The 57,671-nt window shown below is 65.9% G+C and carries 48 protein-coding genes and 1 pseudogene (2 of these 49 only partly in view); 18 read left to right on the forward strand and 31 right to left on the reverse strand.

Features of this window, described 5'->3' with window-relative positions; translation table 11 throughout:
* The 6 genes from modB to RT614_RS13375 form a co-directional block, all read right to left on the reverse strand.
* Positions 1 to 307, reverse strand: partial view of a molybdate ABC transporter permease subunit gene (modB, locus tag RT614_RS13350; protein ID WP_313622589.1) — the 5' portion only. The gene continues 380 nt to the left of window position 1, outside the view; the window shows 307 of its 687 coding nt (coding positions 1-307); its start codon is at positions 305 to 307; its stop codon lies beyond the left edge, outside the window.
* 25 nt (positions 308 to 332) lie between these two features.
* Positions 333 to 1,091, reverse strand: a complete 759-nt coding sequence (modA, locus tag RT614_RS13355; RefSeq protein WP_313622590.1) for a molybdate ABC transporter substrate-binding protein — start codon at positions 1,089 to 1,091, stop codon at positions 333 to 335.
* Between the two features lie 117 nt (positions 1,092 to 1,208).
* On the reverse strand, positions 1,209 to 1,559 hold the full coding sequence (gene speD / locus RT614_RS13360) for an adenosylmethionine decarboxylase (RefSeq protein ID WP_313622894.1): 351 nt from the start codon (positions 1,557 to 1,559) through the stop codon (positions 1,209 to 1,211).
* 162 nt (positions 1,560 to 1,721) lie between these two features.
* On the reverse strand, positions 1,722 to 3,194 hold the full coding sequence (locus RT614_RS13365) for a DUF4178 domain-containing protein (protein ID WP_313622591.1): 1,473 nt from the start codon (positions 3,192 to 3,194) through the stop codon (positions 1,722 to 1,724).
* Between the two features lie 6 nt (positions 3,195 to 3,200).
* Positions 3,201 to 4,253, reverse strand: a complete 1,053-nt coding sequence (locus RT614_RS13370) for an SPFH domain-containing protein (RefSeq protein WP_313622592.1) — start codon at positions 4,251 to 4,253, stop codon at positions 3,201 to 3,203.
* Between the two features lie 35 nt (positions 4,254 to 4,288).
* Positions 4,289 to 4,675, reverse strand: coding sequence for a DUF350 domain-containing protein (locus RT614_RS13375; RefSeq protein WP_313622593.1), 387 nt, complete (start codon positions 4,673 to 4,675; stop codon positions 4,289 to 4,291).
* Positions 4,676 to 4,763: 88 nt separating this feature from the next.
* On the opposite strand from RT614_RS13375, the gene RT614_RS13380 reads away from it, so the two are divergent.
* From RT614_RS13380 to RT614_RS13390, 3 genes are all read left to right on the forward strand, one after another.
* The gene (locus RT614_RS13380; RefSeq protein ID WP_313622594.1) at positions 4,764 to 6,275 is read left to right on the forward strand and encodes a polyamine aminopropyltransferase; all 1,512 of its coding nucleotides are present in this window, start codon (positions 4,764 to 4,766) and stop codon (positions 6,273 to 6,275) included.
* Positions 6,275 to 7,921: an NAD(P)-binding protein gene (locus RT614_RS13385; protein WP_313622595.1), complete on the forward strand. Its 1,647-nt coding sequence runs from the start codon at positions 6,275 to 6,277 to the stop codon at positions 7,919 to 7,921. The genes RT614_RS13380 and RT614_RS13385 overlap by 1 nt, the downstream gene beginning before the upstream one ends.
* Positions 7,922 to 8,107: 186 nt before the next feature.
* Positions 8,108 to 9,355, forward strand: coding sequence for an FAD-binding oxidoreductase (locus tag RT614_RS13390; protein WP_313622596.1), 1,248 nt, complete (start codon positions 8,108 to 8,110; stop codon positions 9,353 to 9,355).
* 93 nt (positions 9,356 to 9,448) lie between these two features.
* Here RT614_RS13390 and RT614_RS13395 read toward each other — a convergent pair whose 3' ends face one another.
* From RT614_RS13395 to RT614_RS13405, 3 genes are all read right to left on the reverse strand, one after another.
* A complete protein-coding gene (locus RT614_RS13395) occupies positions 9,449 to 10,243 on the reverse strand; it encodes an ABC transporter ATP-binding protein (RefSeq protein ID WP_313622597.1) in 795 nt (264 codons plus the stop codon).
* 1 nt (position 10,244) lies between these two features.
* Positions 10,245 to 11,135, reverse strand: a complete 891-nt coding sequence (locus RT614_RS13400) for an ABC transporter permease (protein WP_313622598.1) — start codon at positions 11,133 to 11,135, stop codon at positions 10,245 to 10,247.
* Positions 11,136 to 11,393: 258 nt separating this feature from the next.
* Positions 11,394 to 12,365 carry an ABC transporter substrate-binding protein gene (locus tag RT614_RS13405; protein WP_313622599.1) on the reverse strand — a complete coding sequence of 324 codons (972 nt, stop codon included), beginning with the start codon at positions 12,363 to 12,365 and terminating at the stop codon, positions 11,394 to 11,396.
* Positions 12,366 to 12,633: 268 nt separating this feature from the next.
* On the opposite strand from RT614_RS13405, the gene RT614_RS13410 reads away from it, so the two are divergent.
* Positions 12,634 to 13,590: an aldo/keto reductase gene (locus RT614_RS13410; protein WP_313622600.1), complete on the forward strand. Its 957-nt coding sequence runs from the start codon at positions 12,634 to 12,636 to the stop codon at positions 13,588 to 13,590.
* 4 nt (positions 13,591 to 13,594) lie between these two features.
* Here the strand turns inward: RT614_RS13410 and RT614_RS13415 are convergent, their stop codons facing one another.
* From RT614_RS13415 to RT614_RS13465, 11 genes and pseudogenes are all read right to left on the reverse strand, one after another.
* A complete protein-coding gene (locus tag RT614_RS13415) occupies positions 13,595 to 14,566 on the reverse strand; it encodes a tripartite tricarboxylate transporter substrate binding protein (protein WP_313622895.1) in 972 nt (323 codons plus the stop codon).
* A 159-nt stretch (positions 14,567 to 14,725) separates the two neighbouring features.
* On the reverse strand, positions 14,726 to 16,267 hold the full coding sequence (locus tag RT614_RS13420; protein ID WP_313622601.1) for a malonyl-CoA synthase: 1,542 nt from the start codon (positions 16,265 to 16,267) through the stop codon (positions 14,726 to 14,728).
* Between the two features lie 4 nt (positions 16,268 to 16,271).
* A complete protein-coding gene (locus RT614_RS13425; protein ID WP_313622602.1) occupies positions 16,272 to 17,063 on the reverse strand; it encodes an enoyl-CoA hydratase-related protein in 792 nt (263 codons plus the stop codon).
* 50 nt (positions 17,064 to 17,113) lie between these two features.
* Entirely contained in the window at positions 17,114 to 18,430 is a 1,317-nt protein-coding gene (locus RT614_RS13430) for a malonyl-CoA decarboxylase domain-containing protein (RefSeq protein WP_313622603.1), read from the reverse strand.
* Positions 18,381 to 19,133, reverse strand: a complete 753-nt coding sequence (locus tag RT614_RS13435) for a GntR family transcriptional regulator (RefSeq protein WP_313622604.1) — start codon at positions 19,131 to 19,133, stop codon at positions 18,381 to 18,383. The genes RT614_RS13430 and RT614_RS13435 overlap by 50 nt, the downstream gene beginning before the upstream one ends.
* A gap of 129 nt (positions 19,134 to 19,262) precedes the next feature.
* Positions 19,263 to 20,033, reverse strand: a complete 771-nt coding sequence (locus tag RT614_RS13440) for a spermidine synthase (protein WP_313622605.1) — start codon at positions 20,031 to 20,033, stop codon at positions 19,263 to 19,265.
* 22 nt (positions 20,034 to 20,055) lie between these two features.
* Entirely contained in the window at positions 20,056 to 21,075 is a 1,020-nt protein-coding gene (locus RT614_RS13445; protein ID WP_313622606.1) for an acyl-CoA dehydrogenase family protein, read from the reverse strand.
* Positions 21,076 to 21,081: 6 nt separating this feature from the next.
* Positions 21,082 to 22,299: an acyl-CoA dehydrogenase family protein gene (locus RT614_RS13450; RefSeq protein WP_313622607.1), complete on the reverse strand. Its 1,218-nt coding sequence runs from the start codon at positions 22,297 to 22,299 to the stop codon at positions 21,082 to 21,084.
* A 4-nt stretch (positions 22,300 to 22,303) separates the two neighbouring features.
* Complete coding sequence (locus tag RT614_RS13455) at positions 22,304 to 23,272, reverse strand: tripartite tricarboxylate transporter substrate binding protein (protein ID WP_313622608.1); 969 nt, start codon at positions 23,270 to 23,272, stop codon at positions 22,304 to 22,306.
* 33 nt (positions 23,273 to 23,305) lie between these two features.
* On the reverse strand, positions 23,306 to 25,390 hold the full coding sequence (locus RT614_RS13460; RefSeq protein WP_313622609.1) for an acetate--CoA ligase family protein: 2,085 nt from the start codon (positions 25,388 to 25,390) through the stop codon (positions 23,306 to 23,308).
* A 149-nt stretch (positions 25,391 to 25,539) separates the two neighbouring features.
* Positions 25,540 to 26,325: pseudogene (locus RT614_RS13465) on the reverse strand (enoyl-CoA hydratase); the annotation flags it as partial.
* Positions 26,326 to 26,473: 148 nt separating this feature from the next.
* Here RT614_RS13465 and RT614_RS13470 point away from each other — a divergent pair.
* Positions 26,474 to 27,211, forward strand: coding sequence for an IclR family transcriptional regulator (locus RT614_RS13470; RefSeq protein ID WP_313622610.1), 738 nt, complete (start codon positions 26,474 to 26,476; stop codon positions 27,209 to 27,211).
* Between the two features lie 87 nt (positions 27,212 to 27,298).
* On the forward strand, positions 27,299 to 28,897 hold the full coding sequence (locus tag RT614_RS13475; RefSeq protein WP_313622611.1) for a DUF1963 domain-containing protein: 1,599 nt from the start codon (positions 27,299 to 27,301) through the stop codon (positions 28,895 to 28,897).
* 64 nt (positions 28,898 to 28,961) lie between these two features.
* Here the strand turns inward: RT614_RS13475 and bktB are convergent, their stop codons facing one another.
* Genes bktB through RT614_RS13490 form a run of 3 tightly spaced genes read right to left on the reverse strand, consistent with a single transcriptional unit; the run spans position 28,962 to position 31,997 of the window.
* A complete protein-coding gene (gene bktB, locus RT614_RS13480) occupies positions 28,962 to 30,143 on the reverse strand; it encodes a beta-ketothiolase BktB (protein WP_313622612.1) in 1,182 nt (393 codons plus the stop codon).
* Between the two features lie 54 nt (positions 30,144 to 30,197).
* Positions 30,198 to 30,998, reverse strand: a complete 801-nt coding sequence (locus RT614_RS13485; RefSeq protein ID WP_313622613.1) for a crotonase/enoyl-CoA hydratase family protein — start codon at positions 30,996 to 30,998, stop codon at positions 30,198 to 30,200.
* A 30-nt stretch (positions 30,999 to 31,028) separates the two neighbouring features.
* Positions 31,029 to 31,997: a tripartite tricarboxylate transporter substrate binding protein gene (locus RT614_RS13490; RefSeq protein ID WP_313622614.1), complete on the reverse strand. Its 969-nt coding sequence runs from the start codon at positions 31,995 to 31,997 to the stop codon at positions 31,029 to 31,031.
* 279 nt (positions 31,998 to 32,276) lie between these two features.
* On the opposite strand from RT614_RS13490, the gene RT614_RS13495 reads away from it, so the two are divergent.
* The 3 genes from RT614_RS13495 (at position 32,277) to RT614_RS13505 (ending at position 35,051) form a co-directional block, all read left to right on the forward strand.
* On the forward strand, positions 32,277 to 33,425 hold the full coding sequence (locus RT614_RS13495) for an acyl-CoA dehydrogenase family protein (protein WP_313622616.1): 1,149 nt from the start codon (positions 32,277 to 32,279) through the stop codon (positions 33,423 to 33,425).
* 11 nt (positions 33,426 to 33,436) lie between these two features.
* The gene (locus RT614_RS13500; RefSeq protein ID WP_313622617.1) at positions 33,437 to 34,441 is read left to right on the forward strand and encodes an acyl-CoA dehydrogenase family protein; all 1,005 of its coding nucleotides are present in this window, start codon (positions 33,437 to 33,439) and stop codon (positions 34,439 to 34,441) included.
* Between the two features lie 169 nt (positions 34,442 to 34,610).
* Entirely contained in the window at positions 34,611 to 35,051 is a 441-nt protein-coding gene (locus RT614_RS13505; RefSeq protein ID WP_313622618.1) for a CBS domain-containing protein, read from the forward strand.
* 116 nt (positions 35,052 to 35,167) lie between these two features.
* Here the strand turns inward: RT614_RS13505 and RT614_RS13510 are convergent, their stop codons facing one another.
* Positions 35,168 to 35,932, reverse strand: a complete 765-nt coding sequence (locus tag RT614_RS13510) for a TSUP family transporter (protein WP_313622619.1) — start codon at positions 35,930 to 35,932, stop codon at positions 35,168 to 35,170.
* Between the two features lie 307 nt (positions 35,933 to 36,239).
* Here RT614_RS13510 and RT614_RS13515 point away from each other — a divergent pair, with 307 nt between their 5' ends.
* The 4 genes from RT614_RS13515 to RT614_RS13530 all read left to right on the forward strand — a co-directional run bounded on the left by RT614_RS13515 (position 36,240) and on the right by RT614_RS13530 (position 41,626).
* The gene (locus RT614_RS13515) at positions 36,240 to 37,121 is read left to right on the forward strand and encodes an FxLYD domain-containing protein (RefSeq protein WP_313622620.1); all 882 of its coding nucleotides are present in this window, start codon (positions 36,240 to 36,242) and stop codon (positions 37,119 to 37,121) included.
* 97 nt (positions 37,122 to 37,218) lie between these two features.
* On the forward strand, positions 37,219 to 38,034 hold the full coding sequence (locus tag RT614_RS13520) for an FxLYD domain-containing protein (protein WP_313622621.1): 816 nt from the start codon (positions 37,219 to 37,221) through the stop codon (positions 38,032 to 38,034).
* A 211-nt stretch (positions 38,035 to 38,245) separates the two neighbouring features.
* On the forward strand, positions 38,246 to 40,837 hold the full coding sequence (gene acnB / locus RT614_RS13525) for a bifunctional aconitate hydratase 2/2-methylisocitrate dehydratase (protein WP_313622622.1): 2,592 nt from the start codon (positions 38,246 to 38,248) through the stop codon (positions 40,835 to 40,837).
* Positions 40,838 to 41,029: 192 nt separating this feature from the next.
* The gene (locus RT614_RS13530; RefSeq protein WP_313622623.1) at positions 41,030 to 41,626 is read left to right on the forward strand and encodes a hypothetical protein; all 597 of its coding nucleotides are present in this window, start codon (positions 41,030 to 41,032) and stop codon (positions 41,624 to 41,626) included.
* An 82-nt stretch (positions 41,627 to 41,708) separates the two neighbouring features.
* On the opposite strand, the gene RT614_RS13535 is transcribed toward RT614_RS13530, so the two are convergent.
* The gene (locus RT614_RS13535) at positions 41,709 to 43,949 is read right to left on the reverse strand and encodes a TonB-dependent receptor (RefSeq protein ID WP_313622624.1); all 2,241 of its coding nucleotides are present in this window, start codon (positions 43,947 to 43,949) and stop codon (positions 41,709 to 41,711) included.
* A 238-nt stretch (positions 43,950 to 44,187) separates the two neighbouring features.
* Positions 44,188 to 45,099 carry a pirin family protein gene (locus tag RT614_RS13540; protein WP_313622625.1) on the reverse strand — a complete coding sequence of 304 codons (912 nt, stop codon included), beginning with the start codon at positions 45,097 to 45,099 and terminating at the stop codon, positions 44,188 to 44,190.
* A gap of 150 nt (positions 45,100 to 45,249) precedes the next feature.
* Here RT614_RS13540 and RT614_RS13545 point away from each other — a divergent pair, with 150 nt between their 5' ends.
* Together RT614_RS13545 and acnA are read left to right on the forward strand one after the other, a co-directional pair.
* A complete protein-coding gene (locus tag RT614_RS13545; RefSeq protein WP_313622626.1) occupies positions 45,250 to 46,158 on the forward strand; it encodes a LysR substrate-binding domain-containing protein in 909 nt (302 codons plus the stop codon).
* A gap of 236 nt (positions 46,159 to 46,394) precedes the next feature.
* Entirely contained in the window at positions 46,395 to 49,100 is a 2,706-nt protein-coding gene (acnA, locus tag RT614_RS13550; protein WP_313622627.1) for an aconitate hydratase AcnA, read from the forward strand.
* A 197-nt stretch (positions 49,101 to 49,297) separates the two neighbouring features.
* Here acnA and RT614_RS13555 read toward each other — a convergent pair whose 3' ends face one another.
* Entirely contained in the window at positions 49,298 to 50,071 is a 774-nt protein-coding gene (locus RT614_RS13555) for a class III extradiol ring-cleavage dioxygenase (RefSeq protein WP_313622628.1), read from the reverse strand.
* 231 nt (positions 50,072 to 50,302) lie between these two features.
* Between RT614_RS13555 and RT614_RS13560 the strand changes: the two genes are divergently transcribed.
* From RT614_RS13560 to efp, 3 genes are all read left to right on the forward strand, one after another.
* Positions 50,303 to 51,505 (forward strand): DUF2863 family protein, encoded by a 1,203-nt coding sequence (locus RT614_RS13560; protein ID WP_313622629.1) that lies wholly within the window; start codon positions 50,303 to 50,305, stop codon positions 51,503 to 51,505.
* Positions 51,506 to 51,512: 7 nt separating this feature from the next.
* Positions 51,513 to 52,625 carry an elongation factor P maturation arginine rhamnosyltransferase EarP gene (earP, locus tag RT614_RS13565; RefSeq protein WP_313622630.1) on the forward strand — a complete coding sequence of 371 codons (1,113 nt, stop codon included), beginning with the start codon at positions 51,513 to 51,515 and terminating at the stop codon, positions 52,623 to 52,625.
* Between the two features lie 130 nt (positions 52,626 to 52,755).
* A complete protein-coding gene (gene efp / locus RT614_RS13570; RefSeq protein WP_006225610.1) occupies positions 52,756 to 53,316 on the forward strand; it encodes an elongation factor P in 561 nt (186 codons plus the stop codon).
* Positions 53,317 to 53,437: 121 nt separating this feature from the next.
* Here efp and RT614_RS13575 read toward each other — a convergent pair whose 3' ends face one another.
* The 4 genes from RT614_RS13575 to RT614_RS13590 all read right to left on the reverse strand — a co-directional run.
* Positions 53,438 to 53,893: a DUF1178 family protein gene (locus RT614_RS13575; RefSeq protein ID WP_313622631.1), complete on the reverse strand. Its 456-nt coding sequence runs from the start codon at positions 53,891 to 53,893 to the stop codon at positions 53,438 to 53,440.
* 111 nt (positions 53,894 to 54,004) lie between these two features.
* Positions 54,005 to 55,696: a dipeptide ABC transporter ATP-binding protein gene (locus tag RT614_RS13580; RefSeq protein WP_313622632.1), complete on the reverse strand. Its 1,692-nt coding sequence runs from the start codon at positions 55,694 to 55,696 to the stop codon at positions 54,005 to 54,007.
* Positions 55,693 to 57,204 carry an ABC transporter permease gene (locus RT614_RS13585; protein WP_313622633.1) on the reverse strand — a complete coding sequence of 504 codons (1,512 nt, stop codon included), beginning with the start codon at positions 57,202 to 57,204 and terminating at the stop codon, positions 55,693 to 55,695. Before RT614_RS13585 ends, RT614_RS13580 begins: the two co-directional genes overlap by 4 nt.
* Positions 57,205 to 57,209: 5 nt before the next feature.
* A protein-coding gene (locus RT614_RS13590; RefSeq protein ID WP_313622634.1) for an ABC transporter permease crosses the window boundary here: on the reverse strand, positions 57,210 to 57,671 show its 3' end. It continues 516 nt past the right edge of the window; 462 of the gene's 978 nt are visible here — the last part of the coding sequence; its start codon lies off the right edge, out of view — the gene reads right to left on this strand; the stop codon is at positions 57,210 to 57,212.

The following is a 57,671-nucleotide window of genomic DNA, read 5'->3' on the forward strand; positions in this document are numbered from 1 at the left end:
GCGGAAACGCCACCACGGACGCCGCGATCACGGCGCCCTGCCAGGTAAAGACCAGTTCGATGCCCCAGCCAGCCAGGGTCTCGCCGATGATCCCGCGCCGGCCCAAAAGAACCAGCAGGTAATAGCCCAGCACCGTGGGCGGCAGCACCAGCGGCAGCGTCAGGACGGCGTCGAGCAAATCGCGCCCCGGCCATCTCCAGCGGGACAAGCCGTAAGCCGCGGCCGTGCCGGCGATGGCGGCCAATAGCGTCGCCCAGCCTGCCACTTTCAGAGAAAGTAGCAGGGGCACCCAAACGGGATCACTCATCTATGCCTGCAAATTCAAACTGTGGTCAGGGCTTTTGAAAGCCGTAGCGCGACAGTATCGCCTGCCCTGCCGGGGACAGCACGTAGGCGACGAAGCTCTCGGCTTCCTTGGCGGCGGCTTCGCGCGTCGTCACCGCGATGGGATAGGTCACGGGGGTCTGCGACGGCACACGCACGGCCACCTTGACCTTGTCGGGCATGATCGCCGCGTCGGTCGCGAACACGAAGCCGGCGTCGACCTCGCCGCGAGAGACATAGTCCAGGCTCTGGCGCACATTCTGCGCCAGCACGCTCTTGGCCTGCACGGCATCCCACAGGCCCTCTGCCTGCAAGGCGGCCTGCGTATAGCGCCCCACGGGCACCGACGCCGGATTGCCGTAGGCGATGCGCTTGACGTCATCGCGGGTCAGGTCTTTCAGCGTGCCGATGCCCGCCTTGCTGTCGTTCGGGACGATCAGGACGATCTGGTTGGCGGCAAAGTCCACTCGCGACGCGGGCTTGACGGCCTTTTCCTGGACCGCCTTGTCCATGGCCTTCTGGTCGGCCGACGCGAAGACGTCAGCGGGCGCGCCTTTGACTATTTGCTGCAGCAGCACATCGGAGGCGCCGAAGTTCAGGATCACCTTGGTGCCGGCGTGTTCCTTTTCGTAGCCCTGCGCCACCTCTTTGAACGCGTTGGTGAGGCTGGCGGCGGCGGACACCACCAGTTCGCCGGCGTGGGCGCTTGGCCCCCATGCGGCGGCAAGCGCCAGGGACAGCGCCAGGATCGGGCGTTTGAGGAACATGTTTTTCTCCTGAGGAAACCGCGAAATCAGTAACGAAATATATAGAGGTATATAACGCTCGTCAATTTCACGGCGGTCGCCGGATTGCGCTACGTCAAAAGGAATTTTCGCGAGGGCTCAGCCCCGCTCCACCGTCGTGACGTGGACGGACTCCGGGGCCAGGGCCGACCGCAGGAATTCCATCGCGAGTTCCGGCCGGGCGGCGCCGCACATGAAGACGTCGAGCGCGGCAAACCCGTGTTCGGGCCACGAGTGGATGCTGATATGGGACTCGCTGAGCATGATCACGCCAGTGACCCCGCCGCCTTCGCCGAAGCGATGGAAATGGCCGCTGAGCACCTGCGCGCCGGCGGCGAGCGCCGCATCCGTCATGTGCCGTTCCAGCGTCCGCGCATCGGCCAGGAGGTCAGCCGCAACGCCGCGAAAGTCGGCCAGCACGTGACGCCCGGGCGTGGCGTGCACGGTCACTTGTGGGACCCGCCCGAGGACCAGCCGGATCCGCCCGAAGAGCTGCTGCCCCAACTGCTGCTGCTGGAGCTGCCGCCGATGCGCGCACCGGGGGAGCTCGCCCCCGTGGTGGCCAGAACGACCACCATTGCGTAGATCGCGTACAAGAGCTTGCCCTTCATGCTATTCGTCCTCGCCTGAAAGCTTGTCGGCCAGCAGGGCCGGCAACCAGAGAAACGCCATGCCGATCACGACCGGGATGAAGCGGCCGTCGAAGATGTTGTTGAAGTTGAGGAACACCATGGCGATCAGCGCAGCCTTGGCCCATTTACGGTAGCCGCCGCCCGCCTTGGCGCCCGCGGGCATCGCCCGCTGATTGGACAGCTCGGGCCTGCCGAACCACTGAGCCAGTTGAGTGGGGGACACCGGCACGGCGGCCGACCAGCCCAGTTCCGATTCGCCAAGCTCGCGTGTCAGCTTCAGCGTGCCGACCTTGTAATCGGTGATTTGCGTGCTGTCGCCGACCTTGACCCGCCAGTTGAACGCGCCCAGCGCAACCTGCACCCGCGAGGTGTAGTCGTACAGCTTCTGGTACACCCGATTGCGCCACCGCACGCTGGATGCGTTGTTGTGGCTGGGCCAGGTGTCGCAGACCTGCACGCGCTCCCAGCCTTCGTCCGTCTCGACCAGCCAGACGAAGCCCTTGAGGGGATTGAACAGCAGGTATTCGATCCAGCTCGACGGTTCTTCGGGATCCGGATCGGCGCATTTCATCAGGCCGATCAGCGTGTAGTCCGCGCCTTCCATCTTGGCGACGGCGCCCAACGCAAGCGTGGTCCGGATCTTTTGCACCTGGCGCGCTTTTTCGATGACTTCGGCCGTGGGACCGGAGCAGTCGACGGCCGCCGCACACGACGAGCAGACCACGTGCGTGGCCATCGCGGCCACGAAGGATATCGGCGCGCCGCAATTGGGGCAGTCCAGCGCCTTGATCTGGCCGCGAAAGCGCCCGGCGGTTTCCTGGACCTGTTGGGGCGTGCGCAGCGATCCGGCCTGCATGGCCGACAGATCGAACGCCTTGCCGATATACAGCTCCGGCTGCGGGCCGTCGGAATAGTCCAATGTCAGGAAGGCGTCCAGGCTGCGGTAGTCGGCCGACTTGGCCTCCCAGCCGTCGCCGGGAACGAAGGGCAGTTCGCCCTGCGCGCCGCCGGCCTGGCTGGCCCGCACGTCGGCTGCCACGAAGCGTTGGCCGTCCAGCTTCAGTTCATCGCCGGGCGAGATGTCCTCGAACGCGGGCATGGCCTGCGTGGTCTTGACCTTGCGCCGATGCGTGACGGCGTACTGGCCCGAGGCATCCGACAGCCAGCCATCGGTGCCGTCTTCGAACCACAGGTACCACTCGTTCCAGAAACCTTCGTCGAAACGCAGCTGGATACGGCCGATGACGTCGAAGCGCTTGCCGTCGTGGGCGCCAGCCGCGCCGAGGCACAGCGGCGAATAATCCTCCAGGACCTCCGCCGCCTCGCCGATGCGCTTGACGGATTCGGCGTCCTTCAGCAGCGTGCTGCGGCAGGCGCCGCAGACCGCCATCACGGAAGCCGTGGACGTGAACTTGACGGGAGCGCCGCACTGCGGACACAAAACCTGCTGCATGGGGTCTTAGCTGGTAAGTTTCTTCAGCACTTCGGCCTTGGCCGAGTCGTAGTCAGCGGGCGTGATCAGCCCCTTGTCCAGCAGATCCTTCAATTGCTGAAGGCGCTGCACCGGATCCGCCTGCGCGCCCGATGCGGGCTGCGGCTGCTGGGCGGGCTGCTGGGCAGGTTGTTGGGCGGGCTGTTGCGGCTGGCCTTGCGTCGCGGCGCCCAGTCCTTGCGCCATGGTCTGGCCCAGGGCCGCGCCGGCGGCAAGACCCGCGCCAATGCCCGCGATGCCGCCCTCGTTCTGGGCGGCCAGTGGAATCGACGTGGCGGTCTGGTACTGCGTGAACTTGCCCAGGTCGCCCGCCATGCCCATCGAAATCCGGGTGTCCAGCGCCTTCTGCAATTCCTCGGGCAGCGAAACGTTCTCGACCGTGAAGTTGTCGAGCTTGACGCCATAGCGGTCGAACACCGGCGCCAGTTGCTCGGAGATGCTCTGCGACATCAAGCCCTGGTTGCCGGCCATGTCCAGGAACGGCACCTTGGAACTGCCCACGGCCGTCGTCATGGCGGCGACGACCATGTTGCGCAGTTGCGCCTCAAGGTCGTCCACCGTGTATTCGTCGCGCGTGCCGCTGATTTCGCGGTAGAACTTGGCCGGGTCCGAAATCTGGTACGAATACACGCCGAAGGCGCGCAGGCGCACCATGCCGAACTCGCTGTCGCGCAGCGTGACCGGCTGGGCAGTCCCCCAACGCCGGCCCAATTGCAGGCGCGTGCTGAAGAAGATCACGTCCGACTTGAAGGGCGACTCGAACAGCTTGTCCCAGTTCTTCAGGTAGGTCAGGATCGGCAGCGTCTGCGTGGTCAGCTTGTACATGCCGGGGCCGAACACGTCGGCCACCTTGCCTTCGTTCACGAACACCGCCATCTGCGATTCGCGCACGGTCAGGCTGGCGCCGTACTGGATTTCGAAATCCTGCATCGGATGGCGCCAGGCGAGCACGCCGTCGCGATCCTCGTTCCATTGCAGGATGTCGATGAACTGCTTGCGAATGAATGAACCGAGACTCATGGAAGTTCTCCTGTGTCAGATCGGGTTGCGCGAGATCAAGTCAGGCAGGCGGCATTGACGATGCCTGCCGCGAGGGATATCGAACCGATCAACCCGCCCATGGCGATATTGTTTTCCGCGATCGCGTCGTTCATGCCGCGTATGGCCTTGGTCACGACGACGTACACGACGATCTGCACCACCATCGCCGCAAGGCCCCAGACGAGGAACATGACGAAGCTGGCGTGGACCGCGATACTGGAGCACAGGGTAAGGCTGAAACCCACCAGCGCGCCGCCGTAGGACATGGCCGCGGCGATATTGCCCTCGCGGATGAGATCGAATTCCTTGTAGTGCGTGACGGCCGTGTAGATCGCCGTGAAAACGCCCAGCATGACGAGCGCGGAAACGATATAGATCAGATAGGTCACCGCCGGATGCATTGCCTCTCCCATTGCCACCCCTTAATTGCGCGCAGTATATACGTGGCGTTCGATATACTGCGAACGCATTTTTCGTGTCGGACACCTCATGCGCGACCGCGTTCTCATTCTTTCGGTATTGATCGTCGCCTCGTGCGGTTTGGGCTACGAGCTCATCAGCAGCGCGCTTGCCAGCTATTTGCTGGGGGATTCGATACTGCAGTTCTCGTCGGTCATCGGCTGCTACCTGTTCGCCATGGGCATCGGCTCATGGTTGTCAAAATATGTAAGCGACGAAGACGTTCTGAATCGCTTCATCGACGTGGAGCTGTTGGTCGCGCTGCTGGGCGGCGTATCCGCCGCGGTGCTTTTCCTGGTGTTCGCATGGATGGCTGCCCCGTTTCGCGCGGCCCTGTACGTCTGCGTGTTCGTCATCGGCCTGATGGTCGGCATGGAGATCCCGCTGGTGATGCGGGTGTTCAACCAGCGCAAGGCGGAATTCCGTGAAATCGTCAGTCGCGTGCTGACCTTCGATTATTTGGGCGCGCTGGCGGTGTCGCTGGTGTTTCCGTTGCTGCTGGCGCCCAAGCTGGGGCTGCTGCGCACCGGTTTCCTCTTCGGCATCCTGAACGCCAGCGTGGCGCTCTGGACCACCTGGCTGTTCCGCGCGGAAGTCCGTCGTCCCGGTGAAAAAGCCGTGCGCGCCGGGGTGGTGATCGGCCTGCTGGGACTGGGCTTCATCTATTCCGGCAGCATGACAACGTGGGCCGAAAAGGGCCTGTATGGCGACGACGTGGTTCACGCCGAGACCACCCAGTACCAGCGACTGGCCGTGACGCGCTGGCACGATGACCTGCGCCTGTACATCAACGGCAACCTGCAGTTTTCCTCGCGCGACGAACATCGCTACCACGAGTCGCTGGTGCATCCGGGCCTGCAGGCGCTGCCGTGGGCGCGCAATGTGCTGGTGCTGGGCGGCGGCGACGGCCTGGCCGTGCGAGAGATCCTGAAATACAAGAACGTCGAACACGTCACGCTGGTGGACCTGGATCCCGCCATGACCAATCTGTTCTCGCGGTCCGAACCGCTGGTCAAGCTGAACGAAGGCTCGCTCAAGGATCCTCGCGTCACCGTCATCAACGACGATGCAGGCCGGTGGCTGGAAACGCACGCCGAAGTCTATGACTTCATCGTGGTGGACTTTCCCGATCCGTCCAACTTCGGCCTCGGCCGGCTTTACTCCGTGCCGGTCTACCACCTGATGGCGCGCCACCTGGCCGAAAACGGCTACATGGTCGTGCAGTCGACCTCGCCCTATTTCGCGCCGCGCTCGTTCTGGAGCGTGGACGCCACGCTGAAAGAGGCAGGCCTGAACACCTGGCCGTACCACACCTACGTGCCCTCCTTCGGCGACTGGGGGTTCATCCTGGCCAGCAAGCGCCGCGACTACAGCCCGCCCGAGAAAATCACCGTGGCCACGCGCTACCTGGATCCGGTCACCATGCGCGAGCTGTTCCATTTCCCCGCCGACATGCCGGCGCTGGCCATGCCGCCGAACCGCCTGAACGAGCAATCGCTCGTGCGCTATTTCGACGAGGACTGGCGCAAGGTCATCCGCTGATGCGGCGCCGCAGCTTCCTGTTGGGCGCCGCCACGGCCGCCGCCGCGGGCGCGGCGGGCTACTGGCGCTCACGCATCGTCGAAACCACGCCAGACGTCCGTTATCCGGGCATGCAGGCCGGCCACGCGCTGCGCGACGGCGCGGTCCTGCCACCGCCATCGGCCGCACGCCGGCACGAAGTCGCGATCCTGGGCGCGGGCGTCGCCGGCCTGTCCTGCGCCTGGAAGCTGGCGCGGGAAGGATTCACGGACTTCGTCGTGGTGCAGGGGCCGGAATTTGCCGGCAACGCGGCGGCCGGCCGGCGCGACGGCCTGGACTATCCGCTGGGCGCGCACTATTTGCCGCTGCCGTCGCTGGCGTCCGTCCACGTGCGTGAAATGCTGGCTGACTTCGGCATCATCGAGCGCGGCGCGGGCGATGCGCGCCCCTATTACGACGAATCAGCGTTGGTCCATTCGCCGCAGGAACGGCTGTTGCGAAATGGGCACTGGGACGAAGGCCTGCTTCCCATGACGGGCATTCCCGACGCCGATGCGGCCCAGCATGCGAAATTCCTGTCTTTGGTCGACCGGCTGCGCACGCAGGTCGGCAACGACGGCCGCAAGGTTTTCAGCATTCCCATTTCGCTTTCGTCGCGCGACCCCGCCTGGCGCGTACTGGACTCGATCACCTTCAAGCAATGGCTGGAGCGCGAGGGCTATACGTCGCCCGCCCTGCATTGGTATCTGAACTACTGCTGCCGCGACGATTACGGCGCGCGTTACGACACGGTGTCGGCCTGGGCTGGCCTGCATTATTTCGCCAGCCGCGATGGCCATGCCGCCAATGCCGGCGAAGGCGCGGTGCTGACCTGGCCGGGCGGCCTGGCGGTGCTGGCCGAACGCATGCGGGACGCGATCACCCAAAAATTGGGCCACGCCGGCTGGCTGCTGGCGGGCACGGCCGCGCGCGTGCAGGACACGCCGGCCGGCCCCCTGATGACGTGCGTGCAAACCGGGCCGCAGGGCGCCGTCAGCGCCTATTCCGTGCAAAGCCGCCGCACGGTCTGCGCCATGCCGCTTTTTGTCGCGCAACGCGTCCTGCCGGATATCCGCGCCTACGGGTACGACCCGGCGGTGCACGCTTCCGACCATGCGGCATGGATGGTGTCGAGCTTCGTCATGGACGGCTACCCCATCGAAGCCCCGGGCGAACCCTTGTCGTGGGACAACGTGGTCTACCAGGGGCAGGCGCTGGGCTACGTGGTTTCCACCCATCAATTGCTGCGGGTGGCGCGGTCGCCGCGCAGCGTGTTCACCGCGTATCACGCGCTTGACGACCAGACGCCGAAGGCCGCGCGCGAATGGCTGACCCGCGCCAGCCCGCAGGACCTGCGCGACGCGGCGGCCGTGGATCTGGTCGCGGCGTATGGCAAGGAATTCTGGCGGCACGCCAGCCAGCTTGAAATCACGGTGCGCGGCCACGCCATGGCGACCCCGACCTGCGGCTACCTGTCCAATCCGGGCCTGGCCGCGCTGCGCGAAGCGGATGGTCCGGTGCTGTTCGCGCACGCGGACCTGTCGGGCTATTCCGTTTTCGAAGAGGCGTCTTGGTGGGGCGTGACGGCGGCCGGGCGCATCCTGGGGCAGAAGCCGGAATTGTCCTGATCGGCCGGACCATTGGCGGTGTGGCGCGTCCGTCGCGCCAATGTGCGTTCCCGGCGCCGGGCCCCTGCAATACAATTTCGGGCTTGCCGGGCGCTGCACCAGGATCAGGCGATCCACCCGGCGCCGCAATGCCCGCCGCGCGCAGCGAGGCGGCCTTCCTGACCGGACATAAACAAACAAGACGACATGGGAAATCAGGTCATAGTGCTGGGTGCGGGCATCGTCGGCGTGTGCTGCGCGCTGGAATTGCAGCGGCGGGGCTTGTCCGTCACCTTGGTGGACAAGCAGGAACCCGGCAGGGAAACGTCTCTGGGCAATGCGGGCGTCATCGCGCGCAGCTCGTTGATGCCGTTCAACCATCCCGGCCTGTGGAGCCAGCTCCCGCGCCTACTGAAGAACGACACCGTGCAGTTCCGCTACCGCTGGCCGTACCTGGCCTCGAACCTGGGCTGGGCAGCGCGTTTCCTGCTGAGCGCGCGGCCATCCGTCTTCCAGGAAACCGTGCAAGCGCTGGACGGCCTGATCCGGCTGTCCGCCCCCGAACATTTGAGACTGCTGGACGCCAGCGGCGCCCGGCGCCGGCTGCGCGATAGCGGCTGGATCTTCCTGTACCGCACCGAGTCGGCCTGGAACTCCGGCGTCCGGGCGCGCCGCACGTTTGCGCAGTACGACGTGCCGACACAGGAATTGAGCCCCGCCGAGATTGCCGACGTCGAGCCCGCCCTGTCGCCGATCTTTCACCGCGCGCTGTGGATCCAGGGCTCGTATTCCGTGGACGATCCGCACGAAGTGGTCGCCGCCTACGCGGACCTGTATCGCCGCGACGGCGGCGCATTCCGGCGCATGACGGCCAGCGGCATCCGCCGCGACGGCCATGGCTGGACGGTGCTGGGCTCAAACGCATCGGAGTCGCTTTCGGCGGACCGGCTGGTCGTCGCCCTGGGGCCGTGGTCGAAGGCGTTGCTGAAAACCGCGGGCATCGACCTGCCCATGGCGTTTGAACGCGGCTACCACATGCATTACAGCGGCCGGGATGGGGCCCAAGTCACCCGACCGGTTTATGACACGGGCGGCGGCTACGTCCTGTCGCCCATGGCGCGCGGACTGCGCCTGACCACCGGCGTCGAACTGGACGGCTGCGATGCGCCCGCGCGGCCGGATCAGCTGGACCTGGCCGAGCGCCGCGCGCGCGAGGCCTTTCCGTTGGGCGATCGGCTGGATCCGTCGGCATGGCTGGGCCGCCGCCCCACCCTGCCCGACAGCCGGCCGATGATCGGCGAGGCGCCGCGGCGTCCCGGCCTGTGGCTGGCGCTGGGGCACCAGCACATCGGGTTCAGCACGGGCCCGGGCACGGCCAGGATGCTGGCCGACATCATGCTGGACGGCGGCCCCAAGGCTGAACACCGCGCCTTCCGTCCCGGCCGCTTCATCTAGCGTCTGTCAACGCGGGAGCCCGGGCCGGACCGAGGACAGACGAAAAAAAACGCGGCCCGCAAGGACCGCGTTTCTTCTTGGCGGCAAGGGGCATCACCCCAACAGCAAGGCGTCGTCCGACAGCTTCTCGCCGCGCACGCGCTCGAACATGGCCAGCAGGTCCGGCACGTCCATGCCGCGACGCTCGTCGCCCGACACGTCCAGCACGACCTGGCCCTGGTGCAGCATCACGGTGCGGTCGCCGACGTCCAGCGCCTGGCGCATGCTGTGCGTGACCATCATGGTGGTGAGCTGGTTTTCCGCCACGATGCGGGCCGTAAGCTGCAGCACGAAGTCGGCGGTGCGCGGATCCAGCGCGGCCGTGTGCTCGTCCAGCAGCAGGATGCGCGAAGGCTGCAGGGCCGCCATCAGCAGGCTGACCGCCTGGCGCTGGCCGCCGGACAAGAGGCCGATGCGGTCGGTGAGGCGGTTTTCCAGTCCCAGGCCCAGCGTGGACAGACGTTCGCGGAAGCCGTCCTTCATCGACGCCTTGACCGCCCGGCTGTAGCCTCGCGATGCGCCGCGCATCTGCGCCAGCGCCATGTTTTCTTCGATGGTCAGGTCTTCGCAGGTGCCCGCCATGGGGTCCTGGAACACGCGGGCGACGCGGCCCGCCCGGGCCCAGACGGGCTGTCGCGTCACGTCCACGCCGTTGATGTCGATGCGGCCGGAATCCACGGGCAGGTCGCCCGACACGGCGTTCAGGAACGTGGACTTGCCCGCGCCGTTGGAGCCGATGACGGTGACGAACTGGCCCGACGGGATTTCGAGCGACAGCCCGCGCAGGGCGCGGGTTTCAATGGGCGTGCCCGCATTGAAGGTGATTTTCAGGTCTTTTGCGGACAACATATCAGCGCCCCTTCTTGCCGACCAGGCGGCGCTTGAGCATAGGGATGACCAGGGCGATCGTGACGAGCACCGCGGTGACGAGGTTCAGGTCTTGCGCCTTCAGGCCGATGAAATCGCTATTGAGCGCCAACGCGATGAAGAAGCGGTAGACGATCGCGCCGATGATGACGGCCAGCGTCGCCAGCACCAGTTTGCGCGAGGGCAGGATGCTTTCGCCGACGATCACGGCCGCCAGGCCGATCACGATGGTGCCGATGCCCATCGAGATGTCGGATCCGCCCTGCGTCTGCGCGAAGAGCGCGCCCGCCAGCGCAACCAGCGCGTTGGACAACGCCATGCCGCCCAGGATCATGCGGCCGGTATTGACGCCTTGCGCGCGCGCCATGCGGCCATTGGAACCGGTGGCGCGTACGGCCAGGCCGGTCTGCGTGGCGAAGAACCAGTCCAGCGCCAGCTTGCACAGGATGACGATGACGATGAGGATCAGCGGCCGGGCGACGTAGTCGGAGATCCATTCCGGCTGCAGGATCGTGAAAACGGTGGGTTCGGTGATCAGCGGCACGTTGGGCTTGCCCATGATGCGCAGGTTGATCGAATACAGGGCGATCATCATCAGGATGCTGGCCAGCAGATCCATGATCTTGAGCTTCACGTTCAGCCAACCGGTGATCAGCCCCGCGGCAGCGCCAGCGATGGTGGCGATGATGGTGGCGGAGAAAGGATCCGTGCCCGAGGCGATCAGCGTTGCACAGACGGCGCCGCCCAACGGGAAGCTGCCGTCGACCGTCAGGTCAGGAAAGCGCAGCAGGCGAAAGGAGATGAAGACGCCCAAGGCCACCAGGCTGAAGATCAGCCCGATCTCCAACGCGCCCAACAACGAAAACAATGACATGGGTCAGATCCAATCAGGTAAAGAAACGAGCATATTAAAGAAGTGAAACGTGCGATTTCTTGCGTTCCGGGGTCAGTTTTACCCGACCTTTCGCAACAAACGTTTCCCGGTTCGCAGTTTTTTCTCGTTTCCCGCCCGAGCGTGGCCACACCGGCGCCGCCCGCGACAGGGGTACGCCGAGCCGGGGCGCCACGAAAAAAACTTAATAAAAACCCCGCTCACGCCGTACAGGCATGGCGGGGCCGATGGCGGGCCGTATTATTTCACGACTACCGCGGCGGACTTGACGAGAGCGTCGGACAGCGTGACGCCTTGCTTGGCGGCGGCGCCCGGATTCACGTAGAGCTCGAGCTTCGAGCTGGTTTCCGACGGGATGGCGCCGGGCTTTTCACCCTTCAGGATGCGCACGACGATCTTGCCCGTCTGCACGCCGAGATCGCGGTAGTTGATGCCCAGGGCGGCGATGCCGCCGCGCTTGACGCTGTCGGTGTCGGAAGCGATCAGCGGGATCTTGGCATCGTTGCCGACCTTGACCAGCGACTCGTACGCGGACACGACGTTGTTGTCGGTGTTAGTGTAGATGACGTCGACCTTGCCGATCAGGCTGCGCGCGGCCGAGGCCACGTCCACCGAACGCGGGGCGGCCGCTTCGACCAGGCTCATGCCCGACTTGGGCAGGATGTCCTGCAGCATCTTGACGACCACGACCGAGTTCGCTTCGCCCGGGTTGTAGACAATGCCGACGCGCTTGGCGTTGGGCAGGATCTTCTTGATCAGTTCAACCTGCTTGTCCAGCGCCAGCAGGTCCGACACGCCAGTCACGTTGGTGCCCGAGGCGCCCATGCTGGACACGAGTTGCGCGGCGACGGGATCGGTCACGGCGGAATAGACCACCGGGACGTCCTTGGTGGCCGCGACGACGGCCTGCGCCGACGGCGTGGCGATGGCGACGATGGCGTCGGGACGGTCGCCGACGAACTTGCGCGCGATCTGCGCCGCGGTGCCGTTGTTGCCCTGGGCGCTTTGATATTGCCACTTCAGGTTCTTGCCCGGCTCGTAGCCGGCTTGCTTGAGTGCGTCCTGCACCCCGTCACGCACCGCGTCCAGCGCCGGATGCTCGACGATGGCGGTGACCGCCACGGACTTCTGCTGCGCAGCGACCGGCGCGGCGATAGCCATTGCCAGCGCCATGGCGCCAACCGTCAGAAAATGTTTTTTTCCGATCAGCATATGAAAGCTCCTTGAACCCTTGGTGTTGCTTGTTGAATTTGCCGGTTGTTTACGGCCGCGCCGCAGGCTTGTCATCCGTCGGAGCTGCCATAAAGCCGTATAGTCTACCGTGCCGCCCGCCAAATGGACTTGGGGGGAATCCCTGTAATGGTGCATGCACACTTGCGCATGCCCTGTGCCGGGGCTGGCGGCATGAATATACTGAACGCGCCGGGCAAACGCCGTTCATCCCGTTCCGCGTTCCCGGCCGCAGCATCCGAGGCCAGACATGATCAAACGCGCACTGGGCCGATCCGGCCTGCAGGTCCCCCCGCTCACCTTTGGCGGCAACGTCTTCGGCTGGACCGTCGACGAGGCCGGCACATTTTCCCTGCTCGATGCGCTGGTCGACGCAGGCTTGAATTTCATCGATACCGCCGACGTCTATTCCCGTTGGGTCCCCGGCAACCAAGGCGGCGAATCCGAAGCGTTGATTGGCAAGTGGCTCAAGCGCTCGGGCAAGCGCGATCGCGTGTTGATTGCGACGAAGGTCGGCATGGAAATGGGGCCGGGCGAAAAGGGGCTGTCCCCCGCGTACATCCGGCGCTCGCTGGACGCGTCGCTGGCGCGCCTGCAGACCGACTATGTGGACCTTTACCAGTCGCACAAGGACGACCCGGACACGCCGCTGACCGACACGCTGGGCGAATACGCCAAGCACATCGAATCGGGCAAGGTGCGCGCCATCGGCGCGTCGAACTACACGGCGGTGCGCCTGTCCGAGGCGCTGATCGCAAGCGAACGCCACAGCCTGCCCCGCTACGAAAGCATCCAGCCGGAATACAACCTGTACGCGCGCGAGCCCTTTGAATCAGGCCTGCAAAGCCTGGTGAAGACCCAGCAGATGGGCACCATCAACTACTACGCGCTGGCCAGCGGCTTTCTCACCGGCAAGTACCGCGGCCCCGACGACGCGGGCAAGAGCGCGCGCGGCCAGAAGATCGTGGACACGTACCTGAACGACCGCGGATACCGCATCCTGAAGGCGTTGGACGAAGTGTCCGAAGACGCCGGCTGCACGCCCGCGCAGGCCGCGCTGGCCTGGCAGATCGCGCAGCCGGGCATCACGTCGCCGATCGTCAGCGCCACGTCGCTGGCGCAGCTGGACGAGCTGGTCAAGGCCGCCAGCCTGACACTGACGCACGACCAGCTGACCCGGCTGAGCCAGGCCAGCGAGTGGCGCTGAACCGTCAGTCCAGCGTTACGCCCGAGTCCTTGACGACCTTGGCCCAGCGTTCGACCTCGCTGTCGACGAACTTGCCGAAATCCGCGCCGGTCAGCGTCGGCACCGCGGTGCCGTTGCTGGCCCAGGTCTCCTTCAGCTTGGGCGTGTTCAGCGCCTTGGTGATTTCGGCCGCCATCCTGTCCACCGCTTCCTTGGGCGTTCCGGCGGGCGCCCAGATCGCGTACCAGGTCGACACGTTGTAGTTCGGCACACCGGCCTCGGCGGCCGTGGGCACGTCGGGCAGCGACTGCGAACGTTCCGTGGCGGCCACGGCCAGCGGCTTGATCGCGCCGGCGCGGATGTGCCCCGAAGACGACCCCAATCCGTCGAACGCCAGGTCCACCTGTCCGCCGATCAGGGCCGACAGCATCGGACCCGCGCCCTGGTAGGGCACATCCACCAGCTTGATGCCTGTCTGCATGGCGAAGAGTTCGCCGGCCAGATGGTGCGTGCTGCCCTTGCCAGCCGTGCCGAAGTTGATTTCGCCCGGACGCTTCTTGGCGTAGTCGATGAATTCCTGCAGGGTTTTCACCGGCAGCTTGCCTGCGTTGATGACGACCACCTGCGGCGGCTGGGCCACCAGGGCGACCGGCACGAAGTCCTTCTGGATGTTGTAGTTCAGGCTTTTGTACAGGGACGGCGCCAGCGCATGGTGCGCGCCGCCCATGAAGAAGGTGTAGCCGTCAGGCTTGGCCTTGGCCGCCACGCCGGCGCCAACGGTGCCCCCTGCGCCGCCCTTGTTGTCGATGACCACCGTCTGGCCAAGCTGCGTGGTCAGCTGCGCGGCCAGCGGACGAGCGAACGTGTCCGTGCCGCCGCCTGCGGGGAACGGAACGATCAGCGTGATGGGGCGTTCGGGCCATTGCGCGGCGGCGACGCCGCCAAAACCCAGGGCTGCCACGGCGAACACGGCCGCGGCGGTGGTGCGATATTTCATCATGTCTCCTCTTGCTGCATCGGGGGACGGCGCCTGATTTTTGGCGTCTCGTCTCTGGAATTTTTTTATTGAATGCAACTGCAGGTAGTGCGGGCTCTGGATGGGGATGCGTCTCCTTGAAAGAACGCCGGTCCCCTGGGGGACCGGCATGATCGGACGCTACAGCGTCTTGTAGGTTTCGCGCAGCACGTTCTTCTGGACCTTGCCCATGGTGTTGCGCGGAAGCTGGTCGACGATGTGCACGCGCTTGGGCACCTTGAAGTTCGCGATGCGCGACTTCAGTTCGGCCTGCATCGCCGACGCGTCCAGCGACGCGCCGTCCTTGGGCACCACCACCGCCACCACCGCTTCGCCGAAGTCCGCATGCGGCACGCCGATCACGGCGGATTCCGCCACGCCGGGCATGTCGTCGATCAGGGTCTCGATTTCCTTGGGGTAGACGTTGTAGCCGCCGGAAATGATCAGGTCCTTGCTGCGTCCCACGATGGACAGGTAGTCGTCGGGCACTTCGCGCCCGGCGGATTCACCGCCCCAGCGGCCCACGTCGCCGGTCTTGAACCAGCCGTCTTCCGTGAATTCCTCGCGGGTCTTTTCCGGCATCCGCCAGTAGCCCGAAAACACATTGGGACCGCGAACCTGCACGTTGCCGATCTCGCCGGCCCGCAGCGCGGCGCCGGCGTCGTCGACCACCCGCACCTGCACGTCCGGCAGCGCGCGGCCCACGGTGCCCGCCAGGCGCTCGCCCAGCTTGGAATCGTAGGGATTGGAGGTCAGCATGACCGTTTCGCTCATGCCGTAGCGTTCCAGGATGGGATGGCCGCTGCGTTCCTTGAAGTCGGAGAAGGTCTCGGACAGGAGCGGCGCGGATCCCGAGATGAAGAGGCGCATGTTGCGGCAGACGTCGCGATCGAAGCGAGGGTCGGACAACAGGCGCACGTAGTACGTCGGCACACCCATCATCACCGTGCTTTGCGGCAGGTAGTGCAGCGCCTGGTCCGCGTCCAGCTTGGGCAGCCAGATCATGCGGGCGCCGGCCAGCAAGGCGCCATGGGACGCGACGAACAAGCCATGCACGTGGAAGATCGGCAGCATGTGCAGCAGCACGTCGTCTTCGCGCCAGCCCCAGTATTCATGCAAAACGCGGGCATTGGCCGCCAGGTTGCCGTGCGACAGCATCGCGCCCTTGCTGCGGCCCGTGGTGCCCGAGGTGTACAGGATGGCGGCAAGGTCATCCGGCTTGCGCTCGACGGTCTTGAAGGTCTGAGCAAGGCCGCCGGCGGCCTCAAGCAAAGTCCCGGTGCGGTCTTCGTCCAGCGTGAAGACGTGCGGGCAGCCCGCCTTGTCGGCGGCGCGCTTTACCCAGTCCAGGTTCTTGCTGGCGCACACCACCACGGACGGCTCGGCGTTGCCCAGGAAGTATTCGATTTCCGATTCGCGGTAGGCGGTGTTCAGCGGCAGATACACCAGGCCCGCGCGCAGGGTGGCCAGGTACAGCAGCAGCGCTTCGGGCGACTTTTCGACCTGCACCGCCACGCGCGCGCCGTCGGGCAGGTTCAGCGATTCCAGCAGGTTCGCCAGGCACGCGGTGGCGCGGTCGATGTCGTCCCAGGTGTATTCGAGGTCGGGCGTTTCCAGCGCGACTTTGCTGCGGTCTTTGGGAAAGCCGCCTTGCAGGACAGCATATAGGTTGGCGTTGCTCACCTGTCTAGTCTCCGGAAAAGGAAGGGTCTTCGCCGGCCAGGAAGGCGCGCACGCCTTCCTTGTGGTCCCGGCTGTCGGCATACGAGAAATAATCCTGGTACTCGTCCTCGGTCAAGGCAGCGCCGGTGGCGAGCCTGGCGGACAAGCGCTTGTTGATGCGGGCGGCCAGCGGCGCGCCCTGGGCAGTGCGGTCGGCGCTGCGCCGGGCCGCGCCGGCGACCTGGTCGTCGGCGACGATGCGGGTCAAAAGACCCAGGTCGCGGGCCTCTTCAGCGCCGAACACGCGGCCTTCCAGCAGGATGGCCAGCGTCGCGGCGCGGCCGGCCAGCGCCAGAAGGCCCCGCATTTCATCCGGGGCCATGGGAAAGCCCAGGCGGTTGATCGGCACGCCGAAGCGGGCCGAGGCCCCGGCGATGCGCAGGTCGCACTGGCAGGCGATTTCCAGCCCGCCGCCCACGCACACGCCCTCGATCTGCGCCACCACGGGCTGCGGGCACTGGGCCACGGCCTGCAAGGCGGGCGCCAGCACTTCGCGGTGGTAGTGCTGCACGCTGGCCATGTCGGCGCGTTGTTCCGGAAATTCGCGGATGTCGGCGCCGGCAGCGAAGTTGCCGCCCTCTCCCCGGACGATGACGCAGCGCAGGGCGTCGTCCTGCGCAATGCGCGCGAACACGTCGCGCAGTTCACGCCACATGCCCACCGTGATCGCGTTCAGGCGTCCCGGGTGCGATAGCGTCACCCAGGCCAGATGCCCCTCGCGTTCCAGCAGCACGCGGCCAGCCACGTTCTCCGTCATGTCCCCTGCCCTGTTGTTGTCGTTGAATTCCGCCGCCGTGTGTCCGCCGGTCAGGCCACGCGCCCCACGCCTCGGCTGACCTGCGGCTTGCCGTCTTGCAGGCGCTGGAGGTTGTTGTCCAGCTCGTCCAGGTCGTACAGGTAGTTGACCATCATGGCGCAGGACTGCTTGATGCCCTTGGGCGACGTGTCCGCCGCCCAGTTCAGGCGTTCGATGCGAGCGCCGTTGCCCAGATGGAACCGCGCCACGGCATCCACCGGCAGCCCATTCTTCATGGATTGCAGATAGGTCGCCGCCAGCCGGAAGCCCGCCCGCTTGACGACGTCCGAGGTCTTGCCTTGCGCGGCCTTGCCCAGGCGGGCCACCCACCGCTGCCCGTCCGGCACGCCTTCGCGCTGGCGATCCTTGGCGCGCGCCTTGTCTTCGCGCACGATGGCTTCGACCGCCTGGGCATCCAGCTTGCCCAGCCAGTCGGCAAACCCGGGAATCGGCGACAGGGTCGCAAACGCCTTGAGCTTGGGCAGTTCTTCCAGCAATTGCTCGACCACGCGCTTGAGCAGGAAATTGCCGAAGCTGATGCCCTTCAGGCCGGGCTGCGTGTTCGAGATGGAATAGAAAATCGCCCAGCGCGCCTTGTCCAGATCCTGCGGGGGCAGCGTGCTGTCCAGCAGCACCTGCACGTTGTCCGCCATCTGGCTGGCGAAGGCCACTTCCACGAAGATCAGCGGCACGCCCGGCATCTGCGGGTGGAAGTACGCATAGCATCGGCGGTCAGGCGCCACGCGGTGGCGCAGGTCGTCCCAGGATTTGATTTCGTGGACGGCCTCGTAGAGGATGAGTTTTTCAAGCAGCGACGCGGGCGAATCCCAGGTCAGCGGGCGCAGCTCCAGCAGGCCTACGTCGAACCAGGCCGACAGCAGGCCTTCCAGTTCCTTGTCCAGCGCCTGGATGCCCGCCACCTGCTTGCGCCAGCGCAGCATGTCCGCGCGCAGTTCCACCAGGAAGCGCAGGCCCTGGGGCTGGGCGTTGAACCGCTTGAAAAGCCGCGTGCCCTCGCCGGCTTCGCCCGCATAGGTGGCGCGCACTTGCGCCAGCGCGGCCAACATCAGCCGGCGGTCCTTGCCGTCGGCCGCGGCGTATTGTTCGCACCAGCGGCGCGCCAGCTTGTTGGCGGCCACGTCGGTCAGGCGCGCTTCGAACAGGCGCCGCACTTCGGATTCGCTGGGCAGGCGCCCCCGTTCCCATAGCCGGCCCAATCGCGTGATCAGGCTGGCGCTCTCGGCCGCGGCGGCGGCATCGACAAGGTCGGTTCCGGGCTCAGGCGTGCGTGCGCCCCGCGCGGGCGCGAGATTGGCGGGTACGGACATGGGCGGGCTCCTCGATGACGATGGAATCGGACGGCGCCGCGTCGGCGGCGTCTTCGTTGCTTAGTACGCGCAGCGCTTCAAGCTGCCGCATCAGATGCGTGTGCGCCAACGCCTGCGCGGCGTCGGGATCATGCGTCTTCAGGGCCTCGAAAATGGCCAGGTGCTCGGCGCAGGACTGATCGATGCGGCCGGGCCGCGACAGGCTGCGATGGCGTGACAGGCTCAGGACCTTGCGCAGGTTGCCCACCATGTCGGACAGCCATTGGTTGCCGGCCAGCGCCTGGACGGCTTCGTGGATCAGGTAGTTGGTCTTGTAGTAGGCGTCGATGCGGCCCGCCTTGGCGTGGCCCGCCAGCGCGGCGTGCAGCGGTTCCAGCTCGGCCAGTTGGGCGTCGCTGGCTTTCCGGGCGGCTTCGTAGGCGCAACGCCCTTCCAGCATGGCCATCAGCGGGAAGATGTCTTCGAGGTCTTGCGCGGACAGTTCGTTGACGAAGCAGCCCCGCCGCGGCTCCAGCCGCACCAGGCCTTCGGTGGCCAGCACCTTCAGCGCCTCGCGCAGCGGTGTGCGCGAAATGCCCATTTCGCCCGCCAGCCGCAATTCGTCGATCCATTCGCCGTTACGCAGGGAGCGCGCATGGATCATGCCGCGCAGGCGGTCCGCGACTTCCAGGTACAGGGCTTGCCGGACGATGGGATGGGTCATGGGCAGGCGGCGCGGGAAACGCCGTAATTCATAATTATGAATAAGCCCATGATAGATCCGGGCGGGAAGAAAGGTAAACCCCTCCGCTACCCCGGACCTACCCTAATGAAAAGGCGCCTGACCGGGCGCTCAGAAATGCAGGACGCCGTCGACCGCGTGGCGGGTCAGGGACCGGGCCCAGCGGCGCGCCGGCAGCCCATACTTGCTTTCCACGACCTCGGCCCGCGCCAGCAGTTCCGCTGGGGTGATGGCCAGATTCGGCCCGGAAAAGGCCAGCACGATCTGGTTCCCGGCCTCGACCTCGGGCAGCAGCACGACGCGGTCATCGAAAGCCTTGGACAGGTTGTCGATGTTCTTGCCAAAGCTCTCGTGGCGGCCGAACAGATTCACCGCCAGGATGCCGACCTCGCCCAGGACCCGGCGGCAGTCGCGGTAGAACTTCACGCTGTCGCGCACAGGGCCTTCGGCCGCGGCGTCGTACAGGTCCACCATCAGCACGGGGCAGCGTCCGGCGTTCAGCGGATCGGCCGCCCACGCGCCCGCGTCCGTGTGCTCGACCTCCAGGCGGTTGGACCCCGGCAGGCGGAAGAACATGTGACAGGCGGCGGTGACGCGCGGATTCCACTCCACGGCCAGCAGCGGACTGCGCGTGTGCTTGGCGCAGAATCGCGCAAGCGACCCCGCGCCCAGCCCCAGCATCCCGATGGCCTCTTCCTTGGGCGGATCCAGGAACAGCAGCCACGCCATCATCTGGGCGGTGTATTCCAGCACCAGGTCGGCGGGGCTCTTGATGTTCATCGCGCCCTGGACCCACTCGGTATTGAAGTGCAGGTAGCGGATGCCGTCGACTTCGGAAAGCGTCGGCTGGTCGAGTTCGGAAGGAAAGTTGGATTTGTGCATGGCGGCGATTGTAGGCCCCCGCCTACGCCGCCGCCTCCCAGATCTGCTCAAGCAGGTCGGGGCTGGGCACCTCGGCTTCCAGGCTTGCCGACAGGCGCAACACCCGCTTCAGGTACAGGTGCGCGTCGGCCTCCCAGGTGACGCCCAACGCACCATGCGTCTGGATCGCGTTCTGCGCTGCGCGGCGGCTGGCCTGTCCCGCCAGCAAGGGCGCGAAAAGGCCGTCCCGCTCCGCCGAATCCGCCCCCGCGTCCAACGACGCCGCAGCCGCCCAGCCGGCCAGGCGCGCGTCGTCCAGGGCCATCCAGTCCTCGGCAAGGCGATGTTTGATTGCCTGGTTGGCGCCGATGGCGCGGTCGAACTGCCGGCGCTCGCGCGCATGGGCGGCCGCCATGTCCAGCGCAGCCGAGGCCGCGCCCAGCATTTCGGCCGACCGCAGCAGACGCAGGCGGGTGCGCAGTCGGTTCCATGCGCCGGGTTCCACGGTCAGGTTGGCGCTGGCCATGACGTCCGGGCGCGCAGCCACCGCGACGGGCATGGTCGGGTCCAGCCCTTCCACGGAATCCATGGGAGCAAACAGCTCCAGCCGCAAGGCCGCAGGTCCGGTCTGGCGCACGGCCAGCGCCCGCACGCCGGCGCCGGCGCCTTCGATGAAGGCCGAGCCGTCGGGGCGCACCGCCGCATCGGCATACCAGGTATCGCCCGCCATCATCGCGCCGGCCCACTGTGCCGCATCTGCGCCGGCGCCGCACAAGGTGGGCAACAGCGCCATGTTGGCCGCCAGCGGCAGGCTCAGCAGGTGGCGCCCGGCCGCCTCGGCCACGATCCAGGCTTCGCGCATGCCCAGGCCCAGCCCGCCGTGTTCCGCGGGCGCCAGCAATGCCGGCCAGCCCTGCTCCGCCAATTCGCGCCATAGCGCCAAACGAGCGCCGGCGTCCTGCCGGCAGGCGTTGCGCGCCAGGGACAAGGGATGGCGCTGGGCGAGAAAGCGCTCGGCGGCATCGCGCAACATGCGCTGGTCTTCGTTCAGGTAAACAGTCATGGAGCGTCAAGCCTTGGGCAGGCCGAGCATCTGCTCGGCAATGATGTTGCGCTGGATTTCCGACGTGCCGGCCAGGATGGTCTCGGCACGCGACCACAGATAGGCGTGCGTCAGTTCCCGCGCGTGCGCGCCGGCCGCGCCGTCGCCCAGGCAGCCCTCTTCCCCCAGCAGCTCCATCGAAAGCTCGAGCAGGCGCTGGTGCGCTTCGCTCCAGTGGATCTTGGTGGACGAACCCTCCGGCCCCGGCGGATCGCCTCGCATCGCGCCCGCCAGCGCACGCTCGGACTTCAGCGCCAGCACATGGCTGTCGGCCGCCAGACGCGCCCACCGGTGGCGCACCGACGCCGATTCGGCCGGCACGCGTCCGTAGGCATCGGGTTGCAGCGCCAACTGGCGCACCTGCCGCAATTCCTGCGCAAAGCGCACCAGGCGCGGAATGAAGTAGGTGCCGCGCTCGAAACTGGCCGCCGCCATCGCGATCTTCCAGCCCTGGTTCAGATCGCCCAAAAGCGCATCCTGCGGCACGAAGACGTCTTCGAAAAACACCTCGCAGAACTCGGCGTCTCCGGTGATCTGCCGGATGGGTTCGACACGCACGCCCGGGCTGCGCATGTCCACCAGCAGAAAACTCAGGCCCTTGTGCCGGGATGCCTGCGGATCCGTTCGCGCCAGCACGAAGCACCAATCCGCCCGGTCGGCGAACGACGTCCAGATCTTGTGGCCGTTCAGGCGAAAGCCCCCGTCGGCCGGCTCCGCCCGCGTGCGTACGGACGCCAGGTCGGACCCGGCGCCCGGCTCGGAATACCCCTGGCACCAGACCTCGCGATTGGCAAGAATGCCGGGCAGGAAGCGGCGCTTCTGCGCCTCGGTGCCAAAGTGCAGAAGCGTCGGCGCGAGAATGCCGTGGCCGATCAGGTTCACGCCCAGCGGCGCGCCGCAGCGCGCGTGCTCTTCGTGAAAGATCGCCTGGCGGGACAGCGGCAGGTCTTTTCCGCCATGGGCCTTGGGCCAGCCCAAGCCCGACCATCCGTTGGCGCAAAGGGTGTCTTCCCACGCCCGCCGGTAATCCAGGCTGCGCGAGTCGGCGCCGCCGGGCCAGGCCCGGGCGAAGTCGGCGTAGGCCGTTTCCAGCCAACCGCGCAGGCCCAGGCGAAAGGCCGCGTCATCTTGCGTGTGGTCTTCCCGCGCCGCACCTTCCAGTGCGGCGGTTTCCAGCATGGTCATGCGTTTACTCCAGGCGGATGTTCGATTCGCGCGCCACCTTGGCCCATGTCGTCACGTCCTGGTGGATGAACGCGCTGAACGTCTTGGGATCGCTGCCGATGATGTCCAGGCCCAGTCCCACGAACTGCGCCTTGACGTCAGGCTGCTGCAGGATCTGCGCCAGGTTCTGGTGGATCTTGTCGATGACCGGCTGCGGCGTGCGCGCGGGAGCAACCAGGCCCAGCCACGGCATCGCGGAATAGCCCGGCAATCCCGACGCGGCCACGGTGGGCAGATCCGGCACCGACGCCGAGGGCTTGGCGGTGGTCACCGCCAGCGCGCGCAGCTTGCCGTCCTTCACGAACGGCCCCGACGACGCCCAGGCGTCGAACATCACCTGCAGCCGCCCCGCCACCAGATCGTTCAACGCCGGCGCGCTGCCCTTGTACGGAATGTGCGCCATCTGCACGCCCGCCATGCTGTTGAAGAGCTCCGCCTCCAGGTGCGTGGAACTGCCCGTACCGACGGACCCGTAGCTGACCTTGCCCGGGTTAGCCTTCAGGTAGGCGATCAGCTCGCCCACGTTCTTGGCCGGGATCGACGGATGCACTTCCAGCACGTGCACCACCGACGCCACCTGCGTGATGGGCGCGAAGTCCTTGATGGGGTCGTAGTTCACCTTGGCGTAGATGCTGGGCGCGATGCCCAGCGACGACGCGGCCATCAGCAACGTGTAGCCGTCCGGCTCGGCCCGCGCCACGTAGTCGGACGCGATCATGGTGCCGCCGCCCGGCTTGTTTTCCACGATGACCGGCTGGCCCAGCTTGCCGCTGAGCTTTTCGGCCAGCAGGCGGCTCATGATGTCCGCCGCGCCGCCCGGTGAAAACGGCACCACGATGCGCACGGGACGGCTGGGGAAATTGTCCTGGGCGTGCACAGGGCCCGCGACACCGATGCAGGCCAGTGCGACGCCGGCCAGTATTTTCTTGATCATGACTGTCTCCTCCTGGGGTATGCGCTTTCCGCGCTACGGGGTTGCGGGCAGGATCAGCGCATCCAGCACAGCGACGCCCTGCCCCGCCTCTTTGATCAGCAATGGATTGACTTCGATCTCCGCCACATGCGCGGGCGCGGCAAGCAAGGCATTGCCGACGGCCACGATGCTCCTGCACGCCGCAGCAACGTCAGCGGGGGGCTTGCCCCGATAGCCGTCCAGCAGCGCAAACGCCTTGAGTTCCTGCAACATCTGCAGGGCGATGTCCTCGTCCACCGGCAAGAGGCGGTGGCTGGTGTCCTGGTAGATCTCGGTCAGCACGCCGCCCAGGCCCACCGTCAGCACGGGCCCGAAGACCGGGTCTCGCGTGGCGCCCACGATGATTTCCGCCACGCCGCGCTCCATCTTCTGGACCATCACGCCATCGATGCGGGCCCCGGGCTGCGCACGCGCGGCCGCCTGCGTCACCGCTGCATAGGCGCTGCGCACGGCGTCGTCGTCGGCCAGGTGCAGCGCGACGCCGCCGGCCTCGGTCTTGTGGGCGATATCGGGGCTGAGAATCTTCAGCGCGACGGGATATCCCGCCTGCCGAGCATCGCGCACCGCGTCGTCGGCGCACTGCGCCGCCTGCACGCGCGCCTGGGGCAGGCCGAAGGAAGCCACGTAGTCGCGGGCGTTCGCTTCATTGCAGGGCAGGGCCGGCACCGACACCGCATCCAGACGCGGCGCGTCCGCCCGCCGCCGGGCCGCGCGCGCCTCGCACCACAGCAGGTAGGGAGCCAGCGCCGCGACCGCCAGCCCCAGGTCTTCGAACACTGCCACCTCGGCCTCGCGCAGCGCGGCGCGGCTTTGCGCCAGCCCGGTGTCGATCGCCACGAACAGGCGCCGGTGCTGGCGCGACGCCTCGGCCAGTGCGTCGGCCATGCGGTCCAGCATGTACCCGGGCGCATACACCACCACCGCGTCGATGGCGTCCGACGTGGCCAGCGCCTGCAGGACCGTGCGCACGAAGGCCGGATCGTTGACCACGTTGCCGGTCACGTCCACGGGATTGCCCACCATGCCGTAATCAGGGATGCCGCCGCGCAGCACCTCCTGCAGGTCGGATGGCAAGTCCGGCAGCTCCAGCCCGGCGCCGATGAACTTGTCGGCCAGGATGGCGCCCAGAGCGCCCGACATCGTCAGCACCGCCACGCGCTTGCCCGCCGTGCGGTGCCGCAGCGTCGCCAGACTTGCCAGGTGCGCCATCTGCGCGAAGTCGGTGGCCTCGATCACGTTCAACTGGCGAAAGGCCGCCGCGTACACGCGGCGGTCGCCGGCCAGCGCGGACGTGTGCGACTGCACGGCCTGCGCGCCCTTGTCCGTGGTGCCCGCCTTCAAGGCAATCAGCAGCTTGCCCTGGCGTTCGAGTTCGCGGCAGGCGCGCACGAAGCGCTCGCCGTCGCGCAGTTGCTCGATGTAGCCCAGCACGATTTCCGTCTGCGGGTCCGCCGCCAGGTATTCCAGGTACTGCGAGAAATCCAGGCAGGCTTCGTTGCCGGTATTGATGAAGTGCGAAAACGGCAGCCCCAGCCTGCGCGCGATGGCGTACACGGCCGCGCAAACATTGCCGCTTTGCGTCAGCAGGCTGACCGAGCCGGGCCCGTCCTGCGCTGGCGCGGTCTTGAAGACCGAGGCGAAGGCGGTGTGCGCCTGCGTGTTCAGGTTGGCGAAGCCCATGCAGTTGGGACCCGCCACCGACATGCCGCTTTCCGCGACGAACGCCTCCAGCTCATCCTGCAAGCGCGCGCCCTCTCCGCCGGCTTCGGCAAAGCCGGCCGCATAGACGATGGCGGCGCGGATGCCTTTGGCATGGCAGCGGCGCAACATCGGAGTCACCTCCGCCGCGCCGATCGCCAGCACCGCCAGGTCCACCGGTTCGGGCACGGCTTCGATGTCCGGCCAGCAGCGCAAGCCGAAGACTTCCTGGTATTTCGGATTGACGGGATAGATGCCGCCCTTGAAGCCGAAACGGGTCAGCAGTTCCAGCGGCATTCCGCCGATGCGCCCGGGGTTGGAACTGGCTCCGATCATGGCGATGGAGCGGGGATCAAGCAAGGGATCGAGGCGGGATGTCATGCCGCGTCGCCTCCGGTGCGGGCAGGCTGGCCCATAGCGGGCTGGCTTGGTTCGGGCTGGCTTATTTCGGGGTGGCCGATACCGGGCCGGCCGGGCTGGGCCACGCCGGCCGACGCCTCGTCCGAAGCGGCCGACCGCGGGGGCAGATCCTTGTTGCGTTGGATCGCCTGGGCCAATCCGCGCTGCCGCACCGCCTGGAATTCTTCGCTCAGGTGCGAAAGCTGGTGCGTGTCGAAGTGCGCGGACAGCGCGGTACGGAAGCCTTGCGCATCGGCCGTGCGGTTCAGCGACCGCTTGATCAGCCGCAGCCCGAAGGGCGGCGCCTGCGCGATGCGCTGGGCCAGCGCCAGCGTGGCGGCATCCAGCTCGGCCTCGGGCACCACGCGGTTCACCATGCCGATGCGCAGCGCTTCCTGCGCATCGACCTTTTCGCCGGTGTAGAGCATCTCTTTGGCCTTGCGCAGCCCCATCACCCAGGGATGGATCAGGACCTCGGTGGCGGCGGCGGCCAGCGTGTGGCCCACGGGGTCCGAAAAATAGGCGGTATCCGAGCACACCACCAGATCGCACATATTGGCGATCATGAAGCCGCCGGCCACGCAGGCGCCTTGCACCTGCGCCACGGTGGGCTTGGAAAAATCCCAGATGCGCAGGCAATAGCCGTAGTAGCGGCGCGACTCGTATTCCCAGCGCTCTTCAACCGTGAAATCAGCGCGCTTGGCCTGGGCTTCCTTCAGGTCGTGGCCCGCCGAAAAGTGCGCGCCACGGCCCGCCAGCACCACGACCCGCACGGCATCGTCCTGTTCGGCCTGCGTCAGAGCATCGTCCAGTTCGTCCAGCATCTGCTGGCTCTGCGCATTGCGCGCGGACTCCCGCGCAAGGCTGATGCGGCAAACCGCGCCGTGCCGTTCGACGGCCAGAGTGGCGTATTCCATGGTCTCCTCGTCCTTGTCATGCCGCGCCGTCGAAAGCGGCGCGATCCGTTGCATTGAATTAACGCACTCCAAATCCTAAAATACAAAATCTTCGTACTATATTTCCCACAATATGAACAACATCGGATCAACCGGCGGCACCCAGAGCATGCGACGCGCGCTGGGCATGCTGCGCGTGCTGGCGCAGCACCAGGAAGACGGCATCGATCTGCAAGGCGTCATGGCGGCCACCGGACTGGAACGTTCCACCGCCCATCGACTGCTCAGCTGCCTGCTGGAAGAACAGTTCGCGGAACGCGACGGCCCCACCCGACGTTATCGGCTGGGCGTCGATTCAATGCAATTGGGTTTTGCCGCGTTGCGCCGCACGCCACTGCTGGACGCCCTGCGCCCCTTCGCGCAGAAGCTCGCCCGGCTGTCCGGAGATACAGTGTTCCTGGTGATCCGCCAGGGGGACTACGCGCTATGCCTGCTGCGCGAGGCCGGCTCGTTTCCGGTAAAGGTGTTCACCATCGACCAGGGCGAACGCCGCCTGCTGGGCGTGGGCGCGGGTGGCCTGGCGCTGATGGCCAGCCTGCCGGACGAAGAGATCGCAGCGCTGTACGCGCGCCACGCGGCCAGCTACGCGCAGATCGGCGTATCCAGCACCGCCCTGATGAAAGCCGTGAAGCAGACTCGCGGCGCGGGCTATTCCGAAATCGTGGACACCATCACGCCGGGCGTCTCCGGCGTGGGCGTCGCCTTCCCGGTGTCGGAACTGACGTGGGTGGCGTTCAGCTTCGGCGCCATCAGCAGCCGCCTGGACGTGCCGCGCCGGGCGCAGATGGGCGCGCTCCTGCACGCCGAGTGCCAGGCCTGGGCCAAGGATTATCTGGGGCAGGCGTAATAAAGAAACGGCCGAATCGGCGAGGCATCGTTATCCGCAATCTGACTACACTGGCTGCACAAATTTTTGGCCGTCCGGGGTTGGTTGATGAATGCAATCTGGGGTTTGTCGGGATATCTGCCACTGCTGTTTTACGGCCTGCTCGCCTATTCGCTGCTGAGGATTCTGCCGAAATGGATCAAGAGAAAACGGAAAGGCGACGTGGCGCCTCCTTCCTCTCACCCGGCCGGACCGTCGTTCAGCGCAAGCACTACGCCGACGATCAACCAAGCCGAACCGCAGGCAGCCGTGTCTGAATCCGTTTCGGTCGTTCTTCGCCGCCAGGTTCCTCCTGGTGCAGTCGAGTCCGCCCGCTCGTGGCTCGGCGGCCTTCCGCGCATGCCGGACGGTGTCGAGTGGCCCCGATCACTATCTTCCGAAAACCCGCAGCGGGGCGAGCGGCCACTGCACTTCCTCGCGCAGATCTGCTGCTCGGACCTGCCGAGGGAACTATGGGGAGGACTGGGTCCGCGCCAAGGCTGGCTGCTCGTATTCATCGACCCCAATCAGGGATGCCCGAAAGGCAGCGACGCCTTTTGCATCATGCACTTGCCGCAGCTCGGTCCGGAGCGGGAAGCGCCGTCCGACCTGGGTCCCGTGCATGACGGGGTCTATGGCGGCGGCAGCTACGACTGGCTGCCCAAGGACGACGTTCCCTCCACGTGGCGCCGATGGCCTGCGGATCTCGTCAGTTTCCCAAACGTTTTGCATCGCAACGAGCACTACAGTTTCGCGACGCCCGAAGGCTTTGCGGAAACCCTATATGACGGCGCTTCGGTTTTTCCGTATGAAGACTTGGAAGCCGTTCGCCCTTATACCTTCGGACAGGCGTTGAGAGCCGTTCATGGCCTGGCCAAACGCATGCGCACCGAACGGGGGGCGAAGGTGGACCAACATGCGTATGCAGTTCTCCGCGCGGAGGGCAGCCTCGATCCGTTGCGCGAGTCTTTGACGATCCAACTCGCGACGGCCGTCGAGTTGGCGGAAAGCGACTATCGCACGTTGACCGTCGACGGGCTGAAGCGGTCGTTGGCTTTGGTCGAATCCTGCGATACGGTCAAACAGCTTGAGCAGCGGCTTGAGGGCGATCTGAATCAATGGAGGCGGTGGCGTCTTTCCGTCGCCGAAGACTGCGACGAGGTGGCAGCCCAGCTCGCGGGGCGGCCACTGGAGATGCCATTCTCCCAAGAAGACTGGTCGCAGTTGCAGTCGCGTTTCGACGGCAGGGAATTTCATGGTTTCGAACTGTGCACCACGCGTGATGGTGGAACGAAGCAACTGGAACTGCGCGAGCGTTGGGAACAGGCAAGCCTCACCATCCCTGAGGGAACGACGGAAGAAGCCCTGGCGGATTGGCTGAACCCCGAAACGCGGCCGCGTGTCCCGGCCGATCGCCTTGCCGACCTGGAAGCGGCTGCGCGGAGTCTGCGGTCCAATCGCCCCCATCGGATGGGCGGCTATCACGATGGCGTGCAGAGCGACGCGGTCGAAGGGCCGCAGAACCAGCTTCTTCTGCTGCAAATCGCGTCCGACAACGGCATGGACTGGTGCTGGGGCGATGTCGGCGCCTACTATTTCTGGATCCGGCCAGAGCACCTGGCCGCCGGTGATTTCTCGAACGTGGAGATGCGGCTGGAGAGCCATTGACGACTGCCTCGTCGTCACGCCCGGCAGCCGCCGGGGCGGCTGCCGGGCGCTCATTACGCGCGGATCAGATCCGTTCGAAGATGGCGGCGATGCCCTGCCCGCCGCCGATGCACATGGTGACCAGCGCGTACCGGCCGCCCACGCGCTGCAGTTCGTGCAGCGCCTTGGTGGCGATGATGGCGCCCGTGGCGCCGATGGGATGGCCCAGGCCGATGCCGCTGCCATTGGGATTGACCTTGGCCGGGTCGAGCTTCAGTTCGCGCGACACGGCGCATGCCTGTGCGGCAAAGGCTTCGTTGGCTTCGATCACGTCCAGTTGGTCGACCGTCAGGCCGGCCCGCTTGAGCGCAGCCTGCGTGGCCGGCACGGGGCCGATGCCCATGATGTCCGGATCCACGCCCGCATGCGCATACGCCACCAGGCGGGCCAGCGGCTTGATGCCGCGCTTGGCCGCCACGGATGCGTTCATCAGCACCAGCGCGCCGGCACCGTCGTTCAGGCCGGACGCATTGCCCGCGGTGACGGTGCCGTTTTCCTTCTGGAAGACCGGCTTGAGCGTGGCCAGGCTGTCGGCGGTGACGTCGCGGCGCACGTGCTCGTCGGTGTCGAAGACGATTTCGCCTTTGCGCGACTTGATCTTCACGGGCACGATCTGGTCGCGGAAGTAGCCCGCATCGATGGCGGCGGCGGCGCGGCGGTGGGATTCCGCGGCGGTGGCGTCCTGGTCCTGGCGGTTGATGCCGAAACGGGCCGCCACGTTTTCAGCGGTGACGCCCATGTGCATCTTGCCGAAGGGATCGGACAGCGCGCCGGTCATCATGTCCAGCATGACGCTGTCGCCCATGCGCGCGCCCCAGCGTTGCGCCGGCGCGATGTACGGCGCGCGGCTCATGCTTTCGGCGCCGGCGCCCACGGCGATCTCGGCGTCGCCCAGCATGATGGTCTGCGCGGCCGACACGATGGCCTGCAGGCCCGATCCGCACAGGCGGTTGACGTTGAACGCGGGCGTTTCCTTTGAAATGCCGGCGTTCATGGCCGCCACGCGCGACAGGTACATGTCGCGCGGTTCCGTGTTGATGACGTGGCCCACGGCGACGTGGCCGACCTCGTCGCCCGAGACCCCGGCACGTTCGAGCGCAGCCCTGATGACGGTGGCGCCCAGGTCGCAGGGCGGCACGTCTTTGAGCGCTCCTCCGAAATCTCCGATGGCGGTGCGGACGGCCGAAGCGACGATGACTTCATTCATGGTGTTTCCTCCTTGTAATGCGTTCCATCATACTGCCCGCCCGCCGTCCCGGCCTCATCCTTGCGGCTTGCGCGCCGCCCGCCGCGCGACGAATTGCGCCACCGCCTCCGCATGCGCCGACGTCTTGTGCGCAAGGGCCTGATAGGCCGCCGACAGCTCCAGCAGGGTATCCAGCCGCACGTGCTGGCTCTCGCGCAGCAGCCGCTTGGTCAGCCGCACGGCGTCCGGGGAATTGGCCGCCATGCGGCAGGCCAGCGCGCGGGCCGTGGGCAGCAGATCCGCCGCCGGCACCACGCGCGACACCAGGCCCCATTGCGCCGCGGTGTCCGCATCGATCGCATCGCCCGTGAACGACATCTCCGCCGCCCGGGCCGACCCGATCAGGCGCGGCAGGAACCACGCCCCGCCGTCGCCGGGCACGATGCCCAGCTTGACGAAGCTCTCGGCGAATGACGCCTCTTCGGCCGCGATGCGCACATCGCACATGCACGCCAGGTCGCACCCCGCGCCGATGGCCGGGCCGTTCACGGCGGCGATGGTGGGCACCTCCAGCGCGTGCAGCGCCAGCGGCAGGCGCTGGATGCCGTGGCGGTATTCCTGGCGCAGCGCCGCGGCGCCGACCTCGGGGCCGATCTGCCGCTGCATGTCGTTCACATTCCCGCCCGAAGAGAACACGTTCCCCGCGGCGGTGATGATCAGCACCCGCACCGATGAATCGCGCTCGATGCGCGCGAATTGCGTCAGCAACTCGTCGACCATCGTGCTTCCCGTCAGCGCATTGCGCGTTGCCGGATCATTCAAGGTCAAGGTCACCACGCCATCGGCGCCCTGTTCGACCTGCACAAGCTCTGCCATGGACAACTCCTGTTTTTGAATGGCGGTTTGCTATTGCTTGGGGATGCCGGCCCGCTGCGCGGCTTCGTCCCATTTGCGGATTTCCTGCCGCTGGAATTCGCCGAGTTCTTTGGGCCCCACCGGAAAAACCTCCCAGTTGGTGCGCGCCAGGAATTCGGCGGCGTCGGGCGTGCGGTAGATTTCCAGCAGGGCTTCCGACAGCACGTCGATGATCGGCGCGGGCGTTTTCGCCGGCGCAAACGCGGCGGTCCAGTTCACCATGTAGTAGCCGGAAAAACCCGACTCCTGCAAGGTGGGCGTGTCCGGCGAGCTCTTCAGCCGGCTGTCGCCGGTGACCGCCAGCAGCCGCATGCGCCCGCTCTGCACGAAGGGAATCACCGCGCCGTAATCCGCGAACACGAAGTCCACCTGCCCGCCCGCCAGGTCGGTCAGTGCGGGGGCCGCGCCGCGGTACGGCACGTGATTGGCCTTGATGCCGCCCATGGAAAGAAAGAGTTCGGTGGCGATCTGGTACGAGGCGCTGCCGCTGCCGTAGTTCAACGCGCCCGGCCGCTTGCGCGCGTCGTCGACCAGGTCCGACACCGACTTGTAGGGCGCGTCGGACTTCACCGCGAGAGCCATCGCGCCATAGCCCAACCGCGCCACGGGCGCGAAATCCTTGACCGGGTCGTACGGCAGGTTCTTGTACATCGCGGCGTTGGTCGCCACGGGCGAATTGCTGGCCAGCAGCAGCGTGTAGCCATCGGGCTGCGCCGTCGCCACCGCCTGCGCGGCGATGAAGCTGTTGCCGCCCGGCCGGTTCTCGACCGTGACCGCCACGCCCAGCCTTTCCTCCATCTTCTTGGCCACATAGCGCGCATTGCTGTCCGTTCCGCTGCCCGGCGGAAACGACACGATCAGCCGGATCGGCTTGTCGGGATACGCAGCCTGCGCCGCCGTCCCGGGCTGCGCCAGCCATGCGGCGCAAGCCAGCGCCGCCAGGCGCATCACCTTGTTCATGCTTGTCTCCTTTGTTGTTGTCGCTCGGTCCGCGCAAGGCGCGAAGCGGGGCTGCATGAAGCGTAGGCACGCAGGAAGGTGACGTCTAATATTAATTTTTGCGCGCGTGATATCCGCCCAGTATCAGCAGGGGGCTGCCCCGGCGCGCGTCCCGGGCGGTGCGTCGATACACATCACGTATCGGAAAGCCAAAAAATAATATTGGACAGCTATCGGCGCGTTCCCGGATAGTGACCGCCGGCGCCAGTGTCGCGGCGCCTTCCCGCACCGGAGCGCTAGATGATCGATACGCTGGAACTCACCGCCATCCCCCCCGAGGACGAAGCCCTGCGCAAAGAAGTGCGCGCCTTCCTGGCGGACGCGTTGGACGGACTGGAACCCGACGAGCGCGCGCGCTCGTGGATGGGATTCGACGCGGGCTTCAGCCGTCAGCTGGCCGAACGAGGCTGGCTGGGCCTGACGCTGCCGCGCGAATACGGCGGCGCGGCGCGCGGTCACTTCGCGCGCTTCGTGCTGTCCGAGGAATTGCTGGGCGCCGGCGCCCCCGTGTCCGCGCACTGGATCGCCGACCGCCAAAGCGCGCCGCTGATCCTGAAGTACGGCACGCAGCAGCAAAGGGATTTCTATCTGCCGCGCATCTGCCGGGCGCAGGCCTTTTTCTGTATCGGCATGAGCGAGCCCGGATCGGGTTCCGACCTGGCCAGCATCCGATCACGAGCCGAACCCGTGACGGGCGGCTGGCGGCTGAACGGCAGCAAGATCTGGACCACCAACGCGCACCGGTCGCACTACATTATCGCGCTCGTCCGCACGTCGGGCACGGCCGAAGACCGCCACCAGGGTCTTTCGCAGGTCATCGTGGACTTGTCGCTGCCAGGCGTGACGATCCGTCCTATCGAAGACCTGGCGGGCGATGCGCACTTTTCCGAAGTCTTCTTCGACAACGTCGAACTGTCCGCCGACGCACTGATCGGCGCGGAAGGCGCCGGCTGGGCGCAGGTGAATGCGGAACTGTCCTTCGAACGCAGCGGCCCCGAACGCCTGTACTCCAGCATCGCCCTTCTGGAATGTTGGCTGGCGCATTGCCGCGAGGTTGGCGCCGACGCCTCCAGCCGCGCCGCGCTGGGCGGCATCCTGTCGCAGATGGCGGTGCTGCGCGCCATGTCGCTGTCGGTGGCGGGCAAGCTGGCGCAAGGGCTGAGCCCCGCCACCGAGGCCGCCTTGGTGAAAGACCTGGGCACGGAACTCGAGCAGGCCATCCCCCGCCTGATCGGCGACACGCTCGGGCGGCATCCGGACCAGCCCCCGCCGCTGCCGTTGATGCGCACGCTGGCCTACCTGGAACAGGTCGCGCCCACGTTTTCGCTGCGCGGCGGCACCCGTGAAATCCTGCGCGGCATCATCGCCCGCGGCCTTGGCCTTCGATAAGGACGACCGTCATGGACAATATTTTTGGCGACGCCGCAGAACGGCTGTTTGCGGAAACCTGCACGCCGGATGTGATCCGCCGGGCCGAACAAGGACAAGCGCCCGTCGATGCGTGGCAGGCCTGCGAGGAAGCCGGCTTTGCGGACGCGCTGGTGCCGGAAGAACACGGCGGCGCGGGGCTTGGCCTGGCCGACGCCCTGCCGCTCGCGCAGGCCGCCGGCAGGCATCTGTGCCCCTACCCCATCGCCCATACGCTGCTGGCGCGCGCGTGGCTCAGCCGCACCGCTCGTCCGCAACCTTCGGGATCCATCGCGCTGGCGCCGCATGGGATTGCGATCGACGGCGACCGCGTGGCTGGCGTCAACGTGCCTTGGGCGCGCACCGCCGATTATGTGCTGGCCGCCATCGAAGGCCAGGCGTGGCTTCTACCGCTGCGCGCGGCGCGCGTGCAGCCCAACGGCGTGCACGGCAGCCTGGACGGCGAAGCTTCGTGGGCGCTGGGCGATGCTGAACGCATTGACGGCCCCGCGCCGTTGGACACGCTGGCGGCCGCCGCCTACACGGCGCTGATCGCCGGCGCGATGGACCGGGTGCTGGCGATGACGCTGGACTACGCCAACCAACGCGCGCAATTCGGCAAACCCATCGGCCGCTTCCAGGCCGTGCAGCAGCAGATCAGCGTGATGGCCGAACACGTCTGGGCCGCGCGCATGGCGGCGCAGTTGGCGTTCCAGGGCGAGGACGGCCTGCCCCGCCCCCTGCTGGCGGCCCTTGGGAAGGCCCGCGCCAGCCAGGCCGCGCCGATCGTCGCCGACATCGCGCACGCGGTGCATGGCGCCATCGGCATCACAGAGGAATACGACCTGCAGCTCTACACCCGGCGCCTGCGCGAATGGCGGCTGGCGGGCGGGTCCGAATCCCATTGGCATGAACGCATCGGCGGTGACGCCATCGCTAGCGGCGGCGACGCGCTGTCTTTCCTGCGGACGGCGCTCTACGCAAAGGAAGCTGCTTGAACGCCATGCACGCGTTTCGCGGCAAAAACAGGAAATAAATCCCTGCGCTTGCGGCAATGCCGCAGGCAGGCTTAGGATGGAGCATGGTCACACGGCGGCAGCCGGCCAGATTTCCGGGGCGGCGCCGGATGACCACGTTCGAACCTCGCAAGCGATTCGGGAGCACATCGTGAAGACAGTTGCTGAGATTCTCAGGGAAAAAGCCAATCACGCCGTCGTGACGGTTTCGCCGGACTCGTCGGTCTTTGATGCAATCAAGACGATGGCCGACCGCAGCATCGGGGCTGTGGTCGTGGTCGAGGGCGATATCGTGCTGGGCATGCTTACCGAACGCGACTATGCGCGCAAGATCGTGCTGCTGGACCGCTCTTCGCGCACGACCAAAGTCCGCGAAATCATGACGGAATCGGTCTACTACGTTGGCCCGGCCGACACCCGCGAGCACTGTATGGCCATGATGACCGAACGGCATTTCCGCCATCTGCCCGTCATCGAAAACGACAAGCTCATCGGCCTGTTGTCCATCGGCGACCTGGTCAAGGACGTGATGAGCGAACAGAAGTTCATCATCCACGAACTCGAGCGCTACATCACCGGCGAACGCGGCTGACGTCGCGCGCGCCCTGCAAATGCCGCGGCTGCGCCTGGCGCATGCCGCGGTTCAGCCTGCCGCACTTGGCTGGATTTGGCGGCCGCAGCTAGCCGGCCGCGCCTAGCCGACCGCGCCTAGCCGGCCGCAAGTATCCGCGATGCCGGCACGATCAATCCCAGGCCGGCGGCCAGCAGCAGCAGGAACACCATGCGCTTGACGGTCTTCATCGAATTTTCGGTGCTGTAGCGGCGCGCCATCCACGTCACGCCGATCACGATCGGCAGCGCCTGCACGCTCAGCCAGAACGAAGACGCCATGAAGGCGCCCTGCCCGGTCACCAGCGCCAGGCGCACCGTGGCGTTCAGTGAGAAAAGGATCAAGAGGCTGTTGCGGATGGTCGCCAGCGGCAGCGGCTGGCGATACAGGTGGTAGACCATGGGCGGACCGGCGCTGGAAAACAGGCCGCCCAGCACGCCAGAGACCCCGCCAAAGAACACGCTGGAGGCGCGGGACGACAACTGCGCCAGGGGTTGGGTGCGCGCAACCAGCAATATGGCGCACAGCAAGATCGTGACGCCCAGCATCAATTGCAGCAGCACCGCCATCGATCCGCTGATCCACGTGAGCGCGGCCACGCCTACCCCCACGCCCGCAAGACTGCTGACCGCAGCCGGCGTCAACAGCGACCAGTTCACTTGCGGCTTGGCGCGCATCAGCGTGACGGCGGCGTTGACCAGCGACAGGACGCTGACCACGTTGGCCACCTCGGACACCGACGCCAGCTGGAAGACCCCGGACAAGCCCAGCAACACCAGGCCGAAGGCAAATCCCGTCATCGTCTGGGCGTAGGTGGCAAGCGCCACGCATGCCAGAAACAGCAGATGTTGATAGATGCTCATGCTCGGGGTAGGGCCAGACCTCGGCTCTGCCCAGGCTGCGCGGCAAGGCGGCGACAGCGAGCAAATCGACGGGAAACGGCGTGCTGACAGGGTTGACGGTTTTGTACGCCGGGCATCATAGCACCGGCGCATGGGCCGATTCGGCGGCTCGTGGCGCTGAATGCATACATATGGTCACAAACAGATGCGCTCGTGCACTGCCGCGTAGTGGCCCTGCCGCTATCCTTGCCGCCCTGCAAGCCCGACACGCCGGACCCGCTGCCCCATCCCGGAGCGCAACCCGAGCCGGCACGCCCGAATTGCGAGAATGACGCCCAAACAGACCACGATCAACACGGTGACCCTGACCTGCTCCACCTGCGGCAGCGCCCAGTTCACCAAGCTGGACACGAACGAGTACCAGTGCAGCCATTGCCACGCGGTCACGCTGGTCGAGGACAACGTCGCGCAGCGGCTGGAGAAGATCCTGCGCAACATCCAGGCGCCGCAGCCCGCTCCAATGAAGACGTCCGTCATCGCGGCGATTTCGCTGGCCGTGCTGGCTGCGGTCCTGATCCCGTTGGCGGTGTCTTCTTTCGGATCGCGGACGACGTCCGCCCCCATCCGCCCCAGCGCAAGCCCGCCCATCGACGCATCGCTGGTCAAGCTGACCGATGTGCAGGAAATCAAGGCGCGCGGACGCACGCAGCTCGTCATGATCATGCGCAACGAGACCGGCAGGAAGATCGATGTGCCGCGCGTCACGGCCTCGTTCTTCCAGGGTGAGCTGTCGCTGGCGTCCACGTCCGGCTCGGCGCCTGCCCGCACGCTGGAACCGGGTGAATACACGCCGCTGATCATCTCCGCGCCCGACAAGGCCTACACCCGCTACGACCTTCAGGTCGGCACGCCGTCGCCCGCGCGCGGCAAGAACAACGACGTGGCGGCCAGCCAGGTGCAGTTGGTTCGCAACGACGGCAGTTATCGGCTGGTCGGACTCATCCGCAACCAGGGCGCCAACGCCGCCAGCAGCACACGGATCACGGTGATGCTGTATGGCGCCGACGGCAAGCTGATCGGCATGGGCAACGGCTACGCCACCGCCAGCCCCCTGGCCGCCGGCGCGCTGACGTCGTTCGACGCACGCTGCGAAATGCTGCGCGATGGCGAGGTCGCCTCTTACGACTACATGGTGCAAAGTGAAAGCTGACCCCTCCGCTACCCGGCGCGTTTCCAGGCCGGCATTGGCCGGTCTGGCGCTTATCTTTTTTGCCGCGGGCGGATATGCGCTCTGGAAGCACACGAATTTGCTGCCTGGCAGTCCGAAGGCGACCGCGCAAGCCGTGGCCGACGCCGCGAAAGCCGATGCAGCAAAAGCCGACATCCCAAAAGCCAACGCCGACGCGCCGCCCGCCAGCCGCATCGTGCGCGTCAGCCCCGCCAATACGCGGGTCATCGACCACGTGCGCCTGACCACCGAAGAGTTGCTGGACCCGGGCTTTGCCCTGTTCGACGCGTCAACGCTGAAGCTGGCGGCGCCCCGCCGGCTGCTCGACGAGATCGAGCGGCCCGTCCTGTATACGGAACTGGTCAACACCAGCGATCAGTATGTCGCGCTGGCGCCTAAGGCGCAGATCACCGTCTTCGACGGCTCCCGCCAGCTGGACCTGCGCCAGTCCTGGAGCCTGCCCACGCACCTGCATCCCGGCGAACGGGTGCCGGTGGCGCTGACGGGCCGGGTCGACCGCTACAGCGAGGTCAAGACGCACTGGCTGCCGGCCAAGCGCGCCGCCCTGCCCGGCCCGCGTCCGCAGCTTGCCGTGTCGGTGGAAAACACCGAGGCCGCGATCGGCACCGGCACGCTGAACTTCAGCTACCGCTACCGTTACAAGTACGTCACGGTGCACGGCCGGATCCGCAACGACAGCGAGGTCGAGGTCGAAAACGTGCGCCTGTGGGTCAGCCTGTACGACGCCCAGGACCAGTTGTCCGGTGCAACGTTCAAGGAAGTGCGGCTGCCGCGCCTGGCGCCCGGCGACAGCGCGCCGTTCCAGGTCGACGTCAAGCAATACGGCGGCAATTTCGCGCGCGTCGGGGTGGTCTACGACGCGGCTTCGCCCTGAAAAGGGTGGAAAGCACGATTTGCCGGGCGGCCCCATCGGCCGCCTTTTTATTGCTCGCCCGCCCCTCGCCGCTTCCGGTGGCGTCGCCAGGGAACAACAAGGGTCGGCCCAAGTCTTATATAAGATATAAGACATTTGCTTGCCGCCCCCACTTGCTTCTACAATTCCGGCCGACAACCCTTCTTCCAACCCGACTTTGAGCAGGCCTCACATGCTGGATACTTACCGCCAACACGTCGCCGAACGCGCGGCTCTGGGGATCCCCCCTCTGCCCCTTACGGCCAAACAAACCGCTGAACTGATCGAACTGCTGAAGAATCCGCCCGCTGGCGAAGAGCAGAACCTGGTCGACCTGCTGACCCACCGCGTGCCGGCTGGCGTGGATGACGCCGCCAAGGTCAAGGCCTCGTACCTGGCCGCCGTGGCGCTGGGCAAGGAAGCTTGTGCGCTGATCAGCCGTGCCAAGGCGACTGAACTGCTGGGCACGATGCTCGGCGGCTACAACATTGGCCCGCTGGTCGAACTGCTGGACGATGCGGAAATCGGCACCATCGCCGCCGATGCGCTCAAGAAGACCCTGCTGATGTTCGACGCCTTCCACGACGTGAAGGAAAAGGCCGACAAGGGCAACGCCAACGCCAAGTCCGTGCTGCAAAGCTGGGCCGACGCCGAATGGTTCACCAGCCGTCCGGAACTGCCGGAAAGCCTGACCATCACGGTCTTCAAGGTGCCCGGCGAAACCAACACCGACGATCTGTCGCCGGCTCCCGACGCCACCACCCGCCCCGACATCCCGATGCACGCCCTGGCGATGCTCAAGAACAAGCGCGACGGCGCGGCGTTCGAACCGGAAGAAGACGGCAAGCGCGGCCCGGTCAAGTTCATCGAATCCCTGAAGGAAAAGGGCCACCTGGTCGCCTACGTGGGCGACGTGGTCGGCACCGGTTCCTCGCGCAAGTCGGCCACCAACTCGGTGCTGTGGTTCACGGGCGAAGACATCCCCTTCGTGCCGAACAAGCGTTTCGGCGGCGTGTGCCTGGGCAACAAGATCGCCCCGATCTTCTACAACACCATGGAAGACGCCGGCGCCCTGCCGATCGAACTCGACGTTTCCAAGATGGAAATGGGCGACGTCGTCGAACTGCGCCCGTACGAAGGCAAGGCCATCAAGAATGGCGAAGTCATCGCCGAATTCGAAGTGAAGTCCGACGTCCTGTTCGACGAAGTGCGCGCCGGTGGCCGCATTCCGCTGATCATCGGCCGCGGCCTGACCGCCAAGGCGCGTGAAGCGCTGGGTCTGGCTCCGTCGACCCTGTTCCGCCTGCCCAAGGACCCGGTCGACTCCGGCAAGGGCTTCTCGCTGGCCCAGAAGATGGTCGGCCGCGCCTGCGGCCTGCCGGAAGGCCGCGGCATCCGCCCGGGCACCTACTGCGAACCGAAGATGACCTCGGTCGGCAGCCAGGACACCACCGGCCCGATGACCCGCGACGAACTGAAGGACCTGGCCTGCCTGGGCTTCTCGGCCGACCTGGTGATGCAGTCGTTCTGCCACACCGCCGCCTACCCCAAGCCCGTGGACGTCAAGACGCACCACACGCTGCCGGAATTCATCAGCACCCGCGGCGGCGTTTCGCTGCGCCCCGGCGACGGCGTGATCCACTCGTGGCTGAACCGCATGCTGTTGCCCGACACCGTCGGCACCGGCGGCGACTCGCACACCCGCTTCCCCATCGGCATCTCGTTCCCGGCCGGCTCGGGCCTGGTGGCGTTTGCCGCCGCCACGGGCGTGATGCCGCTGGACATGCCGGAATCGGTGCTGGTCCGCTTCAAGGGCAAGCTGCAGCCCGGCGTCACCCTGCGTGACCTGGTCAACGCCATCCCTTTGTACGCCATCAAGCAAGGCCTGCTGACGGTTGCCAAGCAAGGCAAGAAGAACATCTTCTCCGGCCGCATCCTTGAAATCGAAGGCCTGCCCGACCTGAAGGTCGAACAAGCCTTCGAACTGTCGGACGCTTCCGCCGAACGTTCGGCCGCCGGCTGCTCGGTGCGCCTGAACAAGGAACCGATCATCGAATACATCAACAGCAACATCGTGATGCTGAAGTGGATGATCGCCAACGGCTACGAAGACGAGCGCACCCTGGGCCGCCGCATCAAGGCCATGGAAGCCTGGCTGGCTGATCCCAAGCTGCTGGAGCCGGATGCCGACGCCGAATACGCCGCCGTCATCGAGATCGACCTGGCCGACGTGCACGAGCCCATCGTGGCCTGCCCGAACGACCCGGACGACGTCAAGACGCTGTCGGAAGTCGCCGGCGCCAAGATCGACGAAGTGTTCATCGGCAGCTGCATGACCAACATCGGCCACTTCCGCGCAGCCTCCAAGCTGCTGGAAGGCAAGCGCGACATCCCGGTCAAGCTGTGGGTTGCCCCGCCGACCAAGATGGACGCCACGCAACTGACCGAGGAAGGCCACTACGGCGTGTTCGGCACCGCCGGCGCCCGCACGGAAATGCCGGGCTGCTCGCTGTGCATGGGCAACCAGGCGCAGGTTCGCGAAGGCGCTACCGTCATGTCGACCAGCACCCGCAACTTCCCGAACCGCCTGGGCAAGAACACGAACGTGTACCTGGGTTCGGCGGAACTGGCCGCCATCTGCTCCAAGCTTGGCCGCATCCCGACCAAGGACGAGTACATGGCCGACATGGGCGTCATCAACAAGAGCAGCGACCAGATCTATCAGTACCTGAACTTCGACAAGATCGCCGACTACAAGGACGTGGCGGACGTGATCGAGGTCTGATCCCAGACCGCATGCCAGGCGTGACAGCCTGACGACGGCCCCGGCGCAAGCGCCCGGGGCCGTTTTTTTTCGCCGACGCCGCTTTTTTTGCCGTGAAAGACGTTTGAGCGCGAAACGTTTCAATACAATCCAGGGAGTTCGTGTAACACCGCCGGGGAAGCCCCGTCGCCCGCTTCTGGAGTAAGCCCGCCAATGATCCGGCTAATGCTGCCGCCGCTTTTGCTGACGCTGGCTGGCTGCGCCACCGCGCCGCCGTCGAATCCCGAAAACATCTGCGCCATCTTCCGCGAAAAGCCGGAGTGGCACGATGCCGCGCTGGAAGTGCAGAAGAAATGGGGCGCCCCGGTGCCGGTCCCGATGGCGATGATGTACCAGGAGTCGTCCTACAAGCACGACGCGCTGCCGCCCCGCTACTACTTCCTGGGCTTCATCCCGTGGGGCCGCGTCAGTTCGGCCTACGGCTACGCGCAGGCCAAGGACGAAACCTGGGCAGACTACAAACGCGAAGCCGGCGGCTGGACCTCCAGCCGCGACAACTTTGCCGACGCGCTGGACTTCATGGGCTGGTACATGAACAAGAGCCAGCGTATCAACGGCATCTCGAAGTGGGATGCCTACGGGCAGTACCTGAACTACCACGAGGGCTGGACCGGCTACCGCAACCGCAGCTACGACCGCAAAGCGTGGTTGAAAACCGTCTCGCAGAAGGTGCAGGCGCGCGCCGAGAAATTCACGGCGCAGTACAAGAGCTGCGAATCGAGCCTGACGCGAGGCGGCTGGTTCTGGTGACGCCCCCTCGATTCCGCTGAAAGAAAAAAATCCCGGCGCGCGGCCGGGATTTTTCATGCTGGCGGGCTTGCGCCGGCAGTCATCAGAAGTCCATGCTGGCGGACAGGGAGAACGTGCGCGGGCCGCCCAGGACGAGGTAGCCGGAGCCGGGATAGCCTCCGACGGAGGCCCAATAGTTGCGATTGGCGATGTTTTCGACGCGAGCGCGCAACGTCAGCGCGTGTCCGCCCACGTCCGTCATGTATCGAACGCCGGCGTCGAAGCGCGTCCAACCCGGGACTTTCAATGTGTTTTGCGCATTCGCATACGACGAACCGGTATAGACAACGCGACCATCGACCGTCAGGCCCTGAACGCCGGGAATGTCCCACTCTGCGCCCATGGTGGTCTGGAAGCGCGGCACGCCGATCACGCGATTACCATCGATAGCCGAGTCGCCGGTCGAACGCTGTTCAGCGTCCAACCACGTGAACCCGCCCAACAGGCGGACGCTACGAGACACTTCACCGAAGACATTCAATTCAACGCCTTGATGACGGTCTTTCCCGGCTTCCTTGAACGTGAGATCGGAGAGGTCCGTATATGCCCTCGGCTTGTCCGTGGTGAACAACGCCAGAGTGGAACCAAAGTACTCTCCTTCGTACTTCACCCCAATTTCCTTCTGCTTTGATACGTAGGGCGGCAGGATTTGACCTGCGTTCACGACATCCAAGAAGCCAGAGCTGGTTGAGACCGTGGCAGGCGCCGTATCCCCTGCAACCAATGCTTCAATGTAATTTGCGTAGAGCGATACGTTGGGCGAGACTTTTACAACAAGCCCCGCAGCCGGGGAGTTGTGGCTCGCATCATAGGATCCGGTTTCCTTGCTAGTGTCGTAGTCATAGCTACGGCTAGATAGGCGCTGGTGTCGAATACCCGCAGTCAACAGAACACGATCCTCAAGGAACGACATCGTGTCGCCAAATGCAAAGCTGCTCGTCTTGATACGCCCCGTCAACGACGGGTTATCCATATCCCCGACGACTCGCGTCAACGGCGGCGCGTCGTAGTACGAAACGGGATCGTATATGTTGGTCTGTCGCGTCCCGCCCGTTGCATAGGCATTGTCTTTCTTCAATTGGAAAAAAGAGGCCGAGGCGACAAACTGATGTCCAACAGATCCGGTCTTCAGGTTAGCCCGCAGTCCGAATTCGCCCGTATCTACTCGATCCTCGCGCACATTATCAAATCGCGAAAATTGTGCAGCGCCGGTACTTCCGTTCGTGACGGTCACGTTGCCCAAGGAATTGGACTCATCACTCCGTCGAAAACCGTAGGCAGCCCAACCCGTCAACTTGTCACTGAAATCATGCTCCGCCCGGAGAGTACCAAAGACGTCGCGCTCATTGGAGTACGACCATGGCTGAGCGAAGTTGGAACTCGCGTCCGGAGCATCGGGAACGACGGTCACGTCTTTGGCCAACGTCACGTTCGGACGTGCGCGCTTTAGCTTGTTTTCCTGCCACCCAATATCACCCGACAGTCGCGTGTCTGCGGAACGCCAGTCCAACCCCAGCGAAACCACGCTAGTGCGGGAATGCTCATCGTCAACACCGGTATCGCCACTGCGTTGGGCAGCGTTGAAGCGGATGCCCGTGCTGTCGTCCGGACCAAACCGGCGTGCAATATCCGTAGATGCGAGGAACTGCCCCCCGCTGGACACGCCGGTCGTTACACGGGTCAGAGGCTCGTTGGGTGCGCGCTTAGGCACGAGGTTAATCACACCGCCGATACCGCCACCGCTAGGGGGAGCCCCCGTGAGGAAGGCCGAGGCGCCGCGCAGCACTTCAACTCGTTCGAACAATTCAGTGGCGATGTACTGACGCGGCAACAGGCTGAATAGGCCGTTGTAGGCAACGTCATCAGAACTCAAAATAAAGCCGCGGATGAAGTACGACTCCTGGAAGTTGCCAAAGCCTCGCGCCACACGCACCGTCGCATCGTTTTGAAGCACGTCGCCCACACTCTTCGCCTGGCGATCCTGGATCAGTTCATTCGTATAGCTGGTGACGCTGAACGGAGTGCTCATGAAGTCCTCCGTGCCCAGGATGCCGACACGGCCGCCGCGCGCCACCTGCCCGCCCGCGAAGGGCGCGGCCAGACCGCCGGCCGATGCGTCCGCGCTGGCCTCGACCCGGATGGCGTCCATCGATGTCACGGGGCCGTTGGTCGTGGCGGGCTGGGTTTGGGGTGCTGCAGGCTGGGTCTGGGGCGCGGTCTGGGCGTGGACGGCGCCAAGGCACGGCAGCGTGGCTGCCATGCATGCAAGAGTTCGTAGTTTCATATCGGGACGCTGGTAGGGCGGAAGCAATCCGCGTTGCGGTGGGAGATCCGCAAAATCCCGATCTGAACCGACGTGGCGCCCGGAACCGGCACCAGCAAAGCCCGTTCGCGTGGGGTCTTGAGGTCTAACGGGACAGATGTTACCAAAAGAGAATCGTTCTCATTGCTTCTCACAACGAGAAAAGCCCTCCACCGTTGCGGACTCGCAACAGGGAACCTATCCCGCCAAGTCGGAAAGCCTAGGCCTGCGCCTCGGCCTCGGCCTCGACGTCCAGAGTCTCGTAAGCCGCCAGCGCCTGCTCCAGCGAGGCATGGCCGGCCAGCAAACCCGCACCCTGCGGCGTGGCGCGCACGTCGACGGCCGGGCCGGCGATCAGCACGAAATGAGCCGGCGTTCGGCCGGCCATCAGCAGCAGAACACCCTCTTCCCCGTCCGGCTTGGCGCTGGCGGCCACCGCCAAACCGGCCCCGACCACCGCGAAGTCGGGATCCCCGCCGGCCACCTTGGGCAATGGAACCGCCCCTTTGCAGCGATGCCTGGCGCGCACGCCGACGTCGCCCTGCACTGCGTACAGCCACGCGTTCCATCCCGGCGGCAAGGGAACCAGCGTGCTCGCGCCGGGACGCAGCCAACCATCCAGTATCAAAAGCGGTTCGGGGGTCTGCAGGGGCGACTCCCAGCCGGCATGCTTGCCAGACACCACCCGGATGCGTCCGGAGGTGGTCTGGATAACGGGCATTTCCCAGGCCCGCAGCAGCGAGGTCGACGCGGGCAGGGATTTCAGGTGGTCAGGCAGGTCGATGAATATCTGCAAGCCGTGCAGTCTGGCTTCCCCGGCGGGCCGCTGGGCATGCACGATGCCAGTGCCAGCCAGCGTCCAGTGCAGGTCTCCGGCCCGGATCTCGCGGTTGTTTTCGGTGCTGTCCAGGCTCTGCATCACGCCCGTGCTGTCTTCCAGCAACAGCGTCGCGGCGCTGATACCAAAGTGCGGGTGGGGTGCGAAGGCCGGGCCGGTCATGACGAAGTGGTCCACCAGCACCACCGGCGACGTGCTCTTGGAAAAATCGGTGTGGCGGAACTGCCGGATCTCGCACGAATCGCCCTGCGACTTGATGGAGCCGGCGACGACGGCACTAAGGTGAAGAGTCAAAAAGCACTACCTGAGAGATTGCTGAATCTATTTCGAGGCACAGCTTATGGGTTCCCTCAATCGGACAGTAGTGGCTAATTTCAGGAATAATTGTCCTATCCAACAGGACAATTACGTCTCCAGCGCCGATTTCTCCTATTAAAACGCTGTATGCCTACCTTCATTCATCGCGTCGACGACCTGCTGTTGTTCAGCGAAGTCGTCGAAAAAGGCGGCTTTTCGGCAGCCGCACGTGTGTTGAATATGCAACGTTCCAAGCTCAGCCGACGGGTTGCCGAGCTGGAAATGCGGCTGGGCGTGCGGCTACTCCAGCGCAACACACGCAGCGTTTCGCTTACGCCCATGGGCGAACAGGTGTACGCCCACGCGCAGGCCCTGGCCCGCGAGGCCCGCACGGTGTTCGATCTGGCCGCCTCCGTGGGCGACACGCCCGCGGGCCTGCTGCGCATCACCGCCCCGTCGCCGCTGGCCGTGACCCTGCTGGGCGATCTGGTGGCCCGCTTCTGCCTGGCGCATCCCAACGTGCGCGTGCTGCTCGATTCGCGCGACCAGATCATCGACCTGGTCGCCGAAGGCTACGACCTGGCATTCCGCGCCCAGGGCTCGTCCCTGACGGACGCGCGCGTCAATGCCCTGGAAGTGGCGCCGGTGCCGCTGATCCTGGTGTGCAGCCCGGCCATGGCGAAGTCCGCGCCGAAGCATCCCCGCGACCTGGCTTCGCTGCCGCTTCTGGCCCATGCCACCCAAGACGGCGTGCATACGTGGCGTTTCACCGGCCCGGCCGGGGAAACGGAATCGGTGGAGTTCCAGCCGCGATCTCTCAGCAGCAACATGGCCACGCTGCGTGCGATGGCCCGCGCCGGCCTGGGCGTGGCGCTGGTGCCGCGCTATCTGTCCGCGGTGCTGCTGGACAAGGGCGACCTGGTGCAAATTCTGCCGGCCTGGACTGCCCCGCCGGCCCGGATCTACGCCGTCATGCCCACGCGGCGGGGCGAGCCGCTGGCCTTGCGCCGCTTCCTGGAATACGCCGTAGCGGAATTGCCTGCGCTGCTGGCGTGAGCCCGATATTGCGGCCGCAGGGTCTTGCAGGGTTTGCGCGCGTCCGCCAAAGTAGGGGTTTCGCCGAATTCCCATCCGGCCCGCCCGAAACAGGCGCCGGAACTTTGACGCGTCGCTCAAGTCTTATATAAGATATAAGACATAGACCCTCGGCAAACTTGTCCCGCAGACAATGACAAACGCGCCGAAACGCCTGAAAATGCCGCCTTCAGTTGGGCAAAACCACGGAGTCCATCATGCCGCACAACACCCTAGACACACTCAAGAATTTCAAGATCGGCAACAAGTCCTGTCAGTACTACTCGCTGCCGGCGCTGGGCGAGTCGCTTGGCATCGATGTGCAGCGGCTGCCGGTGTCCATCCGCATCGTGCTGGAATCCGTGCTGCGCAACTGCGACGGCAAGAAGGTCACTGAAGAACACGTGCGCCAGCTTGCCAGCTGGCAGGCCAACGCCAAGCGCGAAGATGAAATTCCCTTTGTCGTCGCCCGCGTGGTGCTGCAGGACTTCACTGGCGTGCCGCTCCTGGCCGACATCGCCGCCATGCGCTCGGTGGCCGACAAGATGGGCAAGAGTCCCAAGAGCATCGAGCCCCTGGTGCCGGTGGACCTGGTGGTCGACCACTCGGTCATGATCGACTACTTCGGCACCAAGAATGCGCTGGACCTGAACATGAAGCTGGAGTTCAAGCGCAACCAGGAACGCTACCAGTTCATGAAGTGGGGCATGCAGGCGTTCGACACCTTCGGCGTCGTGCCTCCGGGCTTCGGCATCGTTCACCAGGTCAACCTGGAATACCTGGCGCGCGGCGTGCACCAGGACAAGAAGAACAACGTTTACTACCCCGATTCGCTGGTGGGCACCGACAGCCACACCACCATGATCAACGGCATCGGCGTGGTGGGCTGGGGCGTGGGCGGCATCGAAGCCGAAGCCGGCATGCTGGGCCAGCCGGTGTACTTCCTGACCCCCGACGTCGTGGGCGTGGAACTGAAGGGCCAGCTGCGGGGCGGCGTCACCGCCACCGACCTGGTGCTCACCATCACCGAAATGCTGCGCCGTGAAAAGGTCGTGGGCAAGTTCGTGGAATTCTGCGGCGAAGGCACCGCCAGCCTGACCGTCGCCGAACGCGCCACCATCGGCAACATGGCGCCGGAATATGGCGCCACCATGGGCTTCTTCCCCGTCGACGAACGCACCATCGACTACTTCCGCGGCACGGGCCGCACCGAAGAGGAAATCGCCGCCTTCGAAGCCTATTTCAAGGCCCAGAACATGTTCGGCATCCCGGCGTCGCAGGACATCAACTTCACCAAGCTGCTGACGCTGGACCTCTCCACCGTCGCGCCGTCCCTGGCGGGCCCGAAGCGTCCGCAGGACCGCATCGAAATCGGCAACGTCAAGAACACGTTCATCGACCTGTTCTCCAAGCCCGTGGCCGAAAACGGCTTCAACCAGCCCGCCGAAAAGCTCAGCCAGACCTTCACCACCAGCGCCGGCACGAAGATCAAGAATGGCGACATCCTGATCGCCGCCATCACGTCCTGCACCAACACGTCCAACCCGAACGTGCTGCTGGCGGCGGGCCTGCTGGCCAAGAAGGCTGTCGAAGCCGGCCTGACCGTGCCCAAGCACATCAAGACGTCGCTGGCCCCCGGATCCCGCGTGGTCACCGACTACCTGACCAAGACCGGCCTTCTGCCCTACCTGGAAAAGCTGGGCTTCGATGTGGCCGCCTACGGCTGCACCACCTGCATCGGCAACGCAGGCGACCTCACCCCGGACCTGAACGAAGCCATCATCGACAACGACCTGGTCTGCTCGGCCGTGCTGTCGGGCAACCGTAACTTCGAAGCCCGCATCCACCCGAACATCAAGGCCAACTTCCTGGCCTCGCCCCCGCTGGTCGTCGCCTACGCGCTGGCCGGCACCGTCACGCGCGACCTGATGACCGAACCGGTCGGCCGCGGCAAGAACGGCGACGTCTGGATCGGCGACATCTGGCCGTCCACCGAAGAAGTCAACGCCCTGCTCAAGCACGCGCTGGATCCCGATGTCTTCGAGGCCAACTACGGGCAGGTCAAGTCCAACCCAGGCAAGCTCTGGGAAAACATCAAGGGAGTCACGGGCGACACCTACGACTGGCCGGATTCCACCTACATCGCCGAGCCGCCCTTCTTCGAAGACTTCGGCATGACGCCGGGCGCCATGCCCACCGTCAAGTCGGCGCGCGCGCTTGGCGTGTTCGGCGACTCGGTCACCACCGACCACATTTCGCCGGCCGGATCCATCAAGGAATCCTCGCCCGCGGGCAAGTGGCTGAAGGAAAACGGCGTCATGAAGGCCGACTTCAACAGCTACGGCTCGCGCCGCGGCAACCATGAAATCATGATGCGCGGCACCTTCGCCAACGTGCGCATCAAGAACCTCATGATCCCGTCCCTGCCCGACGGCAGCCGCTTCGAGGGCGGCGAAACCCTGTTCCAGCCCACCGGCGAGCAGATGTCGATCTACGACGCGGCCATGAAGTACGTCGCAGCCGGCACCCCCACCGTGGTGTTCGGCGGCGAAGAGTACGGCACCGGCTCGTCGCGCGACTGGGCCGCCAAGGGCACGCAACTCCTGGGCGTCAAGGCCGTCATTACCCGCAGCTTCGAACGCATCCACCGCAGCAACCTGGTGGGCATGGGCGTGCTGCCCCTGCAGTTCAAGGGCGGCGACAGCGTCCAGTCGCTGGGCATCACCGGCGAAGAAACCTACGACATCTCGGGCCTGGAAAACGGCATCAAGCCGATGCAGGACGTGACGCTGACGATCACCCGCAAGGACGGTTCCAAGCAGGACGTGACCGTGCTGCTGCGCATCGACACGCCGATCGAGGTGGACTACTACCAGCACGGCGGCATTCTGCCCTTCGTGCTGCGTCAGCTGTTGGCCGCCTGATGTTGGCAGCATGATGTTGGCCGCCTGATTCTTTCGCGCCGGCAAAAAGCCCCGGGACCTTTCGGTCCCGGGGCTTTTTATTTGCTGCTGCATGTCGGCGCGTCTGATGCCGGACAACGAATGCGCCGCTGCGCGCCGCGTCATCCGCGGAACGTCGTTTGCACCGACGTTCGACGGAGGCGGCGCCGCGTCTGCGTTCAGTCGAACTGGTAGGCGTCCATCGCCAGCGCGCTGTACGAGACTTCGTCGTTCAAACGCCGCGCAACGGACCCGCCCGCACCCAGCGCCACGTACAGAGGCATCAGGTGGTCGTCGTGCGGGTGGGCCTGCATGGCGCCGGGCGCCTGGGCCTGCCAGTCCAGCAGCGCCGACACATTGTGTTCGGCGAGGTTGCGGGCATACCACTCCTGGAACGCCGGCACATAGGCCGCCGCGGGCGCATCCTGCGGCATGCGCACGTGGCGCAGGTTATGCGTCAGCGAACCCGATCCGATGATCAGGATGTCCTCGTCACGCAGCGGGGCCAGGGCCCGGCCCAGTTCCATCTGGCCCGCCGCGTCGCGGCCCATGTCCAGCGACAATTGCACCACCGGCACGTCCACGTCCGGATACAGATAGCGCAGCGGCACCCACGCGCCGTGATCCAGCGGGCGACGCGCATCGCGGTCCGCCGAAATACCCGATGCCGCCAGCAAGCCCTGCACGCGAGCGGCCAGCGTCGGCGACCCGGGCGCTGCGTACTGCAGCGTGTAGAGCTCGGGCGGAAATCCGCCGAAATCGTGCCAGGCCACCTGCTGGTCGCGGGTGGACAACGCGAGCCCCTCGCCCATCCAGTGTGGCGACACCACCAGGATGGCGGCGGGCTTGCGGCCTTGCGCGGCGCTCCAGTCCGCCAATGCAGGACCGGTGCGGCCGGGCTCGACGGCCAACATGGGAGAACCGTGGGAAACAAAAAGCGTAGGCCAACGCATGGCTGTGCCTCCAGAAAAATCGTTGATGCGTCATTGTCGGACGATTCAAACCAGCAATAAACCCCATGGTTCGGGATGATCAGTTGCTTAATCAGCATCAATACGGCTTCCGTCTGGCTTGGCGACGGGGCGGGCGTCCGTTTCCCTGGCCTAGGGTTGCGCCCGTCCCCCGGAGAGAGAGCCGGGCGTTAAACTACGTCGTTACACACTGAATGGACGTCCCCCGAAGTTATGGCCCGATCCCGCAGCCAATCCGCTCCCCGCATGACCCGTGACGCAACCCGCCTGGTCGCCCTTGCCCAGGCGCTGAACCGTTCGGGCAGCCGCGTCGAAGACGTGTTCTGGGAGAACCAGCTTGGCGAAGCGATTCCGAAGCTGTTGAAGGCGGGACAGGACGCCCCGCTGGAAGCGGCGCTGGACCACCTTGCTCAAAGCGACGTAGGCGCCTACGAGGTCTTGATCGAACAGGCCGAAACACTGTCCGAATCGATGAAGATCGAAAAAAACGGCGTCCGGTACGACACCTTGCTGATTGTCGCGCCGATTGTCGCGTGGACCCGCTATGCCATTCCCACCGGCCCGATCTCCGCAAGCGCCCAGCAGGCCCTGCTGGCCCAGCTGCACGGGCACGTGCTGTCCAGCAAGGCGCGCAGCGCCCTGATGCCCGTGCTGGTCAGCGTGGACCAGATGCCCCGCACCTTCTCCGAGACCTGGCAGTGGCTGCAGCGCCTGGGTTCGCAGGCGCTGGGGGCTGAAACCACGAAGCCCACCTTGAACACCGAAGTCGAGACCGCGAACATGCTGGCCGACACGCGCTACGTGGTCGGCGCGGTCGCGGTGCCCGAGGGCGAACCCATCTTCCGCTGGCAGGAAAGCGTCGGCGACGCCGAGGCCAGCCGCGACGCCTGCCAAGCCCAGTGGGCGGCTCAAGCGCATCCCACCCTGGCTGGCCTGCTGCCGGGTTGCGGCTTCGAAGCCCTGCTGCCGGACGCCTACTACGTCAGCAACCGCGAAGCCGACCGCCAGGTGCGTCCGTTGTCGTTGCGCGCGGCGGTCAGCTGGCTCGAAGGCGCGGTCAGCCTGGAAGCCTCGCAACTGCGCGCCGTCGTGGCCGGCTGCGGCGAAGGCCGCATCGACGAATACCGCATCGGATTCACGGCGCGCAACAGCAACGACGTCTATTACGGCTGCGTCTGGCCCTTGTACGGCCGCGAGGAAGACGTGGTGATGGACGAAGGCCAGCCCGACGTGGTCGACGAAATCGCCGCGCTCCTGAAGGAATACGGCGTCACCGACGTGCGCCGCATTCCCGGCGTGCTACCGCCGGAATATTGCGAGGACTGCGGAGCGCCCTACTTCCCCAATCCGCTTGGCGAGCTGGTGCATGCCGAGCTGCCCGAGGACGCCGAAGCCGCCCCCGCCCACTTCCACTAAGGCGGCCATGCAAGCGGACATCTTCTGCCGAGTCGTCGACAACTACGGCGACATTGGCGTCTGCTGGCGCCTGGCGCGGCAGCTCGCGCAGGATTGCCGCTGGGATATCCGCTTGTGGGTCGACGACCTGGCCAGCTTCGCGCGCATCCAGCCCGGCATCGACGCCCACGCGGCGCGCCAGGAACTGGCTGGCGTGGACATCGTCCATTGGTCCGACAACCCCGCCCCGGCGCTGGCGGCGCGCGACGTCGTGATCGAGGCGTTCGCCTGCGATCCCCCCGCAGCGTTCGTCGACAGCATGCGCCGCACCCATCCGGTCTGGATCAATCTGGAATACCTCAGCGCCGAGTCCTGGGTGGAAAGCTGCCACGGCCTGCCGTCGCAGCGGCCGGACGGATTGGTCAAGCACTTCTTCTTTCCCGGCTTCACCACGGCCACCGGGGGCCTGCTGCGAGAACAGAATCTGTCGGCCGAGCGCGATGCGCTGCAGCAGTCCACGGCGCTGCAGGACAGTTTCCTGCGCTCCGCCGGCGTGCCGGACGACGTGTTGGCCCAGCGCCGCGGCGGCGCCCGTACCGTGTCCCTGTTTTGCTACCCTTCGGCGCCGGCTGCGTCGCTGGCCACGGCGCTGGCGGCCGATCAGCGCCCCACCGTCCTGCTCGTTCCCCAGGGCGTGGCGCCTGCCCTTGAATCCGCCTGCCAGTCGCCCGGTGCCCCGCGGATCGTGCGCCTGCCCTTCATGGCGCAGCCCGATTTCGACCGGGTGCTCTGGTGCGCGGACCTCAATTTCGTGCGGGGTGAGGACTCTTTCGTCCGCGCCGCCTGGGCGGCGCGTCCGCTTGTCTGGCAGATCTACCCGCAGGAAGAGAACGTCCACCTGGAAAAGCTGGACGCCTGGCTGGCGCGCTATCCGGCCCCAGAATCCGCGCAGGCGCTGATCCGGGCCTGGAACCAGCCCGAATCGGGCGGGGCCGCAGCCGCGGTCACGGCCGCGCTCTCGCCCGCCGAATGGACGGCCTGGGCCGCCGCCGCCCGGGATTGGGACGCCAGCCAGTCCGCCTTGCCGGGCCTGGCTGAAAATCTGGCCGCGTTTTGCGCAGAGTTGGCCAAGAAACGTTAGAATAGAGAGTTTTCTGAGTCGCCCTGAATATGTCGGGCCCTCAACTATGACGCCTCCCGGGGTGTGCATGAAGCCATGCAGGCTTGGTGCAAGCACGGCGAGTGCACCCATCACCCCCGGAGTTTTATCGATGAAAACCGCTCAGGAATTGCGAGTCGGCAACGTGGTCATGGTCGGCAAGGATCCCCTCGTGGTCCAGAAGGCCGAATACAACAAGTCGGGCCGCAACGCGGCAGTCGTCAAGCTGAAGTTCAAGAACCTCTTGACCGCCTCGGCCAGCGAATCGGTCTACAAGGCCGACGAAAAGTTCGAAGTCGTTCAGCTCGATCGCAAGGAATGCACGTATTCCTACTTCGGCGACCCCATGTACGTCTTCATGGACGAAGAGTACAACCAGTACGAAATCGAAGCCGAAAGCATGGGCGACGCCCTGAACTACCTGGAAGAAGCGATGCCCGTGGAAGTGGTCTTCTACGACGGCCGCGCCATTTCGGTTGAACTGCCCACGACGCTCGTGCGCGAAATCACCTACACCGAGCCCGCCGTCCGTGGCGACACCTCGGGCAAGGTGACCAAGCCCGCCAAGATCAACACCGGCTACGAACTGAACGTGCCGCTGTTCTGCGCCATCGGCGACAAGATCGAAATCGACACCCGCACGAACGAATACCGCAGCCGCGTCAACAACTGATCCGGCCCAGCGCAAGAAAAAGCCAGACCTTCACGGGTCTGGCTTTTTTCATTGCCGCCGGGGCCTGGGGCGGCTGCTACGCGGGTCTGTCATGCAGGTGCGTGCGCGCTGCACGCGCCGCTTACTGCAGGCGCTCGTCGTCCAGGAAGTCGGGAACGGCCATGACCTCGATGCCGTCCTCGGCCAGGGATTCGCGTTCTTCAGGCGTGGCGGTGCCGCGGATCGGGCGGTCGTCGGCGTCGCCTTCGTGGATGCGGCGCGCTTCCTGTGCGAAACGCGGACCGACGTTTTCGGTGTTGCGCACCAGGGCGCGCACCTGGCGCATCACGGCTGCCTGCAGGGCAGCCATTTTCTCGGCGTCAGACATGGCCGGCGCCACGGGCTGGGCCGCGGGCGCATGCAGATGGGCCACGTTCAGGCGCGGCGCGGACAGGCGCTTGGTGATGTTGGCCGACGCGCAAACCGGACACGTGACGAGGCCACGCGCCTGTTGCGCGTCGTAGTCTTCGTGCGAAGCGAACCAGCCTTCGAAAATGTGGCTGTGATCGCACTGGAGGTCAAAAACTTTGAGTGCCATGGCATCAATATGAGGTTCAGCACCCAGAATACAAGATCCTGCCCCCGCCCGGCAGCCCGGCCAGGCGGCGCTGGCGCGCTTGCGGCGCGCAAATCAGCATGAAAGAAGGGGTCAGGCCGTCTCCGGCGGGCCGAAATGCAGGCGCGGCACTGCCGCCAGCAGCCGGCGCGTGACGTCCTGTCGGGGCGCCAGCAACACCGATTCTGCCTGGCCCAGTTCGACGATACGCCCCTTGTCCATGACCGCGATTCGATCCGCCAGGTATTCGACCACGCCGAAGTTGTGCGTGATGAAGAGATAGGCGATTCCCAGTCCGGCCTGCAATTCGCGCAGCAGGTCCAGGATCTGCGCCTGCACCGATACGTCGAGCGCGGACGTGGGTTCGTCGCAGATAAGCACCTTGGGTTCGACCGCCAGCGCGCGTGCGATCGCGATGCGCTGGCGCTGGCCACCCGAGAATTCGTGCGGGTAGCGCGTCAGCGTGTTGGCCGGCAGCCCTACCCGCTCGATCAATTGGGCCGCGTGCTGCTCGCGTGCTTCCCGGCTCATGCCGCGTCGCAGGGACGCCAGCCCTTCGTCCAGGATCTCGCCCACGCGCATGCGGGGATCCAGCGACGCATACGGGTCCTGGAACACGATCTGGATGTCCTGGCGCAGCCGCTGCAGCTGGCGGCGGTCAGCCGACAGCAGGTCGTGCCCTTGCAGCATGGCGCGGCCCGACACGCGGGCGCCGTCGATCAGGCGCAGCAGCGCCTTGCCCGTGGTGGTCTTGCCGCAGCCCGACTCGCCCAGAAGCGCAAGGGTTTCGCCGGCGCGCAGCGTGAAGGTCACGCCATCCACTGCCTTGACCCAGGACACGATCCGGCGCAGCGGGCCTTTGCGCACCGGGTAATGGACTTTCAGGTCCTGCACGTCCAGCACCACGCCCGCCGCCTGCCCCGCCGCGCTCGCGCCGTTTCGGTGCGCCGCAGCCGCGCGCCCCTGTTCGGTCAAGGGCACGCCGCGCTTGTCGAAGGTGGGGATGGCCTCGAAAAGCTGCCGCGCGTAGGGATGGCGCGGCGCGCGGAAGAATTCCTCGGCGCTGGCGCTTTCGACGATCTCGCCGCCGCGCATCAGGGCGACGTGGTGCGCCACGTTCTTCACCACCGCCAGGTCGTGCGTAATGAGCAGCACCGCCATGCCCATTTCCTGCTGGATGCTCGCCAGGAGTTCCAGCACCTGCGCCTGCACCGTGACGTCCAGCGCGGTGGTGGGCTCGTCGGCGATCAGCAGCACGGGCTCGGCCGCCAGCGCGATCGCGATCATGACGCGCTGCTTCTGGCCGCCGGAAAACTGGAAGGGATAGTCGTCGATGCGGCGTTCGGGCTCGGGGATGCCGACCCGGCGCAGCCAGTCGATGGCGCGGGCGCGCGCCGCCGCACCGCGCAGCGGCGTGTGCGCGGTCAGCGTCTCGATGATCTGGTCGCCCACGCGCATGACCGGATTCAGGCTGGTGGACGGTTCCTGGAAGATGATGCCGATTCGTCCGCCCCGCACGCCTCGCATGGCGCTTTCGGGCAGCCTGTTGAGTTCTTCGCCATCCAGGTCGATCTGGCCGCCCACGATGCGCCCGGCGTCCGGCAGCAGGCGCAGCAGCGCCAGCGCGGTCATGCTCTTGCCGCAGCCGGACTCACCCACCAGCGCGAAGGTCTCGCGCCGGGAAATGGCCAGTTGCAGGCGTTTGACCGCATGGGTGATGCCGCTTTCGCCCGCGACGTCCACGTCCAGGCCGTCCACGGTCAGCAAAGGCGTGTGCGCGTTCATGGCGCCTCTCCGGTCTTGGACGAGCGGGCGTCGGCGGCCAGCATCGCGCCGGGACGGCGGCCAAGGAATCCCAGGCGCGCCAGGCGGCTGGGCTTGTAACGGCGAGTGCGGGGATCGAACGCGTCGCGCACCGCGTCGGCAAAGAGGTTGGCCGCCAGCACCAGCGCCAGCATGAAGATGAAAGCGGTCATCAGGTTCCACCAGATCATGGGATCGCGGGACATTTCCAGCCGGGCGCCGTCGATCATCGACCCGAACGAATTCATGCTGGGATCGACACCGATGCCCAGGTAGGACAGCACGGCCTCGTACAGCACCAGGCCCGAGAATTCCAGCACCACGGTGATAAGCACCAGATGCGCCACATTGGGCAGCAGGTGGCGCGTCATGATGCGCCAGTGCGAAACGCCAAAGGCGCGCGCTGCCTGCACGTATTCAAGTTCACGCAGCTTGAGCGTTTCGGCGCGCAGCAGCCGGCAGAGGCCCGCCCACCCCGTCAGCCCCAGGATCATGCACAACAGGAACAGCCGCAGGTCGGCGCGGGCGGCGGAGGTGTCGAAGAGGTCGGAATGGTTGTCGATGTAGACCTGCATCATCAGCGCGCATGCGGCCACCAGCAGCACGCCGGGAATCGACGTGATGGTGGTGTACAGGTACTGGATGGCGTCGTCGACCTTGCCCTTGAAATAGCCCGCCGCGATGCCGAAGACGATGGCGGGCGGCAGCATTGCCAGCGTGGTCAGGCTGCCGATGACCAGCGCCGTGCGGATGCTTTTCAGGGCTTGCCACAGCACGTCGTTGCCGATGCGGTCGGTGCCCAGCGCGTGATAGCCGCTGGACAGGCCGGCCAGCGCGCCCACGGCCAGGCAGAGCAAGGCGAACGTGATCGTCATGGCGCGCCACGGAACGTCTGCACGCCCGGCCAGCAATTCCTCGGCCGCGTGCGAGGCCGAGCCCGTGGCGCGCGCCAGGCAGACGAACAGCAAGACCGCCCCCACCAGCGCCACCGCCAGGCCGGCCGCAAGACCCCAGCCCAGCCGCGCGGCGATGTCGCCCGCGCGCTCCGTGTCGGGGTCGGTCAGGTGCAGGGCCGCGCCGCGCAGGCGCGGAAAGTCGCGCACCGGCTTGTCGTCGACCAGCATGGTTTCCTTGGTGAACTGATGCGCGGCCAGGGGCTCGGAATAGGTTTTCTCGGGCCGCGTGAGCACGGTATTGGCCAGCAGGCCGTCCAGCGCGGACTGCACCGCCGGCGCGTAGACCGGCGGGGCATCCGCCGCCGCTCCCGGCGCGGGCGGCAGTTGCGGGCGGTAATGCACGGAATCCAGCAGGCCCACCACCGCAAAAGCCACGAGTATGACCGCGGAACACATGGCGGGCGTGTCGCGCGCCACCCTGGCCCAGGTGGCCCGCAGGTTGGTGCTGCGGCGCACACGCCAGACATAGGCAAGCGCTCCCAGCACCATCAGCCACAGCGCGATATCGGTCCAGAGAAAGACGAACTTGGGCATGGCGGCTACTCGAATCGGACGCGGGGATCGGCCAGCGTGTAGGAAATGTCGGCCAGGATCAGCCCCACGATGTACAGCGCGGAGCCCAGGAACACCATGGCGCGGACGATGGAGAAGTCCTGCGCATTGATGGCGTCGATGGTGTAGCTGCCCAGTCCGGGAATGCCGAAGAACGATTCCGCGATCAGACTGCCCATGAACAGCAGCGGCAGCGCGGCGACGGTACTGGTCAGGATGGGCAACATGGCGTTGCGCAGCACGTGCCGGAATAGCACCACGCGTTCGGCCAGCCCCTTGGAGCGCGCGGTGCGCACGTAGTCCTTGCCGATTTCCTCGAGGAACAGGGTGCGATAGAAGCGCGCCTCGGGCCCCAGGCGCGAAACGATCGCAACCAGCACCGGCAACGCCAGGAACTTGACCACGTCCAGCCCGCCCGAATAGCCCGAGAACGGCACCAGCATCAGCAG

Origin of the sequence: Achromobacter sp., assembly GCF_032102605.1 — a bacterium.
Lineage (GTDB): Bacteria > Pseudomonadota > Gammaproteobacteria > Burkholderiales > Burkholderiaceae_B > Achromobacter.

Coding starts and splice junctions, on each gene's coding strand:
- modA (WP_313622590.1), bottom strand. CDS start 1,091: ATGTTCCTCAAACGCCCGATCCTGGCGCTGTCCCTGGCGCTTGCCGCC.
- RT614_RS13365 (WP_313622591.1), bottom strand. CDS start 3,194: ATGCAGCAGGTTTTGTGTCCGCAGTGCGGCGCTCCCGTCAAGTTCACG.
- RT614_RS13370 (WP_313622592.1), bottom strand. CDS start 4,253: ATGAGTCTCGGTTCATTCATTCGCAAGCAGTTCATCGACATCCTGCAA.
- RT614_RS13375 (WP_313622593.1), bottom strand. CDS start 4,675: ATGCATCCGGCGGTGACCTATCTGATCTATATCGTTTCCGCGCTCGTC.
- RT614_RS13380 (WP_313622594.1), top strand. CDS start 4,764: ATGCGCGACCGCGTTCTCATTCTTTCGGTATTGATCGTCGCCTCGTGC.
- RT614_RS13385 (WP_313622595.1), top strand. CDS start 6,275: ATGCGGCGCCGCAGCTTCCTGTTGGGCGCCGCCACGGCCGCCGCCGCG.
- RT614_RS13390 (WP_313622596.1), top strand. CDS start 8,108: ATGGGAAATCAGGTCATAGTGCTGGGTGCGGGCATCGTCGGCGTGTGC.
- RT614_RS13395 (WP_313622597.1), bottom strand. CDS start 10,243: ATGTTGTCCGCAAAAGACCTGAAAATCACCTTCAATGCGGGCACGCCC.
- RT614_RS13400 (WP_313622598.1), bottom strand. CDS start 11,135: ATGTCATTGTTTTCGTTGTTGGGCGCGTTGGAGATCGGGCTGATCTTC.
- RT614_RS13405 (WP_313622599.1), bottom strand. CDS start 12,365: ATGCTGATCGGAAAAAAACATTTTCTGACGGTTGGCGCCATGGCGCTG.
- RT614_RS13410 (WP_313622600.1), top strand. CDS start 12,634: ATGATCAAACGCGCACTGGGCCGATCCGGCCTGCAGGTCCCCCCGCTC.
- RT614_RS13415 (WP_313622895.1), bottom strand. CDS start 14,566: ATGAAATATCGCACCACCGCCGCGGCCGTGTTCGCCGTGGCAGCCCTG.
- RT614_RS13425 (WP_313622602.1), bottom strand. CDS start 17,063: ATGACGGAGAACGTGGCTGGCCGCGTGCTGCTGGAACGCGAGGGGCAT.
- RT614_RS13430 (WP_313622603.1), bottom strand. CDS start 18,430: ATGTCCGTACCCGCCAATCTCGCGCCCGCGCGGGGCGCACGCACGCCT.
- RT614_RS13435 (WP_313622604.1), bottom strand. CDS start 19,133: ATGACCCATCCCATCGTCCGGCAAGCCCTGTACCTGGAAGTCGCGGAC.
- RT614_RS13440 (WP_313622605.1), bottom strand. CDS start 20,033: ATGCACAAATCCAACTTTCCTTCCGAACTCGACCAGCCGACGCTTTCC.
- RT614_RS13445 (WP_313622606.1), bottom strand. CDS start 21,075: ATGACTGTTTACCTGAACGAAGACCAGCGCATGTTGCGCGATGCCGCC.
- RT614_RS13450 (WP_313622607.1), bottom strand. CDS start 22,299: ATGACCATGCTGGAAACCGCCGCACTGGAAGGTGCGGCGCGGGAAGAC.
- RT614_RS13455 (WP_313622608.1), bottom strand. CDS start 23,272: ATGATCAAGAAAATACTGGCCGGCGTCGCACTGGCCTGCATCGGTGTC.
- RT614_RS13460 (WP_313622609.1), bottom strand. CDS start 25,390: ATGACATCCCGCCTCGATCCCTTGCTTGATCCCCGCTCCATCGCCATG.
- RT614_RS13470 (WP_313622610.1), top strand. CDS start 26,474: ATGCGACGCGCGCTGGGCATGCTGCGCGTGCTGGCGCAGCACCAGGAA.
- RT614_RS13475 (WP_313622611.1), top strand. CDS start 27,299: ATGAATGCAATCTGGGGTTTGTCGGGATATCTGCCACTGCTGTTTTAC.
- bktB (WP_313622612.1), bottom strand. CDS start 30,143: ATGAATGAAGTCATCGTCGCTTCGGCCGTCCGCACCGCCATCGGAGAT.
- RT614_RS13485 (WP_313622613.1), bottom strand. CDS start 30,998: ATGGCAGAGCTTGTGCAGGTCGAACAGGGCGCCGATGGCGTGGTGACC.
- RT614_RS13490 (WP_313622614.1), bottom strand. CDS start 31,997: ATGAACAAGGTGATGCGCCTGGCGGCGCTGGCTTGCGCCGCATGGCTG.
- RT614_RS13495 (WP_313622616.1), top strand. CDS start 32,277: ATGATCGATACGCTGGAACTCACCGCCATCCCCCCCGAGGACGAAGCC.
- RT614_RS13500 (WP_313622617.1), top strand. CDS start 33,437: ATGGACAATATTTTTGGCGACGCCGCAGAACGGCTGTTTGCGGAAACC.
- RT614_RS13510 (WP_313622619.1), bottom strand. CDS start 35,932: ATGAGCATCTATCAACATCTGCTGTTTCTGGCATGCGTGGCGCTTGCC.
- RT614_RS13515 (WP_313622620.1), top strand. CDS start 36,240: ATGACGCCCAAACAGACCACGATCAACACGGTGACCCTGACCTGCTCC.
- acnB (WP_313622622.1), top strand. CDS start 38,246: ATGCTGGATACTTACCGCCAACACGTCGCCGAACGCGCGGCTCTGGGG.
- RT614_RS13530 (WP_313622623.1), top strand. CDS start 41,030: ATGATCCGGCTAATGCTGCCGCCGCTTTTGCTGACGCTGGCTGGCTGC.
- RT614_RS13535 (WP_313622624.1), bottom strand. CDS start 43,949: ATGAAACTACGAACTCTTGCATGCATGGCAGCCACGCTGCCGTGCCTT.
- RT614_RS13545 (WP_313622626.1), top strand. CDS start 45,250: ATGCCTACCTTCATTCATCGCGTCGACGACCTGCTGTTGTTCAGCGAA.
- acnA (WP_313622627.1), top strand. CDS start 46,395: ATGCCGCACAACACCCTAGACACACTCAAGAATTTCAAGATCGGCAAC.
- RT614_RS13555 (WP_313622628.1), bottom strand. CDS start 50,071: ATGCGTTGGCCTACGCTTTTTGTTTCCCACGGTTCTCCCATGTTGGCC.
- RT614_RS13560 (WP_313622629.1), top strand. CDS start 50,303: ATGGCCCGATCCCGCAGCCAATCCGCTCCCCGCATGACCCGTGACGCA.
- earP (WP_313622630.1), top strand. CDS start 51,513: ATGCAAGCGGACATCTTCTGCCGAGTCGTCGACAACTACGGCGACATT.
- efp (WP_006225610.1), top strand. CDS start 52,756: ATGAAAACCGCTCAGGAATTGCGAGTCGGCAACGTGGTCATGGTCGGC.
- RT614_RS13575 (WP_313622631.1), bottom strand. CDS start 53,893: ATGGCACTCAAAGTTTTTGACCTCCAGTGCGATCACAGCCACATTTTC.
- RT614_RS13580 (WP_313622632.1), bottom strand. CDS start 55,696: ATGAACGCGCACACGCCTTTGCTGACCGTGGACGGCCTGGACGTGGAC.
- RT614_RS13585 (WP_313622633.1), bottom strand. CDS start 57,204: ATGCCCAAGTTCGTCTTTCTCTGGACCGATATCGCGCTGTGGCTGATG.